The 57671-nt window shown below is 71.6% G+C and carries 47 protein-coding genes, 9 tRNA genes, 1 pseudogene and 1 riboswitch (1 of these 58 running past the window's edge); of the genes and pseudogenes, 33 read left to right on the forward strand and 24 right to left on the reverse strand.

The genetic code is table 11. The annotated features are described in order from the left end of the window. From GPA10_RS39410 to GPA10_RS39430, 5 genes and pseudogenes are all read left to right on the forward strand, one after another. Positions 1-760: pseudogene (locus tag GPA10_RS39410) on the forward strand (DNA polymerase III subunit gamma and tau); the annotation flags it as partial. A gap of 177 nt (positions 761-937) precedes the next feature. After that, positions 938-2203, forward strand: a complete 1266-nt coding sequence (gene purD / locus GPA10_RS39415; RefSeq protein ID WP_343041827.1) for a phosphoribosylamine--glycine ligase — start codon at positions 938-940, stop codon at positions 2201-2203. A 661-nt stretch (positions 2204-2864) separates the two neighbouring features. Next, positions 2865-4805: a hypothetical protein gene (locus GPA10_RS39420; RefSeq protein WP_157169653.1), complete on the forward strand. Its 1941-nt coding sequence runs from the start codon at positions 2865-2867 to the stop codon at positions 4803-4805. A gap of 575 nt (positions 4806-5380) precedes the next feature. Beyond that, the gene (locus GPA10_RS39425; protein WP_157169626.1) at positions 5381-6910 is read left to right on the forward strand and encodes a N,N-dimethylformamidase beta subunit family domain-containing protein; all 1530 of its coding nucleotides are present in this window, start codon (positions 5381-5383) and stop codon (positions 6908-6910) included. 132 nt (positions 6911-7042) lie between these two features. Further along, entirely contained in the window at positions 7043-7960 is a 918-nt protein-coding gene (locus GPA10_RS39430; protein WP_058849904.1) for a phosphoribosylaminoimidazolesuccinocarboxamide synthase, read from the forward strand. A gap of 58 nt (positions 7961-8018) precedes the next feature. Here GPA10_RS39430 and GPA10_RS39435 read toward each other — a convergent pair. The 8 genes from GPA10_RS39435 to GPA10_RS39470 all read right to left on the reverse strand — a co-directional run bounded on the left by GPA10_RS39435 (position 8019) and on the right by GPA10_RS39470 (position 12920). Continuing rightward, a tRNA-Gly gene (locus GPA10_RS39435) sits at positions 8019-8094 on the reverse strand. Positions 8095-8117: 23 nt separating this feature from the next. After that, positions 8118-8729: a response regulator transcription factor gene (locus GPA10_RS39440; protein WP_058849903.1), complete on the reverse strand. Its 612-nt coding sequence runs from the start codon at positions 8727-8729 to the stop codon at positions 8118-8120. Next, a complete protein-coding gene (locus GPA10_RS39445; RefSeq protein ID WP_343041828.1) occupies positions 8726-10144 on the reverse strand; it encodes a sensor histidine kinase in 1419 nt (472 codons plus the stop codon). The genes GPA10_RS39440 and GPA10_RS39445 overlap by 4 nt, the downstream gene beginning before the upstream one ends. Before the next feature lie 77 nt (positions 10145-10221). Further along, positions 10222-11052 (reverse strand): ABC transporter permease, encoded by an 831-nt coding sequence (locus GPA10_RS39450; protein WP_157169657.1) that lies wholly within the window; start codon positions 11050-11052, stop codon positions 10222-10224. Between the two features lie 41 nt (positions 11053-11093). Next, positions 11094-12083 carry an ABC transporter ATP-binding protein gene (locus tag GPA10_RS39455; RefSeq protein ID WP_157169627.1) on the reverse strand — a complete coding sequence of 330 codons (990 nt, stop codon included), beginning with the start codon at positions 12081-12083 and terminating at the stop codon, positions 11094-11096. Between the two features lie 169 nt (positions 12084-12252). Then, positions 12253-12328 (reverse strand) — tRNA-Gly (locus GPA10_RS39460). 79 nt (positions 12329-12407) lie between these two features. Further along, positions 12408-12479: transfer RNA gene (locus tag GPA10_RS39465), tRNA-Gly, on the reverse strand. A 123-nt stretch (positions 12480-12602) separates the two neighbouring features. Beyond that, entirely contained in the window at positions 12603-12920 is a 318-nt protein-coding gene (locus GPA10_RS39470) for a histone-like nucleoid-structuring protein Lsr2 (protein WP_058849901.1), read from the reverse strand. 408 nt (positions 12921-13328) lie between these two features. Between GPA10_RS39470 and purS the strand changes: the two genes are divergently transcribed. The 8 genes from purS (at position 13329) to GPA10_RS39510 (ending at position 20543) form a co-directional block, all read left to right on the forward strand. Continuing rightward, positions 13329-13592, forward strand: coding sequence for a phosphoribosylformylglycinamidine synthase subunit PurS (gene purS / locus GPA10_RS39475; protein WP_030568185.1), 264 nt, complete (start codon positions 13329-13331; stop codon positions 13590-13592). Continuing rightward, positions 13589-14272 (forward strand): phosphoribosylformylglycinamidine synthase subunit PurQ, encoded by a 684-nt coding sequence (purQ, locus tag GPA10_RS39480; RefSeq protein ID WP_058849900.1) that lies wholly within the window; start codon positions 13589-13591, stop codon positions 14270-14272. The genes purS and purQ overlap by 4 nt, the downstream gene beginning before the upstream one ends. Further along, positions 14269-16518, forward strand: a complete 2250-nt coding sequence (purL, locus tag GPA10_RS39485; protein ID WP_157169629.1) for a phosphoribosylformylglycinamidine synthase subunit PurL — start codon at positions 14269-14271, stop codon at positions 16516-16518. The genes purQ and purL overlap by 4 nt, the downstream gene beginning before the upstream one ends. Before the next feature lie 114 nt (positions 16519-16632). Beyond that, positions 16633-17148, forward strand: coding sequence for an ArsR/SmtB family transcription factor (locus GPA10_RS39490; RefSeq protein WP_157169630.1), 516 nt, complete (start codon positions 16633-16635; stop codon positions 17146-17148). A gap of 41 nt (positions 17149-17189) precedes the next feature. After that, complete coding sequence (locus GPA10_RS39495; RefSeq protein WP_343041829.1) at positions 17190-18092, forward strand: peptidoglycan DD-metalloendopeptidase family protein; 903 nt, start codon at positions 17190-17192, stop codon at positions 18090-18092. A 50-nt stretch (positions 18093-18142) separates the two neighbouring features. Continuing rightward, entirely contained in the window at positions 18143-18817 is a 675-nt protein-coding gene (locus GPA10_RS39500; RefSeq protein ID WP_157169631.1) for a TetR/AcrR family transcriptional regulator, read from the forward strand. A 9-nt stretch (positions 18818-18826) separates the two neighbouring features. Beyond that, positions 18827-19636 (forward strand): maleylpyruvate isomerase family mycothiol-dependent enzyme, encoded by an 810-nt coding sequence (locus tag GPA10_RS39505; RefSeq protein ID WP_157169632.1) that lies wholly within the window; start codon positions 18827-18829, stop codon positions 19634-19636. Positions 19637-19730: 94 nt separating this feature from the next. Further along, positions 19731-20543 (forward strand): META domain-containing protein, encoded by an 813-nt coding sequence (locus GPA10_RS39510; protein WP_343041830.1) that lies wholly within the window; start codon positions 19731-19733, stop codon positions 20541-20543. A gap of 128 nt (positions 20544-20671) precedes the next feature. Here GPA10_RS39510 and GPA10_RS39515 read toward each other — a convergent pair whose 3' ends face one another. Continuing rightward, on the reverse strand, positions 20672-22138 hold the full coding sequence (locus GPA10_RS39515; RefSeq protein ID WP_157169634.1) for a sulfatase-like hydrolase/transferase: 1467 nt from the start codon (positions 22136-22138) through the stop codon (positions 20672-20674). A gap of 184 nt (positions 22139-22322) precedes the next feature. Between GPA10_RS39515 and purF the strand changes: the two genes are divergently transcribed. Next, a complete protein-coding gene (gene purF, locus GPA10_RS39520; RefSeq protein ID WP_058849893.1) occupies positions 22323-23849 on the forward strand; it encodes an amidophosphoribosyltransferase in 1527 nt (508 codons plus the stop codon). 37 nt (positions 23850-23886) lie between these two features. After that, complete coding sequence (gene purM / locus GPA10_RS39525; protein ID WP_157169635.1) at positions 23887-24987, forward strand: phosphoribosylformylglycinamidine cyclo-ligase; 1101 nt, start codon at positions 23887-23889, stop codon at positions 24985-24987. Between the two features lie 198 nt (positions 24988-25185). On the opposite strand, the gene GPA10_RS39530 is transcribed toward purM, so the two are convergent. Next, positions 25186-25440, reverse strand: coding sequence for a DUF3073 domain-containing protein (locus tag GPA10_RS39530; protein ID WP_058849891.1), 255 nt, complete (start codon positions 25438-25440; stop codon positions 25186-25188). 302 nt (positions 25441-25742) lie between these two features. Continuing rightward, positions 25743-26825, reverse strand: a complete 1083-nt coding sequence (locus tag GPA10_RS39535) for a Leu/Phe/Val dehydrogenase (protein ID WP_058849890.1) — start codon at positions 26823-26825, stop codon at positions 25743-25745. Positions 26826-27072: 247 nt separating this feature from the next. Here GPA10_RS39535 and GPA10_RS39540 point away from each other — a divergent pair, with 247 nt between their 5' ends. Both GPA10_RS39540 and bldC read left to right on the forward strand, forming a co-directional pair. Next, a complete protein-coding gene (locus GPA10_RS39540) occupies positions 27073-27996 on the forward strand; it encodes a DUF8083 family protein (protein WP_343041831.1) in 924 nt (307 codons plus the stop codon). Between the two features lie 553 nt (positions 27997-28549). Then, positions 28550-28756 carry a developmental transcriptional regulator BldC gene (gene bldC / locus GPA10_RS39550; protein WP_003949541.1) on the forward strand — a complete coding sequence of 69 codons (207 nt, stop codon included), beginning with the start codon at positions 28550-28552 and terminating at the stop codon, positions 28754-28756. Positions 28757-29353: 597 nt separating this feature from the next. Here bldC and GPA10_RS39555 read toward each other — a convergent pair. The 3 genes from GPA10_RS39555 to hrpA form a co-directional block, all read right to left on the reverse strand. Beyond that, complete coding sequence (locus tag GPA10_RS39555) at positions 29354-29566, reverse strand: DUF6274 family protein (protein ID WP_157169638.1); 213 nt, start codon at positions 29564-29566, stop codon at positions 29354-29356. A 568-nt stretch (positions 29567-30134) separates the two neighbouring features. Then, positions 30135-30209, reverse strand: a tRNA-Asp gene (locus GPA10_RS39560). A gap of 107 nt (positions 30210-30316) precedes the next feature. Further along, positions 30317-34270, reverse strand: a complete 3954-nt coding sequence (gene hrpA / locus GPA10_RS39565; RefSeq protein WP_157169639.1) for an ATP-dependent RNA helicase HrpA — start codon at positions 34268-34270, stop codon at positions 30317-30319. Between the two features lie 83 nt (positions 34271-34353). Between hrpA and GPA10_RS39570 the strand changes: the two genes are divergently transcribed. The 3 genes from GPA10_RS39570 to GPA10_RS39580 all read left to right on the forward strand — a co-directional run bounded on the left by GPA10_RS39570 (position 34354) and on the right by GPA10_RS39580 (position 36502). Then, positions 34354-34764, forward strand: coding sequence for a hypothetical protein (locus GPA10_RS39570; protein ID WP_157169640.1), 411 nt, complete (start codon positions 34354-34356; stop codon positions 34762-34764). A 65-nt stretch (positions 34765-34829) separates the two neighbouring features. Then, complete coding sequence (locus tag GPA10_RS39575) at positions 34830-35591, forward strand: DsbA family protein (protein WP_157169641.1); 762 nt, start codon at positions 34830-34832, stop codon at positions 35589-35591. Further along, positions 35588-36502: a cytochrome c biogenesis CcdA family protein gene (locus GPA10_RS39580; protein WP_343041832.1), complete on the forward strand. Its 915-nt coding sequence runs from the start codon at positions 35588-35590 to the stop codon at positions 36500-36502. Before GPA10_RS39575 ends, GPA10_RS39580 begins: the two co-directional genes overlap by 4 nt. Before the next feature lie 71 nt (positions 36503-36573). On the opposite strand, the gene GPA10_RS39585 is transcribed toward GPA10_RS39580, so the two are convergent. From GPA10_RS39585 to GPA10_RS39600, 4 genes are all read right to left on the reverse strand, one after another. Next, positions 36574-36647: transfer RNA gene (locus tag GPA10_RS39585), tRNA-Phe, on the reverse strand. Between the two features lie 22 nt (positions 36648-36669). Beyond that, positions 36670-36744, reverse strand: a tRNA-Asp gene (locus GPA10_RS39590). Between the two features lie 38 nt (positions 36745-36782). Then, positions 36783-36855 (reverse strand) — tRNA-Glu (locus GPA10_RS39595). An 82-nt stretch (positions 36856-36937) separates the two neighbouring features. After that, positions 36938-38497, reverse strand: a complete 1560-nt coding sequence (locus GPA10_RS39600; protein WP_157169642.1) for a metallophosphoesterase family protein — start codon at positions 38495-38497, stop codon at positions 36938-36940. An 80-nt stretch (positions 38498-38577) separates the two neighbouring features. Here GPA10_RS39600 and GPA10_RS39605 point away from each other — a divergent pair, with 80 nt between their 5' ends. The 4 genes from GPA10_RS39605 to GPA10_RS39620 all read left to right on the forward strand — a co-directional run bounded on the left by GPA10_RS39605 (position 38578) and on the right by GPA10_RS39620 (position 42529). After that, positions 38578-38928, forward strand: coding sequence for a metallopeptidase family protein (locus GPA10_RS39605; RefSeq protein ID WP_058849882.1), 351 nt, complete (start codon positions 38578-38580; stop codon positions 38926-38928). A 139-nt stretch (positions 38929-39067) separates the two neighbouring features. Continuing rightward, positions 39068-39646, forward strand: coding sequence for a hypothetical protein (locus tag GPA10_RS39610; protein ID WP_343041833.1), 579 nt, complete (start codon positions 39068-39070; stop codon positions 39644-39646). A gap of 312 nt (positions 39647-39958) precedes the next feature. Beyond that, the gene (locus GPA10_RS39615; protein ID WP_157169643.1) at positions 39959-42295 is read left to right on the forward strand and encodes a DEAD/DEAH box helicase; all 2337 of its coding nucleotides are present in this window, start codon (positions 39959-39961) and stop codon (positions 42293-42295) included. A 161-nt stretch (positions 42296-42456) separates the two neighbouring features. After that, a tRNA-Lys gene (locus tag GPA10_RS39620) sits at positions 42457-42529 on the forward strand. 122 nt (positions 42530-42651) lie between these two features. Here GPA10_RS39620 and GPA10_RS39625 read toward each other — a convergent pair. From GPA10_RS39625 to GPA10_RS39635, 3 genes are read right to left on the reverse strand one after another with little or no spacing between them, the layout of a single operon-like run. Next, on the reverse strand, positions 42652-43101 hold the full coding sequence (locus GPA10_RS39625; RefSeq protein WP_157169644.1) for a hypothetical protein: 450 nt from the start codon (positions 43099-43101) through the stop codon (positions 42652-42654). Beyond that, positions 43098-43292, reverse strand: a complete 195-nt coding sequence (locus GPA10_RS39630) for a hypothetical protein (RefSeq protein ID WP_157169645.1) — start codon at positions 43290-43292, stop codon at positions 43098-43100. Before GPA10_RS39630 ends, GPA10_RS39625 begins: the two co-directional genes overlap by 4 nt. Then, positions 43289-43774 carry a hypothetical protein gene (locus tag GPA10_RS39635; RefSeq protein WP_246260577.1) on the reverse strand — a complete coding sequence of 162 codons (486 nt, stop codon included), beginning with the start codon at positions 43772-43774 and terminating at the stop codon, positions 43289-43291. The genes GPA10_RS39630 and GPA10_RS39635 overlap by 4 nt, the downstream gene beginning before the upstream one ends. 180 nt (positions 43775-43954) lie before the next feature. On the opposite strand from GPA10_RS39635, the gene GPA10_RS39640 reads away from it, so the two are divergent. Continuing rightward, the gene (locus GPA10_RS39640) at positions 43955-45259 is read left to right on the forward strand and encodes a helix-turn-helix domain-containing protein (RefSeq protein WP_157169646.1); all 1305 of its coding nucleotides are present in this window, start codon (positions 43955-43957) and stop codon (positions 45257-45259) included. Here the strand turns inward: GPA10_RS39640 and cutA are convergent. Beyond that, positions 45256-45579: a divalent-cation tolerance protein CutA gene (gene cutA, locus GPA10_RS39645; protein WP_157169647.1), complete on the reverse strand. Its 324-nt coding sequence runs from the start codon at positions 45577-45579 to the stop codon at positions 45256-45258. The genes GPA10_RS39640 and cutA overlap by 4 nt on opposite strands. 1575 nt (positions 45580-47154) lie before the next feature. Here cutA and GPA10_RS43210 point away from each other — a divergent pair. The 8 genes from GPA10_RS43210 to GPA10_RS39690 all read left to right on the forward strand — a co-directional run bounded on the left by GPA10_RS43210 (position 47155) and on the right by GPA10_RS39690 (position 55431). After that, entirely contained in the window at positions 47155-47619 is a 465-nt protein-coding gene (locus GPA10_RS43210; RefSeq protein ID WP_246260579.1) for an ANTAR domain-containing protein, read from the forward strand. Between the two features lie 384 nt (positions 47620-48003). After that, positions 48004-48077 (forward strand) — tRNA-Met (locus GPA10_RS39660). 193 nt (positions 48078-48270) lie between these two features. Continuing rightward, positions 48271-48633, forward strand: a complete 363-nt coding sequence (locus GPA10_RS39665; RefSeq protein ID WP_157169649.1) for a hypothetical protein — start codon at positions 48271-48273, stop codon at positions 48631-48633. Between the two features lie 78 nt (positions 48634-48711). Next, positions 48712-49899, forward strand: coding sequence for a PLP-dependent cysteine synthase family protein (locus GPA10_RS39670; protein WP_246260580.1), 1188 nt, complete (start codon positions 48712-48714; stop codon positions 49897-49899). Beyond that, positions 49896-51209, forward strand: coding sequence for an MFS transporter (locus GPA10_RS39675; protein WP_343041834.1), 1314 nt, complete (start codon positions 49896-49898; stop codon positions 51207-51209). The genes GPA10_RS39670 and GPA10_RS39675 overlap by 4 nt, the downstream gene beginning before the upstream one ends. Before the next feature lie 542 nt (positions 51210-51751). Next, the gene (locus GPA10_RS39680) at positions 51752-52846 is read left to right on the forward strand and encodes a PP2C family protein-serine/threonine phosphatase (protein WP_343041835.1); all 1095 of its coding nucleotides are present in this window, start codon (positions 51752-51754) and stop codon (positions 52844-52846) included. Positions 52847-53076: 230 nt separating this feature from the next. Further along, positions 53077-53215: riboswitch (cyclic di-AMP (ydaO/yuaA leader) on the forward strand. 11 nt (positions 53216-53226) lie between these two features. Beyond that, a complete protein-coding gene (locus GPA10_RS39685; RefSeq protein ID WP_343041836.1) occupies positions 53227-54327 on the forward strand; it encodes a M23 family metallopeptidase in 1101 nt (366 codons plus the stop codon). Between the two features lie 159 nt (positions 54328-54486). Next, entirely contained in the window at positions 54487-55431 is a 945-nt protein-coding gene (locus tag GPA10_RS39690; protein ID WP_058849873.1) for an aldo/keto reductase, read from the forward strand. 39 nt (positions 55432-55470) lie between these two features. On the opposite strand, the gene GPA10_RS39695 is transcribed toward GPA10_RS39690, so the two are convergent. Together GPA10_RS39695 and trmB are read right to left on the reverse strand one after the other, a co-directional pair. Beyond that, positions 55471-56841: a PrsW family intramembrane metalloprotease gene (locus GPA10_RS39695; RefSeq protein WP_343041837.1), complete on the reverse strand. Its 1371-nt coding sequence runs from the start codon at positions 56839-56841 to the stop codon at positions 55471-55473. A 59-nt stretch (positions 56842-56900) separates the two neighbouring features. Continuing rightward, positions 56901-57671: the 3' portion of a tRNA (guanosine(46)-N7)-methyltransferase TrmB gene (gene trmB / locus GPA10_RS39700; RefSeq protein WP_343041838.1), read on the reverse strand. It continues 81 nt past the right edge of the window; the window shows 771 of its 852 coding nt (coding positions 82-852); the start codon falls outside the window, past its right edge — the gene reads right to left on this strand; the stop codon is at positions 56901-56903.

The raw sequence follows: 57671 nt of genomic DNA on the forward strand, positions 1-57671 counted from the left end.
CCCCGCCGCTCCGTACACCGGCGGTGGCCCGGACCCCCGCTCCCTCTGGCCGAACATCCTGGAGGCGGTGAAGAACCGCCGCCGCTTCACCTGGATCCTGCTGAGCCAGAACGCCCAGGTGGCGGGCTTCGACGGGACCACGCTCCAGCTCGGCTTCGTGAACGCCGGTGCCCGGGACAACTTCGCGTCCAGCGGCAGCGAGGACGTGCTGCGGCAGGCCCTGACGGAGCAGTTCGGGGTGCAGTGGAAGGTCGAGGCGATCGTCGACCCCTCCGGCGGCGCCGCGCCGCCGCCCGCCGCGAGCGGGTTCGGCGGCGGCGCTCCGGCGGCCCCCCGCCCCGCGCCCCAGCAGCCCGCGCCTCAGCAGACGCCCGCCCAGCCGCCGTCGTCGTACCAGCCGCAGCGGGACCAGCAGGGCCCGCCGCCCGCCCAGCAGCACGGCTCCTCGTCCCTTTCGGCCTCCTCGGCTCCCGCGGCCTCTTCGGCTCCTTCGGGTTCCTCGGGGTCTGCGGGGTCTGCCGGTTCTGCCGGTTCTGCCGGTTCTTCGTACTCGACTTACTCCTCGTCCGGGGCGGCCGCGTCCCAGTCCTCCTCGTCCTCCCAGGGCGGCCAGTCCTGGTCCGCCCCGGAGCACGTGTCTCCGGAGGACGACATCCCGGCGGACGACGACCCGGACCTCGTCGACTCGGCCCTGTCCGGCCACGACCTGATCGTCCGGGAACTGGGCGCGACGGTCGTCGAGGAGTACACGAACGAGTAAACGAGCAGTCGAGGAGTACGCGAACGAATAGGAGCCACGCGTAAGGGACCCGGGACCCGGGACCTGTAGGAGCCACGGGTTAGGGACCCGGGGCCTGGAGGAAGCCACAACACCCCCGCAACCCCCACCTCGGACACCCGAACAAACCCACCCCGCCCGCCGGGCTAGGCTGACCCCGTGAAGGTCCTCGTCATCGGCAGCGGTGCCCGCGAACACGCCCTGTGCCGCTCCTTGTCCCTCGACCCCGCGGTCACCGCCCTGCACTGCGCCCCCGGCAACGCCGGCATCGCGGACGTGGCGGAGCTGCACCAGGTGGACGCCCTGGACGGCGCCGCCGTGGCCGCGCTCGCCACGGGGCTCGGTGCGGAGCTCGTCGTCGTGGGGCCGGAGGCGCCGCTCGTCGCCGGAGTCGCCGACGCCGTGCGCGCGGCGGGCATCCCCTGCTTCGGCCCCTCCAAGGAAGCGGCGCGGCTGGAGGGCTCCAAGGCCTTCGCCAAGGACGTGATGGCGGGCGCCGGCGTGCCCACCGCCCGCTCCTACGTCTGCACCACGCCCGCGGAGATCGACGAGGCCCTCGACGCCTTCGGCGCTCCGTACGTGGTCAAGGACGACGGCCTGGCCGCGGGCAAGGGCGTCGTCGTGACCGACGACGTCGAGCAGGCCCGCGCCCACGCGCTCGCCTGCGGACGCGTCGTCATCGAGGAGTTCCTCGACGGCCCCGAGGTCTCCCTCTTCGCCGTCACCGACGGAGAGACCGTCGTACCGCTGCGCCCCGCCCAGGACTTCAAGCGCGCCCTCGACGGCGACGAAGGCCCCAACACCGGCGGCATGGGCGCCTACTCGCCGCTCCCGTGGGCGGACCCCAAGCTGGTCGACGAGGTCATGGCCACCGTCCTCCAGCCCACCGTCGACGAACTCCGCCGCCGCGGCACCCCGTTCTCGGGCCTCCTCTACGCGGGCCTGGCGATCACCAGCCGCGGCGTACGGGTCATCGAGTTCAACGCCCGCTTCGGCGACCCCGAGACCCAGGTCGTCCTCGCCCGCCTCGAGACCCCGCTCGGCGGGCTCCTCATGGCGTCGGCGAGCGGCACGCTCGCGGACCTGCCGCCGCTGCGCTGGAGCGACGAGGCGGCCGTCACGGTCGTCGTCGCCTCGCACAACTACCCCGGTACGCCGCGCACCGGCGACCCCGTCGAGGGCCTCGCGGACATCGCGGCCGAGGACGCCCCGCACGCGTACGTCCTGCATGCCGGTACCAGGCGCGAAGGCGACGCCGTGGTCAGCGCGGGCGGACGGGTGCTCTCCGTGACGGCGACCGGCACCGACCTCGCGCAGGCGCGCGAGCGCGCGTACGCGGCCGTGTCCCGCATCCGTCTGGACGGCTCGCAGTACCGTACGGACATCGCGGAGAAGGCGGCGACGGACGAGGGCGCGCAGGCCTGAGCACCGGAGCGGACCGCTCCGCCACACCCCGGGGGGCGCGTCTCGGGCGTCCGTGTATCCGGGACGTTCGTGTCCCCGGGAACGTGAACGCCCCCGGGGTATACCGCGGCTCCGGGGCATCCGTGTCCCCGGGGCATACCGCAGCTCCGGGGCATCCGTGTCCCCGGGGCGTATCGCGGCTCCGGGGCATCCGCGTCCCGCGGCCCCGGCGCGTCCGTGCCCGCCGAACGACCCGGCACCGACGATGTCCCCACCGCGTACCCGTACGAAGGTGTGCGCGCGTGCCGTACGCCCGCCCTACGCCGCCCGTACGACGGCCGTACGACAGCCGCAGCCGCCCCCGATCGGCGCTGATCCGGGGCGGCCGACGTCGACGTCGACCCCGTACCACCCCGCATCTCGGCCCCTCCACCCCTTGGGCCAGCTTTACCCAAAGCCATTCCATCGAGTGACCGCTCCGCCATCCGGCTGACGGTGCCCGGCACCCCAACTAGGGTTCGGCGCAGGCATTCCGGCACCCAGAGCCAAACAGCCCACCGGCATTGCGATGTCGGTGACGGGTGCCACAGTGGGGGAGTGTGCAACGCCATCGACGTGCGCCGTCGGCTCCGGTCGCCGGCCGAGCTGTAGGCAGCAGGGGGTGACTCAGGTCGTGTCAGGGATGGGTGTGGAGGCGGGCGCGCAGGCAGCGCGCTCCCGGGCCCTCGCCGTGCTGCGCATCCGCAGCAGAGCGCTGGCCGTCGCCCTGCTGCCCGCGGCCGGCGCCGTCGTGCTGATCGCCGCCGCAGGCATGGGGCACATAGAGGGCGGTGGCTGGACCGCCGTGCGCTGGACCGTCACGGTGCTCGCGGTCCTCGTCCTGCTCGGCGCGGGAGTCGTCGCGCTGGTCGTCGCGCGGGCCAGACCGGCCATGAGCCCGACGATCCCGATCACGGAGGCGTCCGCCCCCGACCTGTACCGACTGGTACGAGACCTGGCGGACCGCCTGGAAGTGCCCGCGCCCTCGGCCATAGCGCTCACGCCGGACTGCGACAGCTGGCTGGAGGACCGCACGCACCGGGCGCACGGCGCGGCGGCGAACGGCGCGGCGACGGACGGCAGCGAGCCGGCGACGGCTTCGGACCGCACCGGACGGGACAGTTCCGGCCCTTCCGGCCCTTCTGGTTCCCCTTCGACTACCACTTCTTCGACTTCGACTCCGACTTCCGGCGTCCGTTCCGGTTCCGGCCCCGGTTCCAGCGGGGCGACGACGGCTGTACGAGGTGCGGTCGGGCCGCAGCGCCGGACCCCTGCCGCGCCGGTCCTGGTGATCGGCTCGCCGTTCCTGTGGTGGATGCGGGTGGGCGAGCTGCGGGCGGTCCTCGCGCCGGTGGTCGCCGGTACGGGCCCGTCGGCGCACCCGGACATAGCTGCGGCCCGCCGCTTTGTCCGCGGGCTCGACGCGGCGGTGGCCGTCTCGTCGGCGCCGGGGCGCGGTCCGCTGGCGCGTCCCGTCCTGGGAGGCGTCGGCAGGGTGGCACGGCTGCTGCTGCGCAGTTGCCGGGTGCATGCGGCGGAGATGGAGCGCGGGGTCGCCGCGGCGGCGTCCGAACGCGCCCAGACCGTGGACTACGGCGTGCGGATCGTCGCCCAGGAGCAGGTCGGTCTCGCGTACGCGGGCTGGGACCGGCTGCTGACCCGGGTGGCGCTGCCCGCCTGGCGGATGGGGCGCTGGCCGTCGCGGCTCGACGCGGGCGTGGTGTCCGCCCTCACCGAACTCTCCCGCAGGGACCGCCTCGCCGAGGGCTTCGCCTCCCGGCTCGGGGAGCGGCCCGCGTGCGACCTCCTTGAGGAGCCGGGGATGGTGGACGAGGCGGCTTCGCTGCTCGCCGCGCGGCTGTTCCACGGAGGGCCCGCGGAGCCCGGACCCGACTGGGCGCCGGTGGCCTGGCAGGAGTATCCGGACGAGGTCGTCGACCGGAAGTGGCGGGCCGACGCGGCGCGGTTGCACCGGGTGCTCGATTCGCTCGGGGTCGGGCCTGCCGCCGGGACGGCGGGGGCGGATCCCGAGGGGCCGACGCTGGGCCGGGTGCTCGACCATCTGACGGACCCGGACCCGGACCCGGACCCGGACCCGGACCCGGAGGCGGCAGCGGCGTCCGGCGCGGCCGTCGTCGATGCCGCCCCCGAGGACGCCGGGGACCAGGACGAGCCCTCCGGGGCCGAGGGGCGTGGCGGGACGCTGGCCGCCGGGCTGAGTGCCGAGCTGGCCCGGGAGGAGGCCGCTGCGCCGCCGCGGTGCGCGCCGGCCGGGCAGGGGCCCGACGACGCGCTCTGGGACGACGGGGCGCTGCCGTTGTTCCCGCTGCAACCGCCGAGGTCCGGCAGGGAGTTGCTGGCCGACCACGTCACGGCGATGGTGTGCTGCGCTGCCGTCGACACGGCGGGGGCGGCGCCCGGACTCGACTGGCTGGACGGGCCGTCGCTCCTGATACACGGGGAGCGTGCGGCCGATCTCTCGCCGCGCGTTCTCACCCTGGTCGAGGACGGCGACCCCGAGCCCCTCCGCGCCTGGCTCTCCGACCTGGGCGTCCGCCCTGAGAAGCCCGTCCGGCTGGTCTGAGCGCCGTCCGGCTGGTCTGAGCGCCACCTGGCTTGGGGGACACGCCTGGCCTGGGGGGCGACGCCTGGCTGGGGGCGCCGTCTGGCTAAGGGGGCGCCGCCTGGCTTGCGGAGCGCCCTTCCGCCCACCTCACGGTTGCCCGGCAGGTCGGCTGTGCCCACCCGTTCCGCCCCCGGCGGACCAGTTGTCCACAGAGGCGGGGGTGGGGGGAGCCCGCGCGCCCCGCGTCACCCCAGAACTCCCCACCACCCCTGGACGGCCTGAACCGCCCGAACCGCCCGAACCGTCCGAGGCCCCCCACCCCGGACCTGGCCCCCAGCCGCTGACGGGACCTCCCCCACCCCGGAACCGCCACCTTCCACTCACGTCAATTCACGACGAACGGTGACGGCACGCGTGCGTAATGTGATGTGCTGGGACCGGTAGCTGACAGGGCCGCGCCGAAGGTGCCGAGCAGTGCGGCGGTGTCGGAAGCGGCCGCCGCGCCACGCGACGACGCGAGGACGCAGAACAGCACAGAAGCAGCGGCGTCCGGCGTCGACCAGGCTCGGGGGAGCGAGGGAGGGGACACACGCATGGGACCGGAGCCGATCCGCCGCTGGGAGTCGGGCGCCCTCGCCCACGCCGTGACCGATCCGTTCGGCCAGGGCCCGCTGCCCTGGCTCCGCGGCGCCGAGCACTACTTCGACGACACCGGCCAGGTCGTCCCCTGGTACGTCGACCACGCCCCGGCCCCGGGAGCCACCGGACCGACGCCGAGGCCGGTCCCCGCCCCGCGCGCCGCGGGCGGCCCCCGCACGGCCGACGACGTACGCCGTCAGATCAAGGGGTTCACGGGCACGGGAGCGGCCGCGCCGGGCGAGGCGATCGACTTCCACATCACGGTCGACCCGCCCCAGCAGTTCAGCGTCGACATCTACCGCATCGGCCACTACAGCGGCGACGGCGCCCGCAAGATCACCACCAGCCCGCGCCTGTCGGGCATTGTGCAACCGCCCCCGCTGACGGCCGACCGCACGGTCTCGTGCCACCACTGGTGGCTGTCCTGGCGCCTGCAGATCCCGTCGTACTGGAACATCGGCGCGTACGTGGCCGTCCTCACGACCACCGACGGCTACCGCTCCCACGTCCCGTTCACGGTCAGGGACAGCGTGCACCCCGGCACGGGCGCCCTCGGCGCGCCCACGGCGGACCTGCTCGTGGTGCTGCCGGACATCACGTGGCAGGCGTACAACCTCTATCCGGAGGACGGCCGCACGGGCGCGAGCCTGTACCACGCGTGGGACGAGCATGGCGGCCTGCTCGGCGAGAGCGAGGCGGCCACCACGGTCTCCTTCGACCGCCCCTACGCGGGCGCGGGCCTGCCCCTGCACGTGGGCCACGCCTACGACTTCATCCGCTGGGCCGAGCGGTACGGCTACGACCTGGCGTACGCCGACACCCGCGACCTGCACGCGGGCCGCATCGACCCGACGCGGTACCGCGGCCTGGTGTTCCCCGGCCACGACGAGTACTGGTCGGCGGCGATGCGCCGCACCACGGAGGACGCGCGCGAGCACGGCACGTCGCTGGTCTTCCTCTCGGCGAACACCATGTACTGGCAGGTGGATCTCGGCCCGTCGCCCTCCGGCGTCCCGGACCGCCTGCTGACGTGCCGAAAACGCCGGGGCCCCGGCAAGGCGGCCCTGTGGCGTGAAATCGACGTCCCCGAGCAGCAGTTGATCGGCATCCAGTACGCGGGCCGGGTCCCGGAACCGCACCCGCTGATCGTCCGCAACGCCGACCACTGGCTGTGGGAGGCGACCGGCGCCCACGAGGGCGACGAGATCGACGGCCTGGTCGCGGGCGAGGCCGACCGCTACTTCCCGCGCACCGCGCTCCCGGAGCACCGGGACCGCATCCTGCTCGCGCACTCCGCGTACGAGGACGGCGAGGGCACAGCACGCCACCAGGAGACGTCGCTGTACCGCGCCCCTTCCGGAGCCCTGGTCTTCGCCTCCGGCACCTTCGCCTGGTCCCCCGCGCTCGACCGCCCCGGGCATGTGGACGCCCGGGTGCAGCGGGCGACGGCCAACCTCCTGGACCGCATCTGCAAGCGGGACTGAGGAACGAGCGAGTCGGCGGACGAAGAACGCCGTGCCGACCGCTGGGACAACCGGCTGGGACAACCCCTGGCCAAAACTGTCCCCCGAGTACGGGACAATCGAGGCCATTGGACAGAACCACGGGGAGGAACCGTGTCCGGATTCGTCGAAAAGCCCGAGCCGATCCAGGTTCCGGGTCTGGTGCATCTGCACACCGGCAAGGTGCGCGAGCTGTACCAGAACGAGGCGGGCGACCTCGTGATGGTCGCCAGTGACCGCATGTCCGCGTACGACTGGGTGCTGCCGACGGAGATCCCCGACAAGGGGCGGGTCCTGACCCAGCTGTCGCTGTGGTGGTTCGACCAGCTCGCCGACCTGGTCCCCAACCATGTCATCTCGACGGAGCTGCCGCCGGGCGCGCCCGCCGACTGGGAGGGCCGCACGCTCGTCTGCCAGTCCCTCGCGATGGTGCCGGTGGAGTGCGTGGCCCGCGGCTATCTGACGGGTTCGGGCCTCGTCGAGTACGAGCAGACCCGTACGGTCTGCGGACTCGCCCTGCCCGAGGGACTGGTCGACGGCTCCGAACTGCCCGCGCCGATCTTCACCCCGGCCACGAAGGCGGAGGTCGGCGAGCACGACGAGAACGTGACGTACGAGGAGGTCGCCCGGCAGGTCGGCGCGGAGACGGCGGCGCGGCTGCGGCAGACGACGCTCGCCGTCTACTCCCGGGCCCGGGACGTCGCGCGGGAGCGCGGGGTGATCCTGGCGGACACCAAGTTCGAGTTCGGCCACACCCGGCCCGGCGCGGGCGAGGAGCCGGTCCTGGTGCTCGGGGACGAGGTGCTCACGCCGGACTCGTCCCGCTTCTGGCCCGCGGACGTCTGGGAGCCGGGCCGCGCGCAGCCGTCGTTCGACAAGCAGTACGTACGGGACTGGCTGACGTCGCCGGAGTCCGGCTGGGACCGCAAGGGCGAGCTGCCGCCCCCGCCGCTGCCCGCGGAGGTCGTGACGGCGACGCGCGCCAAGTACATCGAGGCGTACGAGCGCCTGACGGGCTTGTCCTGGGCCTAGCGAAGCGACACTCGCACACGACAAAGCCCCCCGGTCCGGGGAACCGGGGGGCTTTTCATGGAGCGGACGACCAGGTTCGAACTGGCGACCTCAACCTTGGCAAGGTTGCGCTCTACCAACTGAGCTACGTCCGCGCTGCGCCGAAGCGCGAGAGCCACTATACCCAACCTCGCTCGCGCGCGAGACGCACTGCCGCATGCCGGTTCTCCGCACCGATCTTGTTGACGGCCGACGAGAGGTAGTTGCGGACGGTTCCCTGGGACAGTGCGGCCCGCTCCGCGATCTCCGACACGGGTGCGCCGTCGGCGGCGAGTTCGAGGACTTCGGCTTCGCGGGCGGTCAGCGGGGAGTCGCCCGCGGAGATGGCGTCGGCGGCCAATTCCTGGTCCACGTAGCGGTTTCCCGCGTGCACCGTACGGATGATCTCGGCGAGCCGCTGGGCGCTGACGGTCTTGGGGACGAATCCCCGCACACCGGCTTCGAGTGCCCGCTTGAGGTGTCCCGGACGGCCGTGACTGGTCACGATCATGGTGCGGCAGTCGGGGAGTTCACCGCGCAGGGATGTGGCGACACTCACACCGTCGGCGCCCGGCATCTCCAGGTCGAGGACGGCGACATCGGGGCGGTGGGCGCGCGCCATGGCGAGGGCCTCGGGCCCGGAGGCGGCCTCGGCGACGACCACGAGGTCGTCCTCCAGGGCGAGGAGCGCGGCGAGGGCGCCGCGGATCAGATGCTCGTCGTCGGCGAGCAGCACACGGACAGCGGTCACGAGGCGCCCCCCGAAACCCGCACACCACCCGTACCGTCGGCTGCACCGGCTGCACCGGCTGCACCGGCTGCACCGGCTGCACCGGCTGCACCGGCTGCATCAGCCGTGTCTGCCGCCCCGGCCCCCGCGCCACCGGCCGCCCCGGCCCCCGCGCCACCGGAGCCCCCGGGCAGCGGCACCCGCGCGGTGAGCCGGAAGCGGCCCTCCGCCGAGGTGTGCTCCAGGGTGCCGCCCACGGTGGTGAGACGTTCGCGCAGGCCGTTGAGCCCGGTGCCGCCGGTTCCTGCGGGGCCTCCGGGGCCTCCGGGGCTGCCCGTGACAGGGCCCGCCTCGGGCACTCCGTCGTTCTCGATGGTCAACTCCGTACGTCCTTCCGTCGCCGATACCGTGATGGTGCAGTGCTGCGCGTTGCCGTGCCGCAGCACATTGGTGGTGCCCTCGCGCACGACCCAGCCGAGCGCGGCCTGTACGGCCGTGGGCAGCCCCGCGGAGGTGCCGGTCACCCGGCAGGCGATGCCCGCGGCCTCCAGGACGCCCTGGGCCCCGGCGAGTTCGGCGCCGAGTTCCGCTTCGCGGTAGCCGCGGACGACGTCCCGTATCTCCCGCTGGGTCTCCCGTGCGATCCGCTGGACCTCGACCATCTGGTCCTCCGCCTCGGGCCGCCCGCGCCGGGCGAGCTGCACGGCGAGTTCGCTCTTGAGGGCGATGACGGCGAGGTTGCGGCCCATGACGTCGTGCAGGTCGCGGCCGAAGCGCAGCCGTTCCTCGGCGACGGCGAGCCGTCCCTCGGTCTCGCGGGCCCGTTCGGCCTCCCACATCACGGCCAGGCTCCAGGCTCCGCACCGGGAGGCCAGGAGTGAGATCACGCTGCCCATGGCGACGAGCAGGACCAGGCCGACCAACTGTCCACCGCGCTGGCCGACGGCGACGGCGCCCGCCACCAGCAGGACGGTCACCAGGCCGAGGCGCCGGCAGAAGCTCGGCACCGGTACGAGGAAGGCGAGGATCTGGGCGTACGGGCTGATCAGGAACAGCGCGGCCAGATTGATCGCGGCGCCCTCCTCGACACCGTCGAGGCGCTGGAGCAGCAGGGCGAGAGCGAGTACGACGAGGGTCAGGCCGAGCAGGGCGGCAAGGCCGCGGCGCGGGTACTCCGCCTGCCCCAGATAGTGGTCGAGCGACCGCCGCAGCATGCGGTTGACCTGCGCACACTGCAGGGCGGCGACCACGATCATCGACCAGCCGACGAGCTGCACGGAGGCCTCATGCCTGAGGCTCAGGCCCACCGGCAGGACGCACCAGCTGACGAGGAAGATCCACGGCATGGTGTGCCACATGATCATGCTCTGGAGCTCGACCTGCTCGATCTTCCGCAGGCCGCGCCAGTCGCTCCGCAGCTTCCCGATCCGGCCCACCACTGTGCGACTCCTCCGTCCCTGCCGGTCCCCGTGCACGTCTCCGGCCGATCGCGCGTCCCCGGCCGACGCGGCGGTCAGCGCCGCGGCTCCCAGCGGAACCACCTCTTCACAGCAAACACGCCCAGGGCGATCCAGGCCACCGCGATCAGGACGGCGCGCAGGCCCTCGCCCGCGCCGAGCTCCCCGGTCCAGCCGCCGCGGATCAGCGCGATCACCGGAGACAGCGGCAGGAGTTCGCAGACGGAGGCCAGCTTGTCGGGCATGACCTCCAGCGGCAGGACCACGCCGGACCCGAGCATCGACGCGAAGAGCAGCGGCATCACCATGACCTGGGCGCTCTCCACGCTGCGGCTGACGATCGAGGTGACGGCCGCGAGCAGCGGGAACATCACAAGCCCGAGGACGAGCCCCAGGACCACGTAGTGCGCGGCGCCGGGCGCGCCCACGTCGAGCAGGGCGGCGCACATGCCCATCAGGACGAGGGACTGGACGAGCCCGATGGCGACGGACGGCAGCGCGGCGCCCGCGAGGATCTCCACGTCCCGCACCTCGCCGGTGCGCAGGCGCTTGAGCACGAGTTCCTCGCGCCGGGCCGCGTACACGCTGACCAGCGCCGAGTACACGGCGAACAGGAGCGAGAAGGCGACCGCGGACGGCAGCAGGACCGAGCCGATGGACAGGCCGGTGCCGTCGAGGTCCATGTTCTTGACGGCCGACTTCATCGTGAAGGGCACCACGAGGGGCACGAAGAGCGCCGCGAACAGAGTGCCCTTCGCGCGGCCGAGGAGGGTCAGCTCCGCCCGTGCCAGGGCGAGGAGGCGGCCTGCGGGGGTGGTCAGGGCGGCGGTGCCGGTGGGCCCGGAGGCGTGTCGGCCTGCCGTGTCGGTGACGGTGGAGCCTGCCATGTTGGTGGCGGTGGAGCCGGTGTTCGTGTCGGTGGTGGGGTTCATCGCACGCTCTCCTTCTCGTTCGTCACCGGGCGGCTGCCGGCGCGGGCCGGCTCGGCGCGCGGGTCGTTCCGCGTCGCCTCCTTGGCGATCTGGAGGAACGCCTCCTCCAGGGAGGCGGCGCGCACGTCGAGGCCGCGCAGCTCGACGCCCGTGTGCTGCGCCCAGGTGAGCAGCGCGGTCGCGGCGCGCTGGAGTTCGGTGGTGCGCAGCCGCACGGTGCGGCCCTGCACGTCGTGCCCGGTGACGCCGATCTTGGCGAGGGGCGGCAGGTCGCCGGGGAAGTATCCGTCGGGCAGTTCGAAGGAGATCCGGGACGGCTGGGAGGCGACGACGCCGGCGACGTCACCGGTGGCGGCGATCCGGCCTTCGTGCAGGATGGCGAGGCGGTCGGCGAGCTGCTCGGCCTCTTCGAGGTAGTGGGTGGTGAGCAGCACCGTGGTGCCCTGGTCGCGCAGGGCGCGCACCAAGTCCCAGGTCTCGCGGCGGCCTTCGGCGTCGAGGCCGGTGGTGGGTTCGTCGAGGAACAGCACCTCGGGGTCGCCGAGGAGGGCCATCGCGAGGTCAAGGCGCCGCTTCTCGCCACCGGAGAGCTGTTTGACGCGGACGCCGCCGCGCCCGCCGAGACCGACGGACCGGAGCACGTCGGCGACGGGCCGGGCGCCGCTGGTGCACCCCGCCCACATGCGCGCGGTCTCGTCGACGGTCAGCTCGGAGGGGAAGCCGCCTTCCTGGAGCATCACGCCGATCCGGGGCCGGACCGCGGCGCGCTCCCGGTACGGGTCGTGCCCGAGGACGCGCACGGTGCCGCCGGTGGGCCGGGCGAGGCCTTCGAGGACTTCGAGGGTGGACGTCTTGCCCGCGCCGTTCGTGCCGAGCAGGGCGAAGAGTTCGCCGCGGCCCACGGTGAAGGAGGTCCCCCGGACCGCCTCGAAGCCGCCGGTGTAGCTGCGTCGCAGGTCGGTCACGTCGATCACTTGATCAGTCATGACTCAAGGCTCACCCGCTGCCAAAGGCCCCGGCAGTGCACGGTGTCATCACCGCACATGACAAATGTCAGTGTGCCTGCGCGGCAGCGGCAGCGAACCCCGCTGTCGGCAACCCCGCTGTCAGCAACAGCAGAGAACCCCGCTGTTGATGACAGCGGGGTTCTCTCTGTGGAGCGAACGACGAGGTTCGAACTCGCGACCTCAACCTTGGCAAGGTTGCGCTCTACCAACTGAGCTACGTTCGCATTGCCTCCGACCAGCTCTCACTGATCGGCGCGGGCACCAGCTTACCGCACCCGGATGGGTGGTCGGTGAGCGGTGCGGAGCGGGTGACAGGAATTGCACACTGCGCCTTCCCCCTGGAAGGGGGATGTTCTACTACTGAACTACACCCGCACGACTCCTCGGGGTCCGGGCCTTTCGGCCTTGCCCCTCGGCGTGCTCCAGACTCTAGCTGACCAGCGGGGGTGCTGCGCAAGTCGGTTGCCCGAGCACCCCCGCCGAGGTTCCTCGGAACGGTCAGTTGGCGGCCTCGAACGCCTCGTACACCTTCTTCGGGATCCGGCCGCGCGGCGGCACGTCGAGCTGGTGCGAGCGGGCCCAGGCGCGCACGGCGGCGGGGTCCGGTGTCACCGCGGTGTGCCGGTAGACCTTGCCGGACTTCGACTGCTTGCGGGCTGCCTCCAGGTAGGGGGCGAGCACCTTGCGGAGTTTCTCGGCATTGGATTGGTTGAGGTCGATCTCGTACGACTTCCCGTCAAGACCGAACGCGACCGTTTCCGCCGCTTCTGAGCCGTCCATGTCGTCATGGAGAGTGACCACGACACGCTGCGCCACGAATATCGGTCCTTTCGTGCGACCCCACCGCATTGACGTGCGACGACGTCCGGTGATGCCGACTGTCCGGCAGTTATGGGACAAAGTATCGGCTATTGCCAATTCCTTTGTACAGTGCCTGGCATTGAATGATGGGGCGATGGAAAACCCACCGCGTGTTCCGGTGGCGTGTCCGGGAGAATACGGCTCTTCCGGTCACTTCTCCAGCAGGGTGGGTGCGGCGGGGCGGCGGGCGCAATGCCGAGCTGTGATCTTTTCCAGGATTTTTCGCGCACGTGTCCTGTCCGACGCCGTGCCGACAGCCGGAAAGTGACTGCGATCACGTATGTTCCCACGAATCTACGCGAGTAGAATTTTTGTGCGGGTAGTCTGAAGGAACCTGCTCAGCACCACACACCGGGAGTGCCAGTGGCACGCGTCGTAGTCGACGTCATGCTCAAGCCGGAGATCCTCGACCCCCAGGGGCAGGCGGTGCAGCGTGCACTGCCGCGCCTCGGATTCCAGGGGATCTCCGACGTACGTCAGGGAAAGCGCTTCGAACTCGAGGTGGACGGGCCGGTGGACGACGCCGCGCTCGCCCGTATCCACGAGTTGGCGGAAACCTTCCTCGCCAACACCGTGATCGAGGACTTCGTAGTAAAGGTCGAAGAGCCCGCGGTGGAGGCGAAGTGACTGCTCGAATCGGAGTCGTCACTTTTCCGGGAACGCTCGACGACAGGGACACGCAGCGCGCCGTCCGTGTCGCGGGTGCCGAGGCCGTGCCGCTGTGGCACCGCGACAAGGACCTGAAGCAGGTCGACGCGGTGGTCCTGCCGGGTGGTTTCTCCTACGGCGACTATCTGCGCGCTGGTGCCATCTCCCGCTTTTCGCCGGTGATGGAGTCGGTCATCGAGCAGGCCAAGGCGGGAATGCCGGTTCTCGGCATCTGCAACGGCTTCCAGGTCCTGACCGAGACGCACCTGCTGCCCGGCGCGATGCTGCGCAACAACCACCTGCACTTCATCTGCCGTGACCAGAAGCTGCGGGTGGAGACCAACTCGACTGCCTGGACGGCCGATTACGAGGCCGGCCAGGAGATCTCGATCCCGCTGAAGAACATCGACGGGCGGTACGTCGCCGACGAGCGCACCCTCGACCTGCTGGAGGCCGAGGGCCGGGTCGCCTTCCGCTACCTGGACGTGAACCCGAACGGCTCGCTGCGCGACATCGCCGGCATCACGAACGAGGCCGGGAACGTGGTGGGCCTGATGCCGCACCCCGAGCACGCCGTGGAGCCCCTGGTCGGCACGGGCCGCACGGACGGCCTCGGCTTCTTCACCTCGATCCTGAAGAACCTGGTGGGCGCACGATGACCCTGGACACCGTCAAGCACGCCGAGCAGACCCCCGAGGCCGGCCAGCCCTGGGCGGACCTCGGCCTGAAGCCGGACGAGTACGAGCGCATCCGCGAGATCCTCGGCCGCCGCCCGACCGGTGCCGAACTCGCCATGTACTCGGTCATGTGGTCCGAGCACTGCTCGTACAAGAGCAGCAAGGTGCACCTGAAGCAGTTCGGCGAGAAGGTCCCCGAGAACGACGCGATGCTCGTCGGCATCGGCGAGAACGCGGGCGTCGTCGACGTCGGCCAGGGCTACGCGGTCACCTTCAAGGTCGAGTCGCACAACCACCCCAGCTACATCGAGCCCTACCAGGGCGCGGCGACCGGTGTCGGCGGCATCGTGCGCGACATCCTCGCGATGGGCGCGCGCCCGGTCGCGGTCGTGGACCCGCTGCGCTTCGGCGCCGCCGACCACCCCGACACCAAGCGGGTCCTTCCGGGCGTGGTCGCGGGCATCGGCGGCTACGGCAACTGCCTGGGCCTGCCGAACATCGGCGGCGAGGTCGTCTTCGATCCCTGCTACCAGGGCAACCCGCTGGTCAACGCGGGCTGCATCGGCGTCATGAAGCACGAGGACATCCACCTCGCCAAGGCGTCCGGCACCGGCAACAAGGTCATCCTGTACGGGGCCCGCACGGGCGGCGACGGCATCGGCGGCGTCTCGGTGCTCGCCTCCGAGACCTTCGAGTCGACCGGACCGGCCAAGCGCCCGGCGGTCCAGGTCGGCGACCCGTTCCAGGAGAAGCTCCTCATCGAGTGCACCCTGGAGATCTTCCGCGAGAAGCTGGTCGCGGGCATCCAGGACCTCGGCGGCGCGGGCCTGTCCTGCGCCACGAGCGAGCTGGCCTCGGCCGGTTCCGGCGGTATGCGCGTGGACCTGGACACCGTCCCCCTGCGCGACTCCTCGCTCTCGCCCGAGGAGATCCTCATGAGCGAGTCGCAGGAGCGCATGTGCGCGGTCGTCGAGCCGGACAAGGTCGACCGCTTCATGGAGATCTGCGAGAAGTGGGACGTCATCGCGACCGTCATCGGTGAGGTGACGGAGGGCGAGCGCCTGGAGATCTTCTGGCACGGCGAGCAGATCGTGGACGTGCCGCCGCGCACGGTGGCGCACGAGGGCCCGGTCTACCACCGCCCCTACGAGCGCCCGTCCTGGCAGGACGCGCTCCAGGCCGACGACGCGAACAAGCTGGCACGCCCGGCGGACGCGACGGAGCTGAAGGAGCAGATCCTCAAGCTGGTCGCCTCCCCGAACCAGGCCTCCAAGGCGTGGATCACCGACCAGTACGACCGCTTCGTGCAGGGCAACACGATCCTCGCGCAGCCCGAGGACGCGGGCATGGTCCGGGTGGACGAGGAGTCCAACCTGGGTGTGGCGATGGCGACGGACGGCAACGGCCGGTACGCGAAGCTGGACCCGTACGCGGGCGCGCAGCTCGCCCTCGCGGAGTCGTACCGCAACGTCGCGGCGTCCGGCGCCAAGCCGCTCGCGATCTCCAACTGCCTGAACTTCGGTTCGCCGGAGGACCCGGACGTGATGTGGCAGTTCGCGGAGGCCACGCGTGGCCTCGCGGACGGCTGCCTCCAACTCGGCACCCCGGTGACCGGCGGAAACGTGTCGCTCTACAACCAGACCGGCGAGACGGCGATCCACCCGACGCCGGTCGTGGCCGTGCTCGGCGTCATCGACGACGTCACGCGCCGCACGCCGATCGCGTTCAAGGAAGAGGGCCAGCTCCTCTACCTGCTCGGCGAGACGCGCGCGGAGTTCGGCGGCTCGGCCTGGTCCCAGGTCGTGCACGACCACCTCGGCGGCCTGCCGCCCAAGGTGGACCTGGAGCGTGAGCGCCTCCTCGCGGAGATCCTCATCTCCGCGTCCCGGGACGGCATGATCGACGCCGCCCACGACCTGTCGGACGGCGGCCTCGTCCAGGCGGTGGTCGAGTCCTGCCTGCGCGGGAACACCGGCGCCCGCCTGGTGGTCCCGGACGGCCTGGACGCCTTCACCTTCCTCCTCTCCGAGTCGGCGGGCCGCGCGGTGGTCTCCGTGCCCCGCAGCGAGGAGCTGCGCTTCACCGACATGTGCGGTGCGCGGGGCCTGCCGGTCACGCGGATCGGTGTGGTGGACGGCACGGCGGTCGAGGTGCAGGGTCAGTTCACGCTGTCGCTCGACGAGCTGCGCGCTGCGCACGCGGAGACGATCCCGGGGCTTTTCGCCTAGGACGCGATCCCAAGAGACGTAGCCCCCGCCCGGACCTGGTCCGGACGGGGGCTACGTCGTTCCCCGACCGACCACTCCCTTGTCTGTAGTTACGTAATTACGTAATCTGGGATCATGGAGCTGGAAGAGCGGGTGGCCGAGCTGGAGCGGCGCATGGCGGCGCTGGAGGGTGCCGACCGTGTCCGTGACGAGGCCGCGCCCGACCCGGGCGCGAGCGACTTCTGGGCCCTGGAGGGCTTGAAGAAGCAGCTCGCGCAGCACGAGGCGGCCGACGGCGGCGTGCTGTACACGGGTGCGGTGCGGCTGCCGACGGGGGAGCGGTACGAGTGGCAGACCGGCCAGTTCACCGAGGCGCTCCTGGGCGGCGACTGGTCCGAGGCCGCCGACTCCTTCGCCGCGCTCGGCCATCCCGTACGGCTGCGGCTGCTGCGCGAGATCCTCGGTGGCCGCAGGACCGCGGCGGAGCTTGCCGCGCTCGACGAGGTCGGCACGACCGGACAGATCTACCACCACCTGCGCCATCTGACCGGTACGGGCTGGCTGCACACGACGGCGCGCGGCCGGTACGAGGTACCGCCGGGCCGGGTGGTGCCGCTCTTCGTGGTCCTGGCCGCGGCGCGCCCGGCCTGAGGCCGCCCGCACCACCCACACCACCACCAGGGGGAACAACCGTGTCCATACGCAAACTGGCCGCCGTACTCAGCCGTGTCCTGTGGCTGGTCTTCCTCGTGCAGGCGATCGCCGGGATCTTCGTGGATATGCCGTACGACTACTGGCTGGGCTGGCTCCCCTTCGTGGCGGCCGTGGCCCTCGGCCTGCTGCCCGGGAAGGCGGCGCGACAGCAGATCGCGACCGCCCCGCGCGCTGCGGTCGAGGTGGAGGCGCCGGTGACGGGGCGGTGGTCGGCGCTCAACAGCCCGGCGGACAAGGTGCCGAGCCACGGCACCCACGGCCTGGCGCAGACGTACGCCATCGACGTCACGGCCGAGGGAGCGGAGCCCGGGGAGGGGGCGGAGCCCGGGGAGGGGGCGGAGCCCGGGAAGGGGGCGCGGCCGGGCTTCGCCTGGCTGTGGCCGATCGCTCGTCGGCCTCGGGCGTTCCCTTCCTTCGGGGCGCCGCTTCTCGCCGTCGGCGAGGCGACCGTGGTGCACGCGGAGGACGGCCAGCGGGACCACTTCAGCCGCAACTCGCTGCTCGGGCTGCTCTACTTCTTCCTCGTCGAGGGCACGGTGCGAGGCCTGGCTCCGGCTCGCCGGGTGGTGGGCAACAGCGTCGTCCTCGACATCGGGGACGAGACATACGCCATGTACGCGCACGTCAAACGTGGTTCGCTCGCCGTACGGGTCGGGGACCGTGTGCACCCCGGCCAGGTGATCGCCCACTGCGGGAACTCCGGGAACTCCACCGAACCGCACGTCCACTTCCAGTTGATGGACGGCCCCGACCTGGACACGGCCAAGGGGGTGCCCTTCCGCTGGCGCGGCATCGGGGTGCCCGCCAACAGGGAGACCTTCACGGCGCCGCCCCTGGAGGCGACAGGCCCGGTGGAGGCAGCGCAGGAACAACGGCGATAAGGCACCAAAAGGTGTTCTAGGTCAATATTTCATCCTGGTATAGTCCGGACATGCCAGCACGGAGACCCGCATCGGCGGACGAGTCGTCAGTCCGCGCGCCCGGCCTCCGGGAGCGCAAGAAGCAGCAGACCGCCTCCCGGATCTGGCACGCCGCAGTGGACCTCTTCGTCGAACGCGGCTACGACAAGGTGTCCGTGGCCGAGATCGCGGCAGCCGCGGACGTCTCCAAGATGACCGTCTTCAACTACTTCGGCACGAAGGACGACGTGCTCCTCGCCCCGATGGAGGAGCACGTCTCCGACGCCGCCGACGCCATCCGCGCCCGCGCCTCCGGCGAATCCGCCGCCGACGCCCTCCGCCGCCGGCTCCTCGACCTGATCGAGGCCAGGGACCCCTCCGTGGGCCTCGGCGACAGCCCCCGCACCCTCCAGGTCCTGCGTCTGATCACCGAGACCCCGGTGCTCCTGCACCGCGCCCACGCCTTCCACCACCGCAGCCAGCAGCTCCTCGCCACCGCCCTCGCCGAGGAGACCGGCGACGCCGTGCTCGCCGAGGTCGCCGCCGCCCAGCTGATCGGCGTCCGCAACGCCGTCTTCGCCGAGGTGCACCGCCGCCGCATGGCGGGCACCCCGCTCGACGAGGTCGCCGCCACCGCCGAGGCCCTCGCCCGGGACGCCTTCGACCTGGTGGAAAAGGGCCTGAGCGGCTACGCGGTCAAGGCATAGGCTCCCCCCATGCCCCCGGCCAAGAAGCGCACCCGCAGCTACGACCAGACGAAGATCCGCACAGCCGTGCTCACCCAGTCCGCCATGGTGCGCGAAGCGGTCGCGGGCCTCACCCCGGAGCAACTGGCCGCGCCCACCCGCCTGGGCGACTGGACCGTACGCGAACTGGTCGCCCACCTCACGATGGTGCTCGGCTCCGTGGTCCGCTACCTGGATTCCCCCGAGCCGGAGCAGCTCGAAGTCCCGCTCCAGGACTGGCCGTTCCGCACCTCGTCCGCGTCGGCCCAGGTGGACGAGGACGTCCACGCCCTCACCGCCACCGGGACAGCTCCCCCGGGCGCCCTGGACGCCCTGTTCGCGGACGCCCTCGACCGCCTCGCGGACACCCTCCCCGAGGCCCCGGGCACCCGCCTCGTCCCCTCCCGCTTCGGCGGCATGACGCTCGCCGACTTCATGGTCACGCGCACCGTGGAACTGATCGTCCACACCGACGACTTGAACGCCGCGCTGCCGGACCTCGATATCCCGTACGACCGTCAGGCGCTCGCCGCCTGCACCCGTCTGCTCGCGGACGCCCTGGCCACGAAGGCCCCGGGCGGCGCCGTGGAGGTCCGCGTGCCGCCGTACGCGGTCGTCCAGTGCGTGCAGGGCCCCCGGCACACCCGCGGCACCCCGCCGAACGTGGTCGAGACGGACCCGTTGACCTGGATCAGGCTGGCGACGGGCCGCACGACGTGGGCGGCGGAGCGCGAGGCGGCGCGGGTCAGCGCGAGCGGCGAGAGGGCGGATCTCACGGCACTGCTCCCGATCATGTCGTGAGCGAAGACACGGCACTGCTCCCGATCATGTCGTGAGCGAGGACAGGGAACCGCTTCCGGGCGGCCCCCGTCACAATGACATGTACAAGCAGCGCGTGACCCAGACCCTCACCGCCATCGCCGCAGCCGGGCTGCTCGCTGCCTGCGGCTCGGAGTCCGGCTCCGGCGACGGCGGTTCCGACAAGGCGGGCGCAGGCAAGGACGGCTCCGGCAAGGGGACCACCGGCTCGGCCCTGACCGGCGTCCGCTGGAACGTCGAGAGCCTCACGGTCGACGGCAAGAAACAGCAGGCCCCCAGCGGCGCGTACGTGAAGTTCGGCGGCAAGGGCGGCACCGGCGGCAACTTCGGCTGCAACGGATACGGCGCCAAGGCCTCCGTGGAGGGCGACACCGTCCACTTCGAGCCCGGCCCGCACACCGAGATGGCGTGCGACGCCCTGGACTTCGAGAAGAGCCTGGCCCGCGCCATGGACGGCAGGCTCAAGGCGGAGGTGGACGACAAGAGCCTGACGCTCACCACCACCGGCGGCGACCGCATCGCGCTGAGCGCCGAGTCCGGCGCCCCGCTGAAGGGCACCGAGTGGACCGTCACCTCGGTCGGGGACAAGGGCACGGCGACCTCCCTGCCGAAGGCCCTGGACGACAAGGTCAAGCTGACCTTCGGCAAGGACGGCACGGTCCGCGGCAACCTGGGCTGCAACGCGGTCACCGCGGACGCGGACGCCAGGGACGGCAAGATCGCCCTCGGCATGCCGAAGGTGACCCGGAAGATGTGCCCCGGCGACGTGATGCCGACGGAGCGCACGCTCCTGAAGCTGTTCGAGGGCAAGGCCTCGTACACGGTGGACCACCGCACGCTGACCCTGACGGACGGCAAGACGGTGGTGAAGGCGCAGGCTCCCGCCTGACCGGCCGACGGACGGCCGGGTGCGGGCTCAGCCGACCGGATCCGGATATCCGGACAGGGCAGAGGCTCAGCCGACCGGATCCGGATAGGGCAGAAGCTCAGCCGACCGGATCCGGATAGGGCAGAAGCTCAGCCGACCGGATCCGGATAGGGCAGAAGCTCAGCCGCGGTCCGCTCCCACGCCCCCCGCAGCTCCGCGAGCAGCGCACCCTCGCGCCCGGCGAGATCCGCCTGCTCCCGCTGATCCCGCCCGAGGTGGAACAACTGATCGCGCCCGCTCTTGCCGCGGTAGTACTTCCAGTCGCCGCGCCGCAGCGCGCGCTCCCCGCGCACCCGCCAGAACAGATCCCGCTCACCGACGGGCCGCCCGCGCAGCAGATGTCCGGCGAGGCTGGTGCCGTCGAGCGGGTGGGCGGGGTCGGGCCGGGCCCCGGCGAGCTCCAGGAGGGTGGCGGTCCAGTCCGGGGTGTACACGGGCTCGTCGCTGACCTGCCCGCCGTCCAGGCGGGCGGGCCAGCGCACGATGGTCGGCACCCGGATGCCGCCTTCGAGGAGCGACCCCTTGTTGCCCGAGAGCGGCCAGTTGTACGAGAAGCGCTCACCGCCGTTGTCGGAGGCGAAGAACACCAGCGTGTCCCGCTCCTGCCCGGACTCCCGCAGCGCCCTGAGCACCTGCCCGATCGACCGGTCCAGGTCCTGCACCATCTCGGTGTACTTGGCGAGGGACCCGCCGTCCTGGTGCCACAGGGCGCTCTTGTCCCCGGCCTTGATCCGCCGCACGATCTCGGCGGACGTCTCCGTGTCGCCGTCGGCGATCCAGGGCCAGTGCGGGGTGGTGAAGTTGAGGTTGAGCAGCCACGGCCGGTCGTGGTCGCGGCCGACGTACTCGCTCGCGCGCTCGGTCAGGACGCGGGTGTAGTACCGCAGGTCCTTGTACGTGGCGTCGCCCTCGCGGACATTGCCCCGGTAGAGGTCGTACTCACCTCCGCCGCCGAGCTTGGAGTAGTACTCCAGGGCGCCGCCGAAGTTCCCGAAGAACTCGTCCCAGCCGGACTTGGTGGGCGAGTAGTCCGGCAGGAAGCCGCAGTGCCACTTGCCGATGAGCGCGGTCGCGTACCCGGCGCCGCGCAGGAGCGAGGCGAGGGTGGGGTGCGTCGGCTCCAGGCCGGCCGACTTGTCGGCTATCGGCTCGGCGAGCCCGCCCTTGGTCCGGCCCGGGAAGCGCCCGGTGTAGAGGCTGAAACGGGTGGGTGAGCAGGTCGCGGACCCGGAGTAGGCCTGGGTGAAGCGGACGCCCTGCCGGGCCAGGCGGTCCAGGTGCGGGGTCTTGATGTGCGGGGAACCGTACGAGGACAGATCGGCCCAGCCGAGGTCGTCACCCAGGATGAACAGGATGTTGGGCCGCCTCGAGTGCCGCCCGCGCGCGGCGGCGAAGGGCCGCTCGGCGTTTTCGGCGGCTCCGGCGACGTCCGCCGCTTCGGCGGCTTCCGCGCCGGTGGTGGCGCCGACCCCGGCGGCAGCGGCGACACCCGCCACCCCGCCGGCGAAGGACCGCCGGGACAACCGGAAGGACCGTGACTGTTCATGAGGCTGCATGACCCAGGAGCCTCACGGCGTGCCGAAAGACACGTCAACGCGTCGGCGCCCCTGTTCACAAAGCTGTCGTCGCAGTTCACAGGGGTGTCGCACAGCCGAAGCACTACGGCGTCGCGCTCACTGCGCGTGCCGAGGCCGTATCCCCAATTCGGACCAGTGGTCGATCTCGCCTACACTCGGAGTCGTGCCACGTGGTGACGGTCGACTCAATCACGATCTGCTCCCCGGCGAGAAAGGCCCCCAGGACGCTTGCGGCGTCTTCGGTGTCTGGGCTCCGGGCGAAGAGGTCGCAAAGCTCACGTACTTCGGGCTCTACGCCCTCCAGCATCGGGGCCAGGAATCCGCGGGAATCGCGGTCAGCAACGGCTCCCAGATCCTCGTCTTCAAGGACATGGGCCTGGTGTCCCAGGTCTTCGACGAGACCTCGCTCGGTTCTCTCCAGGGACATATCGCGGTCGGTCACGCCCGCTACTCCACCACTGGAGCCTCCGTCTGGGAGAACGCCCAGCCCACCTTCCGCGCGACGGCCCACGGCTCCATCGCCCTCGGCCACAACGGCAACCTCGTCAACACGGCCCAGCTGGCCGAGATGGTCGCCGAGCTGCCCAAGCAGGAGGGCCGCACCACGAGGGTGGCGGCCACCAACGACACCGATCTGCTGACGGCCCTGCTCGCCGCGCAGACCGACGCCGACGGCAAGCCGCTGACCGTCGAGGAAGCCGCCGGAGTGGTGCTTCCCCAGGTCCAGGGCGCCTTCAGCCTCGTCTTCATGGACGAGCACACGCTGTACGCGGGCCGCGACCCGCAGGGCATCCGTCCGCTGGTGCTCGGCCGCCTGGAGCGCGGCTGGGTGGTCGCGTCCGAGAGCGCCGCCCTCGACATCTGCGGCGCCAGCTATGTGCGCGAGATCGAGCCGGGCGAGTTCGTCGCCATCGACGAGAACGGCCTCCGCACCTCCCGATTCGCGGAAGCGAAGCCCAAGGGCTGTGTCTTCGAGTATGTGTACCTGGCGCGCCCCGACACCGACATCGCGGGCCGCAACGTCTACCTCTCGCGGGTCGAGATGGGCCGCAAGCTCGCGGCGGAGGCCCCGGTCGACGCCGACCTCGTCATAGCGACCCCGGAGTCCGGCACCCCCGCCGCGATCGGGTACGCGGAGGCGTCCGGCATCCCCTTCGGCGCCGGCCTCGTCAAGAACGCCTACGTCGGCCGGACCTTCATCCAGCCCTCGCAGACCATCCGCCAGCTCGGCATCCGGCTGAAGCTGAACCCCCTCAAGGAAGTCATCAGGGGCAAGCGCCTGGTGGTCGTCGACGACTCGATCGTCCGCGGCAACACCCAGCGCGCCCTGGTCAAGATGCTCCGCGAGGCGGGCGCCGCCGAGGTCCACATCCGGATCTCCTCGCCGCCCGTGAAGTGGCCGTGCTTCTTCGGCATCGACTTCGCCACCCGTGCGGAGCTGATCGCCAACGGCATGAGCATCGAGGAGATCGGCACGTCCCTCGGCGCCGACTCGCTCTCCTACATCTCCATCGACGGCATGATCGACGCCACCACCATCGACAAGCCGGACCTGTGCCGTGCCTGCTTCGACGGCGAGTACCCGATGGAACTGCCGGACCCGGAGCTGCTCGGCAAGCAGCTCCTGGAGACCGAGCTGGCAGCCGGCCCGGCGGCCACGGCAGCGGCCGACGCGATCCGTCGCCCGTAAGCCCCTCTCGTAGTAACGACACGAAAGCTCTCACCTCATGTCCACTGAGTCCTCCGAGCGCGCTCCGCAGGCGGGCACCGGTGCCAGCTACGCCGCCGCGGGCGTCGACATCGAAGCCGGCGACCGCGCCGTGGAGCTGATGAAGGAGTGGGTGAAGAAGACGCAGCGCCCCGAGGTCGCGGGCCTCGGCGGCCTCGGCGGCTTCGCCGGCCTCTTCGACGCCTCCGCCCTCAAGCGCTTCGACCGCCCGCTGCTCGCCTCCGCGACGGACGGCGTCGGCACGAAGGTCGACCTCGCCCGGCAGCTCGGTGTGTACGACACGATCGGCCACGACCTGGTCGCCATGGTCATGGACGACATCGTGGTGTGCGGCGCGGAACCGCTGTTCATGACGGACTACATCTGCGTCGGCAAGGTCCACCCGGAGCGCGTCGCCGCCATCGTCAAGGGCATCGCGGAGGGCTGTGTCCTCGCGGGCTGCGCCCTCGTCGGCGGCGAGACCGCCGAGCACCCCGGGCTCCTCGGCCCGGACGACTTCGACGTCGCGGGCGCGGGCACGGGCGTCGTGGAGGCGGACCAGGTGCTCGGCCCGGATCGCATCCGTAAGGGTGACGCGGTGATCGCCATGGCGTCCTCCGGTCTTCACTCCAACGGGTACTCGCTGGTCCGGCACGTGGTCTTCGACCGCGCGGGCTGGACCCTGGACCGCGAGGTCCCCGAGTTCGGCCGTACCCTCGGCGAGGAGCTCCTGGAGCCCACGAAGATCTACTCCCTGGACTGTCTGGCGCTGACGCGCACGACGCCGGTGCACGCGTTCAGCCACATCACCGGCGGCGGCCTCGCGGCGAACCTCGCCCGCGTGATCCCGGACGCCCTGCACGCCACCGTCGACCGCTCCACGTGGGCCCCCGGCGCGGTGTTCGACGTCGTCGGCACGGCAGGGCAGGTCGAGCGCCTGGAGCTGGAGAAGACCCTGAACATGGGCGTCGGCATGATCGCCGTCGTCCCCCAGGACTCGGCCGACGTGGCCCTCGCGACCCTGGCCGACCGCGGTGTGGACGCCTGGATCGCCGGCGAGATCACCGACCGCGGCGACCGTGCGACGGGCGCCGAGCTCACGGGCGACTACGCGAAGTAGCCACCGCGGACGCGCGGGGCCCGGCGCGCACCGCGCCTGGCCCGCGCCCGTGCACGGGAATGTGCACGGGTATGCACACGGGTATGCGGACAGCACAAAACCCGGTCCGGCGGTGTCGCCACCCCGGACCGGGTGAAGTGCAGTCGCTACGAGAACCGTGCGAGCTGCGAATGTCTGTGATGTACGAGAACCGCGAGGTCAAGCACCGCGGCGCTGCGGCGAGGGACCGGACTGGTCGTCCTCGTCATCCTCGTCGTCGTTGTACAGATCCGCGTACTGCGCGTACGGGTCGTCTTCCTCGTCCTCGTCCTCGAACGGCTCACCATTCGGCGGCTGTTGCGAAGTCGAAGCGCCCAGCTCATTGGCCAGACGCGACAGGTCAGTCCCGCCGCTGTTGTACTTCAGCTGGCGGGCGACCTTTGTCTGCTTGGCCTTGGCCCGGCCGCGCCCCATGGCTCGACCCCCTCGGTATCGGGGCTTCATGGCCCCAGAGTCTTGACACGCGTTCATGATCTAGAACGGACTCTCCATGGAGAGACCGGTCCGTAGGGCTTCCACGGTACCTGCTCCTGCGGCCGTACGGTACGTCGCCCGCAGGACGCGCCTGGGCGCACAACCGGCAAGGTGCCCTTTCCTCGCTGGTCAGCTGCGATTTTAACCTCTTCTTGGCAGGCGACCCGCCGACGGGGGTGAGTCTTGTCTCCCGAGGGGCGTCGGCGGGCCTGGAACCGGTCGGCGGGGGCGCCGGTCGCGTGTCAGCGGCCGCGGGCCTCCGCGATGCGCTGCTCGGCGATCCTGTCGGCCGCCGCGGCGGGCGGAATCCCATCCTGCTTCGCACGTGCGAATATGGCGACCGTGGTGTCGAAGATCTTCGACGCCTTCTCCTTGCACCGGTCGAAGTCGAAGCCGTGCAGCTCGTCGGCGACCTGGATGACACCGCCCGCGTTCACCACGTAGTCGGGTGCGTAGAGGATCCCGCGGTCCGCGAGGTCCTTCTCGACACCCGGGTGGGCGAGCTGGTTGTTGGCCGCGCCGCACACCACTCTCGCGGTGAGCACCGGCACGGTGTCGTCGTCGAGCGCGCCGCCGAGCGCACAGGGGGCGTACACGTCCAGGCCCTCGGTGCGGATCAGCGTGTCGGTGTCGGCGACCGCGGTGACCTCGGGGTGCTTGCTGGTGATACGGAGCAGCGAGTCCTCGCGGACATCGGTGATCACGACCTCGGCGCCGTCCTCAAGGAGGTGCTCCACGAGGATGTGGCCGACCTTGCCGACGCCCGCGACACCGACCTTGCGGCCGCGCAGCGACGCCTCGCCCCACAGGTGCTGGGCCGAGGCCCGCATGCCCTGGAAGACACCGAAGGCGGTGAGCACCGAGGAGTCGCCCGCGCCGCCGTGCTCCGGGGAGCGCCCGGTGGTCCAGCGGTTCTCGCGCGCGACCACGTCCATGTCCGCGACATACGTACCGACGTCGCAGGCCGTCACGTACCGGCCGCCGAGCGAGGCCACGAACCGGCCATAGGCGAGCAGCAGCTCGTCGCTCTTGATCTTGTCGGGGTCACCGATGATGACCGCTTTGCCACCGCCGTGGTCGAGCCCGGCCATGGCGTTCTTGTACGACATCCCGCGCGCGAGGTTGAGCGCGTCGGCGACGGCTGCTTCCTCGGAGGCGTAGGGGTAGAAGCGCGTGCCGCCGAGGGCGGGGCCCAGGGCGGTGGAGTGGATGGCGATGACGGCCTTGAGTCCGCTGGCGCGGTCCTGGCACAGCACGACCTGCTCATGACCCCCCTGATCCGAGTGGAACAGGGTGTGCAGGACGCCGTCGGTTACATCGGTCACGGTGGTGACTCCCGGTTACATAGCGGCGGTTGGACGGGTGGCCCGTGCGGGTGGCGGGCGCCGTGTGCCAAGAGAGTAGAGCCTGAGGGGACCCGTCCGCCGCACGGCGGTCGGCATCACTCTGTCCGGCTGTCACGGTGCTCACGCGCGCGGGCTGCGGGACGGGTTGCGGGACGGAGTGCGGCGCTGTTCGGCCATGGCACGATTTGCAGTGTTTTCCAGCCGGTACGCGGGGGAGGTGAGGGCCGTGCCCAAGGTGTCCTCGGTGATCGTCCCGTACGCGTCGTACTTGCGGGTGTATGAGCCACTCGCTGCCTTCCCCGAGCCCGAACGCAGCCACTGGGCGCGCTACGCCCGGCGCTCGGACCGCCCCTCGTACCAGGACGAACTCCGCCGCTCGCTGGCCGACTTGGTGCCCACGCCGCCCGTGCCCGTGCCGGTGCACGAGAGCAGCGACGCGTTCGTGGTGGAGCGCGACGGGGTGGTGTGCGTCTGTCCCTGGCGCACCCGGCTGCGGGGCTGGCAGGCCCTGGGCGACCTCGGCGGGCAGCTGCCGACGCCGGTCCTCGACGCGGTGCTGCCGCCGGTGGTGCGCCGGCAGGCCGCCGCTGACTACGAGCAGTGGCTGTCGCGGAACCCCGACGCGCGCCCCTGGATCCGCTCGGCGACCTGGCACGTGCCGATGCCGTGGTTCGTGCTCGTCACGGACGAGGAGCGCTGTTACGAGCGCTACACCGAGGGCACGGAGGCCGCGGCGGCCACCGGGGACGGCGCGGACGCCACGGACACCACGGACGCCGCACCCGCCACGGAGGCCCCCAGCGGGGCGCCGGTGCTGCGGTACCGCACGCCGATGGTGCAGGCGCGGCGCCGGGTGGCCCGCGGTCTGAAGGCGCTGCGCGACGCCATGGACGAGGGGGCGCTCATCGACGGCCTCGTGGACGTGGGGCGCTGGCTGGAGGAGTTCCACCCGCGCTCGCTCGTCGAGCTCGACTACGGCGGCCTGGTGCACGCCCTCCCCGGCGACATGCTCGACGAGGACCACTCGGCTCGGGACGTGGCCGCCGGGATCGAGGCGCTGCGGGCCGGGGACGGGGTGGGGGCCGGCGAGGCGTATGCAAGGCTCGTGGAGCGCTGGCGGGCGGTCCGGGAGCGACAGTTCTCGAACTGACGAGCCCTTCTCGTCTCTTCTCGCCGCCGCTCGCCTATACATTTCTCCTTCGTGCGGGGCGCCGACGGGCCCGTCGGGCCGGGCCCGGGGAGGTCCGTGTCCCGCCAACGGGACGTAGGTCCCGATCCGGGCCTTTGCCTCAAGCGTGATGGACCGCACTTAACTCGCTCTTGCGCTGATCGCCCCTCCTCATGCCAAAATAGGACAAGGAGTCCGGACAGGGTTCCATCCGTCCAACTAAGGGCGGAATACTTGGCATTGCGCGCTATGGGGGGTCTGTTGACTCCTGATCGCTCTGTGACTGATCGTCACTGTGACGTGACTGTCCGCTATGGCATGGTCCATCGGCTTCCGTCGCGGATGGACACCTGGGAGGGCAATTCCATCGGTTTGGCCGACGCGGCTGGACGGATGGTGTAGTTGTAGTGCCGAGGACAAGCCGTTCGTCCTATAACCGACTCGACTCGCGTCCGCCATTTCGGGCAACGCGGGTCAAGGTGCAGAATTTAGAGGAATGAACCGAGAAGGTTCGGTTCTCCCGAGGAGGCCGCTCATGACCGCTCGCACCCCTGATGCCGAGCCGCTGCTGACCCCGGCTGAGGTTGCCACGATGTTCCGCGTCGACCCGAAGACGGTCACGCGCTGGGCCAAGGCTGGCAAGCTCACGTCGATTCGTACGCTCGGCGGTCACCGCCGTTACCGCGAGGCTGAGGTCCGCGCTCTGCTTGCGGGCATCCCGCAGCAGCGCAGTGAGGCCTGAGCAGGGCGTTTGTGCAGTAAGCAGCAGTAAGCAGTACACATCGGACGACACGTTCCACCGCTGCCGGGTCCCCCAACCTGGCCGTAACGTCCGACATATGGCTCTACGCGACACGGGACCCGCCCCAACGGGCCCCACGCCCGAACCACTTGGGTGAGTCGTCGATCGCGCTGGACTCCGCCGGGTCCAGCGCGATCTTTTTATGCCCGCGACCACTGGGTAGGCGCCCTGTGGACGCCGGCGCGGATGCCTCGGGCGCCGCCGCGACGCCCTTGCAACGCCCCCGCGGGGCCCGCGTGAACTCCGGTTGCGCGCTGTTGGGGGCCTCTGTGAGGCGTCCTGTTGATCCCTGGGGGACCCTGTCAGCGGCAAGTGCAATGGCACATATTTGATTGACCCGTTGTAGGGCGGGGGTAAGTTCCAGGGTTTTTGAAACTCGTTCGGTGACTACCGTCACACGGGATCCGGCTTGTTGGTCCTGTTGCCGGTGCGCTAAAGGGGGCTGCCGGGGTTCCGCGCAGGTCTTCGGCGCCGGGGTGGGGCGCCCGCCCTTGGCTCAGCTTCCCACCCGGCAGGCGGCCCGTGGGGCGCCTTTGGTCATGCCTTGGGGGGCCTTTCGTCCTCGCGTGCCGCATCCGCCTCAGAGGCTTCTGTGGCATCGCTGGAGGGCTCCGTGGCGGAGGGCTCCATGGCGAGCCGCAGGAGTCGATGGCAGATGGGGCAGTGCCGGGTCAGATGGCGGTAGCGGGTGGCCGCCGCGAGATGGGCACGCAGCAGGGCACGGGTCTCGTGCCGGGCGGTTGCGGACATGCGCCACCTCCTCGGGAGCGCGCGGCTCGCTCCCTTTTCTGGGGTACCGGCGGAATGTGACGCCGTCAAGCCTGCGCTTTGCTCGCGGGGGCGCGGGGGTTGCGGCGTGCGCTGATCGGCGAAGTGGGCCGCGCTCTGGGGGTGGGGCCGCATCCTGGGGGTGGAGCCTGCTTGGTTGCTGTGGTCCTGACGGGATTTGCTGTGTCGATTGGGGCTGCGCCGCGGGCGCGGCCTCCACCTTGGCAGGGTGGCGAGCGGGGCGAACGCAGAAGTGGGCCGCATCCTGGGGGTGGGGCCTGCTTGGTTGCTGTGGTCCTGACGGGGTGTGCTGTGTCGTTTGGGGCTGCGCCGCGGGCGCGGTCTCCACCTTGGCAGGGTGGCGAGCGGGGCGAACGCAGAAGTGGGCCGCATCCTGGGGGTGGAGCCTGCTTGGTTGCTGCGGTCCTGACGGGATTTGCTGTGTCGATTGCGGCTGCGCCGCGGGCGCGGCCTCCACCTTGGCAGGGTGGCGAGCGGGGCGAACGCCGAAGTGGGCCGCACCCCGAGGGTGCGGCCCACTTCTTTACTGCGGTCCTGACGGGATTTGAACCCGCGGCCTCCACCTTGACAGGGTGGCGAGCACTCCAAACTGCTCCACAGGACCAGGTTTCGCAGCTCCGATTACCTCCCTGGGCTGCGAAAAAGACTGTACAGCAGCGCGGCTCCCTGGTCGAACTCGCTCTGTGTGAGCGGGCGCTCACGGCCGGGGGGCTAGGGAGCGGCGGCGTCGATCGCCTTCACGATGCGCTTGTCGGAGACGGGGTACGCCGTGCCGAGCGCGTGCGCGAAGTAGCTGACCCGCAGCTCCTCGATCATCCAGCGGATGTCCAGGACCTCCCGCGGCACCGGCCGCCCCTGCGGGAGCTGTTCGAGCAGCCAGGCGTACTCGTCCTGCATCTCGCGGACCTTCTCCATGCGCGTGGTGTCGCGCTGGACGTTCGTCGGCATCTGCTGGAGCCTGCGGTCGGCTGCGACCATGTAGCGCATCAGGTCGGGCAGGCGGCGCACGCCCGTGTCCGTGACGAAGCCGGGCTTGACGAGGGCGTCGAGCTGCCCGCGCACGTCCGCGAGGTTCGGCAGCAGCGCCGGGCTCCTCGTGGACTTCAGGCGCCGCTCACAGGCCTGCCAGGCGGCGAGGACCTGCTGCACCTGGGCGACCGCGTGCACGGTCGCGTCGACGATCTCGGCGCGCACCTTCTCGTACAGCTTGCGGTACGACTCCTCGTCCCACGCGGGCCCCCCGAAGTCGCCGATGAGCTTGTCGGCGGCGGCCCGCGCGCAGTCGTCGAAGAGGGCCTGCATGGAGCCGTGCGGGTTCGCCGACAGGGCGAGCTTCTGCTGGTTGGTGAGCTTGTCCTGGGCGAACTTGCCCGGGTTCACCGGAATGTTGCGCAGGATGAGGCGGCGGGTGCCGCGCCACATCGCCCGCGCCTGTTCCGCCTCGGTGTCGAAGAGGCGTACGGAGACGGTGTCACCGTCGTCGACGAGGGCCGGGTAGGCCTTCACGGGCTGTCCGGCCCTGCGGGTCTCGAAGACGCGCGAGAGCGTCCCGATCGTCCAGTCCGTGAGGCTGGCGCGCTCCACGGACTCCCCGCCCGAGCGCTCCGCCGTGGCCGCGGCGGCCTGCGACAGGGCCTTGCGGGCCTTCGGCTTGAGGCGGAGCTTCAGGGCCTCCAGGTCCTTGTCCTCGGCCAGCTTGCGACGCCGCTCGTCGGTGATCCGGAAGGTGATCTTCAGGTGGTCCGGTACGCGGGTCAGGTCGAAGTCGTCGCCGTGCACCGGCACCCCGACCATCTTCTGCAACTCGCGCGCCAGCGTCACGTGCAGCGGCTCCTGGAGGGGCGTGGCCCGCCGCAGGAACTCCTTGGCGTGGTTGGGCGCCGGGACGTAGTGGCGGCGGATCGGCTTCGGCAGGGAGCGGATCAGCTCCGTCACCACGTCCTCGCGCAGCCCCGGGATCTGCCAGTCGAAGCCGTCGGACGAGACCTGGTTGAGCACCTGGAGGGGTAGGTGGACGGTCACGCCGTCCGCGTCCGCGCCCGGCTCGAACTGGTAGGTGACCCGGAACTTCAGCGGCCCCTGCCGCCAGGTGTCCGGATAGTCGTTCTTCGAGACGTCACCGGCGCGCTCGTTGATGAGCATCGACCGCTCGAAGTCGAGCAGCTCGGGATCCTCGTGGATCTTCTTCTTCCACCAGGAGTCGAAGTGTGCCCCCGACACCACGTGCGCGGGCACCCGCTGGTCGTAGAAGTCGAACAGCGTCTCGTCGTCGACGAGGATGTCGCGGCGCCGGGCGCGGTGCTCCAGCTCCTCGACCTCGGTGAGCAGCCTGCGGTTGGCGGCGAAGAACTTGTGGTGGGTGCGCCAGTCGCCCTCGACGAGCGCGTTGCGGATGAACAGGTCGCGGGAGACCTCCGGGTCGATCCGCCCGTAGTTCACCTTGCGGTCGGTGACGAGCGGGACGCCGTACAGCGTCACCTTCTCGTACGCCATCACGGCCGCCTGGTCCTTCTCCCAGTGCGGTTCGCTGTACGTGCGCTTCAGCAGGTGCTGGGCGAGCGGCTCGACCCACTCCGGCTCGACGCGCGCGTTCACCCGGGCCCACAGGCGTGACGTTTCGACGAGCTCCGCGGACATCACGAAGCGCGGCGGCTTCTTGAACAGCGCCGAGCCCGGGAAGATCGCGAACTTGGCGTTCCGCGCCCCCAGGTACTCGTTCTTCGCGCCGTCCTTCACGTCCTTCATGCCGATGTGCGACAGCAACCCCGCGAGCAGCGAGAGGTGCACCTGCTTCTCACCGGCGTCGCTGTCGTTCAGCTGGATGCCCATCTGCTTCGCGACCGTACGCAGCTGGGAGTAGATGTCCTGCCACTCGCGGATGCGCAGGAAGTTCAGGAACTCCCGTTTGCACATGCGGCGGAACGCGGACGAGCCGAGCTCCTTCTGCTGCTCCCGCACATACCGCCACAGGTTCAGATACGCCAGGAAGTCGGACGTCTCGTCCTTGAAGCGGGCGTGCTGCTGGTCGGCCTGCGTCTGCTTCTCGGCGGGGCGCTCGCGCGGATCCTGGATGGACAGGGCGGCCGCGACCACCATGACCTCGCGCACGCAGCCGTTCCTGTCGGCCTCCAGGACCATCCGGGCGAGCCGCGGGTCCACCGGGAGCTGGGCCAGCTTGCGGCCCTGCTGCGTCAGGCGCTTCTTCGGGTCCTTCTGGGCGGGGTCGAGGGCACCGAGCTCCTGGAGGAGCTGTACGCCGTCCCGGATGTTGCGGTGGTCCGGCGGATCGATGAACGGGAACTTCTCGATGTCGCCGAGTCCCGCCGCCGTCATCTGGAGGATGACGGACGCCAGATTCGTCCGGAGGATCTCCGCGTCCGTGAACTCCGGGCGGGCCTCGAAGTCGTCCTCCGAGTACAGCCGGATGCAGATGCCGTCCGACGTACGGCCGCAGCGGCCCTTGCGCTGGTTGGCGCTCGCCTGGCTGACCGGCTCGATGGGCAGGCGCTGCACCTTCGTGCGGTGGCTGTAGCGCGAGATGCGGGCCGTGCCCGGGTCGATCACGTACTTGATGCCCGGCACCGTCAGGGACGTCTCGGCGACGTTCGTCGCCAGGACGATTCTTCGGGCTGTTCCCGCGCCGGGCCGCTGGAAGACGCGGTGCTGCTCGGCGTGGGACAGGCGGGCGTACAGGGGGAGGACTTCCGTGAACCGGTAGTTCTTCTTGTTCAGCGCGTCCGCCGTGTCCCTGATCTCGCGCTCACCGGACAGGAAGACCAGGATGTCGCCCTTGCCCTCCGCCTGGAGCTCCTCCACCGCGTCCGTGATCGCCGTGATCTGGTCGCGGTCCGGGTCGTCGCCCTCCTCCTCCAGGAGCGGGCGGTAGCGGACCTCCACCGGATACGTCCGGCCGCTCACCTCCACGATCGGGGCGTCCCCGAAGTGGCGCGAGAAACGCTCCGGGTCGATGGTCGCGGAGGTGATCACGACCTTCAGGTCCGGGCGCTTCGGCAGCAGCTGGGCCAGATAGCCGAGCAGGAAGTCGATGTTGAGGCTGCGCTCGTGCGCCTCGTCGATGATGATCGTGTCGTACGCGCGCAGCTCGCGGTCCGTCTGGATCTCGGCCAGCAGGATGCCGTCCGTCATCAGCTTCACGTACGTGCTGTCCTGGTTCACCTGGTCGGTGAAGCGGACCTTCCAGCCGACCGCCTCGCCCAGCGGGGTGTTCAGCTCCTCCGCCACCCGCTCCGCGACCGTGCGGGCCGCGATGCGGCGCGGCTGCGTGTGGCCGATCAGGCCGCGTATGCCGCGGCCGAGCTCCAGGCAGATCTTGGGGATCTGGGTCGTCTTGCCCGAGCCCGTCTCGCCCGCCACGATCACGACCTGGTGGTCGCGGATCGCCTGAAGGATGTCGTCCTTCTTCTGGCTGACCGGGAGCTGCTCGGGATACGTGATCGCGGGCACGCCCGTGGCGCGGCCCGCCATCCTGGCCGCCGCCTTCTCCACGTCCTGCGCCACCTCCGCGAGGACGGCGGCGCGTGCCTCGGGCTTGCGGATGCGGCGCGCGCCTTCGAGCCGCCGGCCGATGCGGTGCTCGTCGCGCAGCGAGAGCTCCGTCAGGCGGGGGGCGAGGGCGTCGAGGGTGAGGGCGGGCTGCGTAGACATACGCGGTCCAGGATCTCACCCGCGGCTCGGGAACGGCCAACTGATTTCCCGTGGGGCACGGGGGAGCACGTACGATTCCGGGCATGTGGTCCCGAGCGCGGCTTGTGTGGTGCTCCCTGGCGGGGGTGCTGGTCGTCGTGCTCGGAGTGGGCGTGCTGTGCGGGACCGCAGCCGGAGGCTTCGCCGGGGTGACCTCCGTGCGGGCCGAGGCCGGGGCCGGGGCCGGTGCATCCGTCAGGGCTGCCTCCGTGCCGCAGGCCAGGGACCTGCCCGGTGTGCCCGGGTGCGGGCGCGGGCAGGGCGACGACGCGCAGCGGCCCGCCGCTCCGCCGCGGTTCCCCTCCTCCTACGAGCTGCTTCCCGCCCTCTACGACAACCGGGCCGATGCCTCTTCCTGGGGCGTCGACCAGACCGCGCTGTGCCTCGCACCCGGGCGGGCCCCGCCCGCTCTCGTGTCGCCCTCGCCCATAGATCTCTCCGTACTGCGTGTGTAGACGGGCCCTGTCCCCCTCAGGAGTCCCTTTTGTCTCGTATGCAGTAACAGGAGAAGTGCATCCTCATGGCGTCTTCCGCCCGTGACCGCCGTAACCGCCAGAAGAACCTCGCCATCGTCGCCGGCGTCGCCGTCGCCGCCGGTCTGCTCGGGTTCGCCTCGTACACCGCCACCAAGCCGGAGGAGCCGTCCGCCGCCGCGAGGAAGGGGGACTCGGCCGCGTCGTCCGGGGCCTCCGCCGCTCCCCGCGAGGGCGCCCACTCCGAACTCGAAGCCCTCGCCCGGCGCGACGCCGGCGATCCGCTCGCCCAGGGCAAGGCCGACGCCCCCGTCGTCATGATCGAGTACGCCGACTTCAAGTGCGGCTTCTGCGGGAAGTTCGCCCGCGACACCGAACCCGACCTGGTGAAGAAGTACGTGCCGGACGGGACCCTGCGCATCGAGTGGCGGAACTTCCCCATCTTCGGCGAGGACTCCGAGCGGGCCGCCCGCGGCGCCTGGGCCGCGGGGCGGCAGGGGCGGTTCTGGCAGTTCCACGAGGCCGCGTACGCCGACGGCGCCAAGGAGAAGGGCTTCGGGGACGGCCGCCTGAAGGAGCTGGCCCGACAGGCCGGGGTCAAGGACGTGGACCGGTTCGCCAAGGACGCGGACAGCGAGGGGGCTCGGGCCGCCGTGAAGAAGGACCAGGAAGAGGGGTACAGGCTCGGCGCCACCTCCACGCCGTCCTTCCTCATCAACGGGCAGCCCATCGCCGGGGCGCAGCCCGACGCGGTGTTCGAGCGGGCCATCGAGACCGCCGCCGCGCAGGCCGGTGGGGGTGCGAAGTGAGCCCCGACGTCGGGTACTTCGCCGCCTTCCTGGCGGGGCTGCTCGCGTTGGTCAGTCCGTGCAGCGCCTTGCTGCTGCCCGCGTTCTTCGCCTACTCGATCGACTCCACCTCCCGGTTGCTCGCCCGTACCGGGATCTTCTACGCCGGCCTCGCCACGACGCTCGTGCCCCTGGGGGCCGCGGGGTCCGTGGCAGGGCGGTTCTTCTTCGGGCACCGGGAGCAGCTGGTCCTCTGGGCCGGATGGCTGATCATCGCGCTCGGGGTGGCGCAGGTGGTGGGGCTCGGGTTCGCCTCCCGGCGCATGGCCGAGCTGTCCGGGCGGATCCGCCCGACCACGGCGGTGTCCGTGTACGCGCTCGGGGCGGTGTACGGGCTTGCCGGGTTCTGCGCGGGCCCCATCCTCGGGAGCGTGCTGACCGTGGCGGCCGTGAGCGGATCCCCCGTGTACGGGGGCGCTCTGCTCGGTGTGTACGCCCTCGGGATGGCGGTGCCGCTGTTCGTCCTCGCCGTGCTGTGGGAGCGGTTCGAGCTGGGGCGGCGGAGGTGGCTCCGGGGGCGGGTGTTCCGGCTGTGGCGCTTCGAGCTGCATACGACGTCCGTGTTGTCCGGGTTGTTCTTCGTGCTGCTCGGGGGGTTGTTCCTGGCGTACGACGGGGCTGCCGCGCTGCCGGGGCTGCTGGATGTGGACGACTCGTTCGCCGTGCAGGAGTGGGCTTCCCGGGTCGGGGAAGCGGTGCCGGACTGGGTGCTGCTGGTGGGGGTCGTGGCGGGGGTGGGGTGCTTGGTGCTGCTGCGGCGACGGGCCTCCGCTTCTGCCTCTGCCCCTGCCCCTGCCCCTGACTCCGCTTCCGCCTCTGCCTCCGCCCCCGCCTCTGCCTCCGCCCCCGCCTCTGCTGATTCGGACGCCTAGTCGCCTCCGGCTTTCCGGTCGCGGGCAACGCCGAAGGCCCCGTCCAAGTGGACGGGGCCTTCGGGAAGAGGTGGCTGGGGCCGGGATCGAACCGGCGACCTATCGCTTTTCAGGCGATCGCTCGTACCAACTGAGCTACCCAGCCACGCAGCCGCTGGGGCTGCAAGCGGTCCTGACGGGATTTGAACCCGCGGCCTCCACCTTGACAGGGTGGCGAGCACTCCAAACTGCTCCACAGGACCAAGCTTTGTGCGAGCACCAGTCTCGCACAGGTGTTGCGTGCCCCCAACGGGATTCGAACCCGTGCTACCGCCTTGAAAGGGCGGCGTCCTGGGCCACTAGACGATGAGGGCTAAGAGGCCCGCCGTGGGCGCTTTGCAGCGCGTCGGGGACGTGAGAAGCATATGGGATGGGAGGAGGGATCGCCAAAACGGTTTACGAGGGCGGCGCCGGTGGGGGCGTCGAGGGGTCGGCGCCGGGCTGGTTCTCCTTGGGGAGGTGGCGGCTGACCTCGGCCTTCGTGAGGCCGAGGCCGCCCAGCTTGATCTCGTCCCAGGCCTGGAGACGCTTGGTGGCGCGGTCCAGGTAGAGCACGGAGGTCTCGACCGGGTCGGGGTGCTCGTCCTCGACGGCCCGCAGCCCGCTGCCGCCCGTCGAGCCCTCGATCCGCAGCCGCGTGCCGCGCTCCATGACTTCCATCTCCTGGTGGTGCACATGACCCGCGAGCACCAGCGGCACCGCCCCGTCCGTCCGCCTCGCCGCCGTCGGGTTGTGCGTCACCGCCACGTCCACCGGCCTGCCCCTGGCGGCCTGGTCGTACAGGGACGTGGCGAGGTTGATGCCCGCCATCTCCTCCACCGCGTCGCCCTCCTGCTTCTCCGAGCGGTCCGGCGTGAACTGGGGGTCCCCGATGCCCGCGAACCGCAGACCCGCGACGTCCACGGCCTTCCCGCCGTCGAGGACGTGCGCGTTCTTGAGCTTCTTGAGGTACTTCTGCGTCGCGAAGGAGTCGTGGTTGCCCCGGACCCACACGTACGGCGCCCCGAGGTCCTCGATCGGGTCCAGGAACGCGTTCTCCGCCGCCGTCCCGTGGTCCATCGTGTCCCCGGAGTCCACGATCACGTCGATCTCGTACTGCTTCACGAGGGAGGCGATGATCTTCCAGCTCGCCGGGTTGAGGTGGATGTCCGACACGTGCAGCACGCGGATCGTCGACGGGTCCGGTTCGTACGCGGGGAGCGTCGACGTGACGTCGTACAGCTTGGTCACATTCGTCACCAGGCGGGCCAACTCGCGCTGGTAGACGTCGAATTCGCTCACGATGCTGCGGGCGTTGCCGACGACGGAGGGCGCGCTGCTGAGCAGGCCGGAGAACTTCGGCTCCAGAACCGACTTCGGGTTCCACGTCGCGTACGCCACTCCGCCCGACGCCGCGAGGAGCGCCAGCGCAAGGCCGCCCGCCGCCAGGGCCCTGCGCGGCCTGCGGTACACCGCGAGGCCCAGTGCCGTCGCCCCCGCGACCACGGCGGCGCAGGACCGTACCGCCAGGTCGAGGGTGCCGTGCGCGACGTCCCCCGCCACCTCCTCCTGCATCCCCGAGATCCGCTCCGGGTGGTCGACGAGGGCCTCCGACCGCACCGGGTCCAGGCGGTCCACCTCCACGTCCAGGCGGATCGGTGCCACGTGCGAGTTCAGCTCCAGGGCGCCGAGCGGGGACACGTCGATCTTCGTCCCGCCGGTCAGGGACGGGCGGAGCTGCATCCGCGTGTCCATCGGCCCCACCGAGGTGCGGACACTGCCCACCACCAGGAGGCCGAGCCAGGCGCCGAGGACCACCACCGTGACCAGGCCGAGAGCGCGGCCGAACGGGTGCGGGGCGCGGGTGAGGTCCGCCGTCGGTGGTGAGTGACCTGCGCGGTAGCGGCGTACGAGAGCTGTCGGCGTCCTGCGCAGACCGCGCAGGCTTCGCATGACGACCGGAACGAGGCGCCCCATTGGGCCCGTATGCCCGTGCCCGGCGGTCGCCATGCCCGTCCGGGAGGTGGGGGCCGCCCGGCGTGGTCGACAATGGGCGGGTGCTGGAGATGACGCGCGAGGAGTTCGAGGAACTGGTGGCCGAGGCGCTCGACCGGATTCCTCCGGAGCTGACGCGGCTCATGGACAACGTGGCGGTGTTCGTCGAGGACGAGCCGCCCAGCGACGATCCCGAGCTGCTGGGTCTCTACGAGGGCACCCCGCTCACCGACCGCGGCGAGTGGTACGCGGGCGTCCTGCCCGACCGCATCACCATCTACCGGGGGCCCACCCTGCGGATGTGCGAGTCCCGCGAGGACGTCGTCGCCGAGACGGAGATCACCGTCGTCCACGAGGTCGCCCACCACTTCGGCATCGACGACGACCGCCTGCACGCCCTGGGCTACGGCTGAGGCCGCCCCGCTCGCCGTGCGGTGGGGGTGCCGGTTCACGGCCGCACGGCGGCGCGGCCGCCCGCGTCCGTGTCCTCCTGCGGGGCCCGGGAGTTGGGCAGGGCGTCCCTTCCCCCAGCGCCCTCGGAGGTGCTCGGCCGTGCGCCAGTTGTACGAAACCGTCCGGTGGGCCGCGGCCGTGGTGGCCGTCGCGGCCACCACGGGCTGTATGAGCATCGGCGACGACGGGAGCGGCGCCCCCGTCCCCGCCCGCTCCGCCGGTGAACGGAGCGGGGACACCGTGCCGGACGGCGGATCCGTGCCCCCGGGCGGGGTCGGCGGGCCCGACGCCGAGGGCGGCCGCAAGGGCGAGGGCGGCAAGGACGGCAAGGACGGCAAGGGGGGCGGGAAGAAGCGCGCGAAGGGGACGGACGGCGGCGCAGGCACGAAGGCCGCCGCCGGACGCGGCAAGGACGCCGCCGTGGACGACGAGCCCCCGCGGGGCGACAGCGGCGACGGTTCGAGCGTGACCCCCAGCAGCGACGGCGGCCGCCCGACGCCCACCCGCACCCGACCGGGCCCGCGCCCGACCCGCAGCACGCCCCCGCCGGAGCCCTCGTCCCCCACGCCCACCCCCACCCAGGAGCCCACCTCCCCCGAGCCCTCCTCGTCCGCGCACGGCGGCATCGGGGAGCCCGCGGGGCGGGGGGAGCCCTCGCCGCAGGCCGGTCCTGCTTAGGTCGGTCCTGCTTGGGCCGGTCCCGCTTGGGTCGGTCCTGCTTGGGTCGGTCCCGCGTAAGCCGGTCCCGCTTGGGCCGGTCCCGCCCAGGCCGGCAGGGGGTGCACAGCCCCGATATGGTGGGCGTTTGCCATATGGGGTGGGGGGTGCGTATGGTGGTAGATCGTTTGATCCCATTTGCCCGGCGCCGCCAAAGAGAGCGCCGCGTGGCGCGTACTCTCCCTTGCCGTGGCTGACCGCATAGAGGCGGTCCATCGCGAAATCACGGAGTTGTGGGCGCGTGCCGAGACTCCGGAAGGTTTCGCATTTCGCATGTCCATTTCCAGTTTTGACGTTCAGGCTGCCCAGGTCCAGGACGAGACCCAGATCATCACCGAGTCCGTCGCGGTCGAGACCGAGGCCCAGGGCGTCGACGCCCCCGCCGCCGACGTGGCGGTGGCCTCCGCCGAGGTGACCGAAGGACCCGTCGACGTGACCGCGGTGTCCGCCGACGCGCCCGAGGAGTCCGCCGACGCGCCCGAGGGGTCCGCCGGAACCGAGGACGACGGCATCACCTTCGGCGACCTCGGTCTGCCCGACGGCGTCGTCCGCAAGCTCGCGCGCAACGGCGTGCACACCCCCTTCCCGATCCAGGCCGCGACCATCCCGGACGCCCTGGCCGGCAAGGACATCCTCGGCCGCGGCCGCACCGGCTCCGGCAAGACGCTCTCCTTCGGTCTGCCGACCCTGGCGCGCCTCGCCGACGGCCACACCGAGAAGAAGAAGCCCCGCGCGGTCATCCTGACCCCGACCCGCGAGCTGGCGATGCAGGTCGCCGACGCCCTCCAGCCCTACGGCGACGTCCTCGGCCTGAAGATGAAGGTCGTCTGCGGCGGTACGTCCATGGGCAACCAGATCTACGCCCTGGAGCGCGGCGTCGACATCCTCGTCGCCACCCCGGGCCGCCTGCGCGACATCATCAACCGCGGCGCCTGCTCCCTGGAGAACGTCGAGGTCGCCGTCCTCGACGAGGCCGACCAGATGTCCGACCTGGGCTTCCTGCCCGAGGTCACCGAGCTGCTCGACCAAGTACCGGCCGGCGGCCAGCGCATGCTGTTCTCGGCCACCATGGAGAACGAGATCTCCACGCTGGTCAAGCGCTACCTGCACAACCCGGTGACGCACGAGGTCGACAGCGCCCAGGGCAACGTCACGACCATGACGCACCACATCCTGATCGTGAAGCCGCGCGACAAGGCGCCCGTCACGGCCGCCATCGCCGCCCGCAAGGGCCGCACGATCATCTTCGTCCGCACCCAGCTGGGCGCCGACCGCATCGCCGAGCAGCTCCGCGACGCCGGTGTGAAGGCCGACGCCCTGCACGGCGGCATGACGCAGGGCGCGCGCACCCGCACCCTCGCCGACTTCAAGGACGGTTACGTCAACGCGCTCGTCGCGACCGACGTCGCCGCCCGCGGCATCCACGTCGACGGCATCGACCTGGTCCTGAACGTGGACCCGGCCGGCGACCACAAGGACTACCTGCACCGCTCCGGCCGTACGGCCCGCGCGGGCCGCAGCGGCACGGTCGTGTCCCTGTCGCTCCCGCACCAGCGCCGCCAGATCTTCCGCCTCATGGAGGACGCCGGCGTCGACGCCTCGCGCCACATCATCAACGGCGGCGGCTCCTTCGACCCGGAGGTCGCCGAGATCACCGGCGCCCGCTCCATGACCGAGGTGCAGGCCGACTCCGCGGGCAACGCCGCGACCCAGGCCGAGCGTGAGGTCCGTGACCTCACCAAGGAACTGGAGCGCGCGCAGCGCCGCGCCGCCGAGCTGCGCGAGGAGGCCGACCGGCTGACCGCCCGCGCCGCCCGTGAGCGCGGCGAGGACCCGGTGGCCGCGGTCACCGAGGCCGCCGCCGCGACCGAGGCCTCCGCCGAGGCCGTGGCCGAGCCCGCTGCGGCGTCGGTTCCCGAGCAGTCCGCGCCCGAGCGTCCGTCGGCCCGCGAGGACCGTCCGTCGTACGAGCAGCGCCGTCCGGCCCGTGACGAGCGCGGCAACTACGAGCGCGAGCGTCGCCCGTTCAACCGCGACGACCGGGGTGACCGCGGTGGCGACCGTGGCGGTGACCGTGGTGGCTTCCGCCGTGACGACCGCCGTGACGACCGGGGTGGCCGTTCCTTCGAGCGCCGTGACGACCGTGGCGGCTTCAACCGCGACCGTCGTGACGACCGCGGTGGCTTCAACCGTGACGACCGTCGTCCGTTCAACCGCGACGACCGCGGTGGCGACCGTGGCGGGTTCCGCCGTGACGACCGCCGTGACGACCGGGGTGGCCGTTCCTTCGAGCGCCGTGACGACCGCGGCGGCTTCAACCGCGACCGTGGCGGTGACCGTGGCGGCTTCCGCCGTGACGACCGCCGTGACGACCGCGGTGGCTTCAACCGCGACCGCGGTGGCGACCGTGGCGGCTTCCGCCGTGACGACCGCCCGTCCGGCCACCGGGGCAGCGACCGCCCGTTCAACCGCGACCGCCGCGACGACCGCCCCTCGGGCGGCCACCGCTCCGGCGGCCACGACCGCCCGTCCTACAACCGCGGCTCCGGCTCCGGCACCGGCTCCTTCGGCCGCCGCGACGAGAAGCCGCGCTGGAAGCGCAACGGCTGATCCGCCGATCCGCACCAGCGAGTGAAGGCCCGTACGACGCCCGCGTCGTACGGGCCTTCCCGTACCCCGGCCCGGCCCGCGACCCCCCAGTAGCCGATACCCGATCGGAAGCCGAGGCCCGTCCGGCTATGCTCATGGGTGCGCCGACGTCCTGTCGGCGAGGACCGTTAGCTCAATTGGCAGAGCAGTGGACTTTTAATCCATTGGTTGTGGGTTCGAGTCCCACACGGTCTACGGCTCAGGCCCAGGTCAGCGAGTACGCGACCTGGGCCTGCCAGTCCAGCCCGCTCCTGGACACGCTCGTCCGTATCGCCGACGCCCTCGGCGTCCCCTTCGCCGACCTCGTTAGCTGACCTTCATATGTTGGGGCTGGCCTCGCGCCGGGCGGCCAGGTAGGCGTTGCGCAGCGCGGTGGGGTTGGAGAGGGCGAGGGGCAGGCGGGGCGGGATGATCCACGTGCGGGACGACGGCGTGAGCGGTACCTGCTGTGCGGGGTCCGGTACGGCCAGCTTGTCGCCCCGGCTGAGTGCCACCGTGGCGGGTGCCTTCCAGATCGCGGCGCCGCCGGGTGGCACGAGGACGTAGAAGTAGGACGACCCCTGTAGTGAGGCGCCCACGCTGTGCCGGGCCCTGTGCAAGCAGTTCAGGGTGGGCCAGCCCAAGTGCTTGGGTAGCTGGATGGCGTCCCAGAGGCGGCCCACGGGGATCGGGGCGAGGGTGCCGTTGTACCACGCGGCGGTGACGACGTCGAGGTCGGCGCCGGCCGGGAGCAGCCAGTCCAGGTCCGCGCGGGCGATGCGGATCACCGCGTGTCTCCCGTGCGCTCCCGGAGGGCTCGGGTGGCGGCGCCCTGGGCGTCCCTCCAGGCCCGGCGCAGGCGGGCCCCGGTCGGGCAGTAGTCCGTGCGCTGGCAGGGCGGGCAGTAGTTCAGGTGTCCTGTGTACGTCGCGTAGACCCGCGTCGCTGTCGCGTTCAGCTCCGCGGTGGTGGCGCTCACGACTCGACTGCCAGGGCCAGGAGGGCGGCGAGGTCTGCGGGGTCGCACAGGTCGTCGCGGTGCTGTGGGGGTACGGTCCAGGTGACGGGTGAGGCCTGGTGGTGGCTGCGGGGTACGGCGACGAATGTGCCGCTGGTGAGGCGGGCGCCGGGGCCGTCCCAGGTGGCGCCGGGTGCTACGAGGACGTAGTAGCAGTCGGTGCGGGTGTCGCGGACGACGGGCCCGTGCATGTGCGCACGCAGGGCGACGTCGACGGTCGCTGTGTCGCTGCTTCCGACGGCTGTGTGGACGCGTGGGGCAGGGATGCGGAGTGCGTCGAAGCGGATTCCGAGGGGGAGGATCGTGACGCCGTGACGCGCCCACTCGGGGCGCCGCAGGGCGGGGTGGGCTTGGGTGAGCCAGTCCCGGATCGCGGCGTGGTCCGCGTCCTGCTCCCGTGCGCTGCTTTCCTCGCCGGTCCGGGGGCTCGTAGTGTCGGCCATGTCGACTCCATCTCAGTCGGCCATGCCCCGGGGCTGTTCGCGCGGCCGCCGGGGCGCTTTGTTGCCGACTGTCCTGGGAGCACCCGTCAGCCTTCGTCCCCCGCGCGGGTATCCCCATGATGGGTAGAGCTTTCCTGGATACGCCGCCGCTGGCTGCGACCGCACGGAAGAGTGCAGCGCATGACCGGATACACGCCGCCGACAGCCCTCCCGGCATGGCTCGTGGGTGACAGCGAGCTGCGCGCCGCAGCCGCCCGCCACGACTTCGGGACCGTGTTCCGTCTGGCCCGGAAGCGTGCAGGGATCAGCTACTCGCAGATCGCGGCCGAGTGCGATATCAAGCCCGACCGCGTCGGGACCCTGGCGCGAGGCCGGGGCGAGGTGGCAACCTTCGAAAAGATCGCTCAGATTTGCGATGCGCTGCGCATCCCTGGGCGCCTGGTGGGTCTGGCCGAACGGCCGTGGGAGACGGGGCCGCACGCCTCGGTAGGGGCGGAGGTGGGCGAGGAGTTGCTTCGCCGTCACTTTCTCGGGGTCGCCGGGCTCGCCGCCACCATGCCGGCCTTCCTGGCCCGCCCGTCCGGCAGGATCGGTCCCGCCAAGGTCACCTGCCTGCGCGAGCGCACCGCGCGACTGCGTCGCCTCGACGAAGTCCTCGGCGGCGGCGACACGTACAGGGTGTATACGGCCGAGTACCAGGCCACGAAGAAGCTGCTTCGTGATGCGACCTACGACGAGGCCACCGGCCGCGCGCTGCTGTCCGTCCTCGCGGAACAGGCGCAGCAGGCCGGATGGGCGGCGTTCGACGGCGGACGTGAGGCGGACGCGACGAGCCTGTACGAGGCGAGCCGGGTGGCCGCGCTCGACGCGGGCGCCCCGGCACTGGTGGGCAACGCGCTCGCGTTCCTCGCGTACCAGCGGCTCGGCGGAGACCGGCGGGCAGGCGCCGAGATCGCGAGCCGGTCCACGGACACCATTGACGGCCGCACGCCCGCCAGCGTGCGCGCGCTGTTGCACGAGCGGCGGGCATGGGCGTGTGCTGTCGCCGACCTGGCGACCGAAGCAGAGCGGTCCCTGGTCGCAGCCCACGAAGCGCTGGCCGAGGCCGACGGGCAGCCGCAGCCGCAGCCGGACTGGGCGACGTGGGTGGACAGCACCGAACTGGACATCATGACGGGCCGGTGCTGGGCAGAGCTGCGCCGTCCGCTGCGGGCGGTGCCCGTGCTGGAGCAGGCCCTGGCCCGGTACGACGACAGCCACGCACGGGACAAGGCCTTGTACTCCTCGTGGCTCGCGCAGGCCTACCTCACAGCGGGCGAGGCAGAGCAGGCAGCAGTCGTGACCAGCCGTGCGCTGGCTCTGTCGGACGGAGTGGCGTCGGTGCGGCCAAGGCGTCGGCTGGAGCCGGTCCTGGCAGAGCTGTCAGCGGCCCGGTACCGGGCGTTGCCCGCGGTCGTCGAAGTGCTGGAGCAGGCCCGCTTCTAGTCGGCGGCGGTGCACGAACGGATCCACTCCAGGCAGGCGTCCGGGGCGGCCACGATCGGCAGCGCGCAGACCTCCGGGTTCTGCCACGGGTGGTTGTCCACCAGGTGCTTCTCGAGCTGCGGGTACCGGTCGGTGGTGGTCTTGAGGAGCAGCTGCCATTCCTCGCCGGTGCCGAACTCTCCGTTGTGCCAGAACACGGAGGTGACGGGGCCGATGATCTGGGCACCTGCGGCGAGCCGGTCGCGCACGGCGGTGCGCGCCAACTCGACGGCCTGGTCACGGTTCTCGGTGGCGGTGGATACCTGCACGCAGTCAGCCATGCGGCGAGGGTATCGGCGTTCGGACATGGCGAAAGCGGCCCCGCTCTCCCGGAGGAGGGCGGGGCCGCGGTGGTCAGACGCCGGTCCGGGCGGCGTGGGCGACGAACCAGCCGCCGCTGCCCAGGACGGATCCGCCGGCTGCGATGAGTGCCGCCCATTCCCCGATGTTCATGCGGACCTGCCTCTCCGGGGCAGTCTCGGCGCGCGGGGGACCGAGTGCTCGGGGACGCCGGCCGCCCACACGAGTACCCCGACGTGCGAGGTGGAGTACCAGATGGCGACGAAGCCGCCACGGGAGTAGCCGCCGGTGATCACGGCGACCGCTGCATGGCGACGGTGTTGATCGTGCCGTCGGTGGTGAAGGTCGCCCGGGTCCACTTCGGTGGGCTCGGGCGCTGCCGCGTTCTCCGGCTCGTGCGTGAGCGACGCGTGAGCGGACGGGGCCTGCCAGGCGCTATGGCCGCTCACTTTCCGGAACGGCTTCATCTCCGCGAGTCGCGAGTCGGGAGGGGTCTGCGGCGGCGTTCGAGGCCGTCCACGGCGCCATGTTTCTTGCCGATGGCAGCAAGGTACCCGCGCACCGGGTGGTCATCAGATCCAAGCCGTCCACCTCTAGGCTTTGAGGTGCAGCAATGGGAAATTCTCCGGAAGCCACCGAGCAGCCCCGCGGGAGCGACACCCAGAAACTGCTGCGGAACGCCCGCGAGGCCATCGAACGCAGCCGCCGTCTAATGAGCCAGAGCCGACGACGCATCGGTACCAGCCAGCACCACGTGCGCGTAAGCCGCCGACGGCTGCATACCCACTCGCCCCGCACCGGGTAGCCGGGCGACGTCGCGATGCTCGGCGGGACGGGAGGCTTGAGCCGGGGACCTGCCCGCCCGCACTCCTTCACCGTCGGCCTCGCCCGAGACCTCGATGCCGTCGATCGCGAAGTCGTCGGTCCGGTGGAACCACAGGTCCGGGAGGAGCGCGTCAGCCACGGCCGTTTCAAGCGTCGCCGACAGCCATGAGTGACTCCCACGGAAGATGACCGAGATTGCTCATGTCAGGGGACACGCAGCATGCCCCGACGTGGCTACGCTGGGCCGCGTCCCGTGAGTCGTCCCCGCCCTTGGAGTCGGCCACAGCGACGGCTCGGACGGGCAAACGCGAATCGAGGCCCCCGGAGCTATCCGTCATCGGGCACACCATGGCTCCCTGCAGCCAGCCCCACTTCGGCGCGCCTCTCAGCGCGTTTGTTCACGGGCCCTGATCCCGCTCGTCCACATCTGCCCGGGAGGCGTCGGAACGGACTTTCCGTGTCTGTCACGCCTCGTGACGTCCTTGCCGCCCAGAGCGTGCTCGATCTGGCCTCGCGCACGGACGGTTTCGACATCCTGGAACTGCTGCACGATCTGACGACGCACACGGTCAGCCTGCTGGGCGTGCGCTCGGCAGGGGTCACCATCCTCGACGAGGCCGGAGAGGTGGACTACCTCACCGCCTCCGACGAAACCTGCAGCCGCCCGGAAGAAGACCAGATCGAACTCGGCGAGGGCCCCTGCCTGGACAGCACCCGCACCTGGCAACGCAATGGCCCCCGTTCTGTTGAACGCCGCCCACCCCAGCCGCAGGCTCTGGCCCCTTCTCACCCGCCGCGCGCTGAGCGCGGGCATCACCAGCGTCGCCGCCGTGCCCCTGCGTACCCCGCGGCATCTGCTCGGCGCCCTCAACCTGATGAGTGCTGGAGGACGCGTTCCGACGCGCGAGAGCTTGCGCTTGGCCCAGGCGCTGGCCGATGCTGCCGGGGTCTGCCTGCACCACCGTCGGGCGCTGCTGACCAAGGACGAGATCATCGGCCAACTGGAGTCAGCCCTGGGATCCCGCATCGTGATCGAACAGGCCAAGGGCGCACTCGCCTCCCGACTCGGAGTCGACGTGGACGAGGCATTCGCCCGGCTGCGCAACCACGCCCGCTCCCGGCAGCAGAAACTCACCGAACCGGCCGCGGAGGTGGCACGAGGGGTCACCCCGGCCGACCTCATCACGGCACGCTGACATGCGCCGCGACGCAGGGGACGACGCTTCGGGCGGCGCCCACCACCTCACGACGGCCCGGATGCCTTCCCGTCCCGCCTCCACCACGCCGTGCGCAAAGGGCACACTCCGGACGCCGCTCTGGCTCCCGGCGCCGCCCGCCTGCTCGGCCTGGACGCCCTCACCCTGAACGTGCGTGTCAGTGACGCGCACCTCGAACTGCTGTGGTGCGACCCGGCGAAGGGGCCCATGGTGGACATGAGCGAGCGGCGGCAGCAGTTCGGTGTGTACCTGGCCGGCCTGCGCCGGGCCCGGGGGGAAGCGGGCAGCTGCTGCGCGACTGAGCCCGGCCGGGGAACCGATTCGCTATTCGCGTCCGGCATGCCGTACTGTTGGGTTCACCGACGCGGGGTGGAGCAGCTCGGTAGCTCGCTGGGCTCATAACCCAGAGGTCGCAGGTTCAAATCCTGTCCCCGCTACTGAAAACGAAGGCCCGGAATCGTTCATTCGATTCCGGGCCTTCGGCATGTGCGATCCTGTCGCTTCTCCCGTCACCCCGCCTGTCGCTCCAGCGGCTTTCAGCTGATCGTGCCGACGTTTCGCGCCGTTGTCGGCGGCGGGCTTTGCCCTCGGTCGTGTGCCATGCGTAGCGTTGTGGTCACTATGAGTCGGGTGCGGTACGTGCTGTCAGTGGTGCTGCTGACCATCTGTGCACTGTTCGCCGGTGTGTGCCACGGGCCGCACGGGCTCGCCGCCACGAGCCCCGTCGCCGCCGCCGCACCCGCGCACCACGTCTGCCCGGGGCCCGCGCACGGCGAGCACGCCGGTTCCGCGCACGCCGCCGCGCTCGCCGCGCAGCCCGCGGACCGGGAGCGCCCCGAAGGCGCGGGCGCCACCTCCCCGGCGGCGCGCGGCTCCGACGACCTCGCGGCTGCCGCCTCCGGCCCGGGAGCCGGCGCCGCGTCCCGGGACGGGCCCCCGTGCCCCGCTTCGGGCCAACAGCTCCTCGTCGCCATCGGAGTGGATCGGAACTGAGGGGGCCTCGGAGCCCCCAGGGGGCTCCCCTCGCCACCCCCCCATCCACGTACCGAAGCACCGAAGGACACAACCCCCATGATCGGAAAGCTTCAGCCTGCGGCGGCGGCCGTGGGCAACACACCCGTGCTCTGGATCGACGAGCCCACCCCCGACGGCGGCCGCGGCTACTGGGCCAAGCTCGAAGGCTTCAACTTCGGCGGCATCAAGGACCGCGTCGCCCTCCACCTCGTAGAGCGTGCCCGCGCCCGGGGCGAGCTGCGGCCCGGCGCACCCGTCGTCGAGTCGACGTCCGGCACCCTCGGGCTCGGCCTCGCCCTCGCCGGGGTGCACTACGGCCACCCCGTGCACATCGTCACCGACCCCGGGCTCGAACCCCTCGTGGAGCGGATGCTGACCGCCCACGGAGCCCGCGTCCACCGCGTACGCGAACCCGGCGCCGTCGGCGGCTGGCAGCAGGCCCGGGTCGACCGGGTGGCCGCTCTGCTGAAGAGGCCCGAGTTCGCCGGCGCCTGGTGCCCGAACCAGTACCACAATCCCGACAATCCGGATGCGTACGGTGCGCTTGCCGGGGAGCTCGTACGGCAGATCGGGCAGTTCGACGTACTCGTGTGCGCCGTCGGCACCGGCGGGCACTCCGCCGGGATCGCGCGGACGCTGCGCGCCGGCGCCCTGCCCGGACTCGAACTGGTCGGCGTCGACAGCGTCGCCTCGACCATCTTCGGGCTGCCCGCGGGGCCCCGGCTGATGCGCGGGCTCGGCTCGTCGATCCATCCGCGCAACGTCGACCACGCCGCCTTCGACGAGGTCCACTGGGTGGGCCCGGCCGAGGCGGTGCGCAGCGCCCGGCGGCTCGCGGCGCGGCAGTTCGCCACGGGCGGGTGGAGCGTCGGCGCCGTCGCGCTCGTCGCGGGCTGGCTGGCCCGCACCCGGCCGCGCGGCACGCGGATCGCCGCGGTCTTCCCCGACGGTCCGCAGCGGTACTTCGACACCGTCTTCAATGATGAGTACTGCCACGAGCGAGGGTTGCTCGGCGGCTCCGGTTCCGGTTCTGGGTCTGGTGCCGGTTTTGGTTCTGGTTCCGTTGTCGTGCCGGACGAGCCGCAGGAGGTCTCCGGGCCCGGTGACGGGATCGTCGAGTGGAGCCGGTGGCGGGCCGAGCGGCGCGGGCGGTCCGCCGCGGCGGCCGGGCAGGCGGCTGCGGTGGCCGGGCAGGCGGCTGCCGCTGGGCAGGGCGGAGTTCCCGCCGGGGCAGGTGCCCAGTGAGGCCCGCCGGGTCCGTGGGCGGCGGCCGGGGCGGCATACGGGAGCGGGTGCGGGCCTTCGAGCCCGCCGTGCAACTGCTCTTCGTCAACCAGTTCAGCATCAACCTCGGCTTCTACATGCTGATGCCGTACCTCGCGGCCCATCTCTCCGGGGAGCTCGGGCTCGCCGCCTGGGCCGTGGGCCTGGTGCTCGGCGTGCGGAACCTCTCCCAGCAGGGGATGTTCCTGGTCGGCGGGGCGCTCGCCGACCGGCTCGGGTACAAGCCGATGATCGTGGCCGGCTGCGCCCTGCGCACCGCGGGCTTCGGCGCGCTCGCCTTCGCGCAGACGCTGCCGGTGCTCATCGCGGCGTCGGCGGCGACCGGGCTCGCGGGGGCGCTGTTCAACCCGGCGGTACGGGCGTACGTCGCCGCGGAGGCGGGCACGCCGGAACGGCGGGTGGAGGCGTTCGCGCTGTTCAACGTCTTCTACCAGACCGGCATCCTGCTCGGACCGCTCGTCGGACTCGCCCTGACCGGCGTGGACTTCGCGCTGACCTGCGCGGTGGCGGCGGTGCTCTTCGCCGTGCTCTCGGTGGTGCAGGTGCTGCGGCTTCCGGTGCGACGGGGGGAGACGGGCTCCGATGACGGCTCCGGCTCCGGCTCCGGCTCCGGCGCCGGGCGCGGGCAGTGGCGGGCCGTGCTCGGCAACCGGCCGTTCTGGCTGTTCGCGCTCGCCATGACCGGGTCGTACGTCCTGTCCTTCCAGGTGTATCTCGCGCTGCCGCTGGAGGTGGAGCGGCTGCTCGGCGAGGGGACTGCGACGACCGTCGCGACCGGTGCGCTCTTCGTCGTCTCCGGGCTCGTCGCGCTCCTCGGCCAGCTGCGGATCACCGACTGGTGCAGGCGTACGTGGACGCGGGAGCAGTGCCTGGTGGCCGGGCTCGGCCTGATGGGCGCGGCGTTCCTGCCGCCCGCGCTCGGCGGGCCCGGGTACGCGGGGGTGACCGCGCTGCTGCTGTGCGCGGCGGCGCTCGCCGCCGCGAACGCCGTGCTCTACCCGTTCGAGATGGACACCGTCGTCTCGCTCGCCCGCGAGCGGTGGGTGGCCACGCACTACGGCCTGTACAACACGGTGTGCGGCATCGGGATCACCGCGGGGAACCTCGGCATGGGCGCCCTGCTCGACCTGGGCGAGAGCCGGGGGGTGCCCGCGGTGCCGTGGCTGGTGCTCGCCGTCCTCGGCGCGGGCTGCGCCCTCGCGCTGCGCTCGCTGGGGCGGTCCGGACGGCTCACCGCGCCCGTACCGGCGCTCGGAGGTGAGACCGCCTGACGTGTACGCGCCCGGGGCGCGCGCAGGACCCGTCCGCGCGGTCCGCGCCCCCGGGCGCCAATCACCGCTAACCCACTCGGCCCACATCAGGTCGCCTCCCGGCGCCGCTGCGGGAAGCCTGGGTGGGCCGAGGCGGCACGGGTTGCGGTGAGAGCGGAGCGGTGGTGGTTGCTGTGCGTGGTGGGGGGCCGAGTGGTGCGCGCGGCGATGGGGGCGGGTGTGACGACCGTGGTCGGTCCGGTGGCCGGGATGTGTCTGGTGGGCGGGATGTGTCTGGTGGCCGGGATGTGTCTGGTGGGCGGGATCGGTCCGGTGACCGGGATGTGTCTGGTGGGCGGGATCGCTCTGCCGGGCAGGATCAGTCCGGCGGGCGGGACCGATCCGGCGGGCGGGACTCGTCCGACGAGCGGGACTCGTCCGCCGCGCGGGGCCCGGACGGTGGCCGCCAGGGCCCATGCGGTGGCCGGGGCCCGGACGGCGGCCGGGGAGTGCGTGCGCGGGGGAGTTCGGGGGCCGGGCGTGGGCCCGGTGGGGTGCGGAACGTGCCGCGGGAGCGGGCCCTCGTCCGGGTCCTTCCGCCGCTGCTCCTCCTCGTCGGCATCGTCTTCGACGCCCTCACCCCGCCCGAGTTCACCGCGTCCCCGCTGTTCGCCGCCGCCCCGCTGATCACCGCCCCGTTCTTCCGGCTGCGCACCACCGTCGCGGTCGCGGCGGTCTCCTGCGCGGCCGTGCTCGGCCTGCGGCTCCGCGGCGGCAGCACCGGCGCCGACGTCGAGGTGGTCACCGAGTTCCTGACCATGCTGACCGTCGGCATCCTGGCCGTCGTCATCAACCGCGTCGTGCGCCGCGGCGACGCCCGCCTCGCCTCCGCCCGCTCCATCGCCGAGACCGCCCAGCGCGCGGTGCTCCCGCAGCCCGACCCGCGCATCGGCGGCCTCGACATCGCCGCGCGCTACGAAGCCGCCCAGGCCGACGCCTTCATCGGCGGGGACCTGTACGCGGTGCAGGACACCCCGCACGGCGTCCGGGTCATCGTCGGCGACGTACGCGGCAAGGGCATGGGCGCCGTCGCCGCCGTCGCCGTGGTGATCGGCGCCTTCCGGGAGGCCGCCGAGCAGGAGTCGACGCTGGAGGCGGTGGCGCAGCGACTGGAGCGGGCGCTCGCCAGGGAGGGGATGCGGCGGGACGGGCTCGACGCCTTCGAGGGGTTCACCACGGCCGTCCTCGCGGAGATCCCCCGGGGCGGCGAGGGCATCGTACGGATCATCAACCGGGGCCACCCGGAGCCCCTGGTCCTGCGTGCCGACGGGCGGCTGTGCGTGCTCACCCCGGCCGAGCCCGCGCTCCCGCTCGGCATGGGCGAGCTCGGCACCTGGCCGGACCGCGCGGACCGGATCGAGTTCCCGCCCGGGGCCACCCTGCTGCTCTACACGGACGGGCTCTCGGAGGCCAGGAACGCGGACGGGGAGTTCTTCGACCCCGCCGTCCGGCTCGGGGGCCGGATCTTCCACGGCCCGAGCGGCCCCGACGCGCTCCTCACCGCTCTCGTGGACGACGTCCGCCGGCATACCGGGGACGGCGCCACGGACGACATGGCCCTGCTCGCCGTACGCCGCCCCGTCACAGCCGGTGACTGAACGGCGGCCCTCCGCATAACAACTGACACAACATCAGCAATGAGGGGGCGTGCGGAGCGCTGCTGTGTGTCATGAAAGCCGCTCAACTCGCCCCAGTCGCACCGCAGATGTCCCTTGTGTTCGTGGCGTAAGCGTTAACGATCAGTCGGAACGGCTTGGAATACCGACCCGCTGTCTATTAACGTTCGATAACGCAGCGCGGTCGTCCCAGTCGACACTCCAGTCGGCTCCGTGCGCACACGCCTAATCCCGCAAGGGAGCCGGGGAACCACCATCATGGGGTGAATCGGACACGATCCGTCGTGCCCGTAGGAGACCTTCCTGCTCCGAACCCGTCAGCTAACCCGGTAGGCGAGAAGGAAGGAAAGGAGTGCGCCCCAGTGGCGTCCAACCGGCCTGCCCCCGAAGCGCTCTACGTACCGAACGACGAACCCGGTGAAGGCCCCGAAGGCCCGATGGGATTCGGCGGGTACGCCCCTCAGGAGCCGTGGGAGGAGTGGAACCCCACCGCCGAGTCCGTCCGCCCCGTGCGCGGCCGGCACCGGGTCCACAAGAAGGGCGGCGGCGGCCTCGCGCGCAGCTCGACCGTCCTCGGTGTCGGCGTCATCGCGGCCGTGGGCGCGGGCGGCATCGCCACCGCGCAGGGCGGCAAGCCGCCGGTCTCCATAGCCATGCCGGACATGTCGGCGGTCACCGACTCGCTGCCCGACGCGAAATCCCTGCCGGGCGTGGGCGCCTTCATGTCGGACGACGCCCCCGAGGAGCCCACCGCCGTCGCGGCCGCAGCGCCGCTCAGCTCCGCGGGCGTCAGCGCCGCCGACGCCGAGCAGGGCACCACCGGCGCCGGTGAGGCACTGCGGGCCCGCATCATGCAGCAGGCCGAGAACCAGCAGCAGCAGGCGGACGACGCCGTGCGCAGAGCGGCCGAGGACGCGGCGGTGCGGAAGGCCGCCGAAGAGGCGCAGGCCCAGCAGGCCGAGGCGAAGGCGGAGGCCAAGGCCAAGGCGGCCGAGGAGAAGCGCAGGAAGGAAGCGGCCGAGCGGAAGAAGGCCGAGGCCGAGCGCCTGGCCAAGCTCGCCAGGAGCTACACGCTGCCCACCTCCTCGTACACCCTCACCTCGCACTTCGGCGACGCCGGCTCCATGTGGTCCTCCGGCCAGCACACCGGTCTGGACTTCGCTGCTCCCACGGGTACCCCGCTCAAGGCCGTGCACACCGGCACCGTCAAGGAGGCCGGCTGGGCGGGCGCGTACGGCTACCGCACCATCCTCGAACTCGACGACGGCACCGAGATCTGGTACTGCCACCAGTCCTCGCTGAGCGTCAGCGCCGGCCAGAAGGTCTCCACCGGCGACGTCATCGGCCGCGTCGGCGCCACCGGCAACGTCACGGGCCCGCACCTCCACATGGAGGTCCACACGAGCGGCGGCGCCAACATCGACCCGCTCGGCTGGCTCCAGGGCAAGGGCCTCAACCCGTAACACCCAAGGCTCCGGCGGTCCTGGCGACAACCCCCCGACGCCAGGGCCGCCGGTCTCCCCTGCCCGCCACGACGCGCACGGGAGCCCCAGCCGTCACACAGCCGAAAGACATCTTCCAGCTGCCGGAATTCCCTCCTCCGTGCGGATGTTGAGTTCCCCATGACCACTCTGCGCCCACTGGGCTCCTCCGACCTCGAAGTCTTCCCGCTCGCCCTCGGCGGCAACGTCTTCGGCTGGACCGCCGACGAGCAGCAGTCCTTCGCGGTCCTCGACGCCTACACCGCGGCGGGCGGCAACTTCGTGGACACTGCCGACGTGTACTCGGCGTGGGCGCCGGGCAACGACGGCGGCGTGTCCGAGGCCGTCATCGGCCGGTGGCTCGCCGCGCGCGGCAACCGCTCCGACGTGCTGATCGCCACCAAGGTCGGCGCCCACCCCGACTACAAGGGTCTCGCGGCGAGCACCATCAAGTCCGCCGCCGAGGAGTCGCTGCGCCGCCTCGGCACCGACTACATCGACCTGTACTACACGCACTACGACGATCCGTCCGTACCCGTCGAGGAGTTCCTCACCGCCCTCGACGAACTGGTGCGGTCCGGCAAGGTACGCGCGATCGCCGCGTCCAACATCACCGCCGAACGCCTCCAGGAGTCCCTCGACTTCTCCGACCGCGAGGGCCTCGTGCGGTACGTGGCGCTCCAGCCGCACTACAACCTCGTCTCCCGCGACACCTACGAGGGCCCGCTCCAGGAGGTCGCGTCCCGCTCCGGGCTCGCCGCCGTGCCCTACTACTCGCTCGCCAAGGGCTTCCTGACGGGCAAGTACCGCCCGGGGGCCAAGGTCGACAGCGTCCGCGCCCAGGGAGCGGGCGAGTATCTGGAGACCGACCGCGGGCAGCGCGTCCTCGCCGTCCTGGACGAGATCGCCGCCGACCGCGGCGCTGCCCACGCGACGGTGGCCCTCGCCTGGCTCGCCGCCCAGCCGACGGTGGCCGCGCCGCTCGCCTCCGCCCGCTCCGTCGAGCAGCTTCCCGCGCTGCTCGCGGTGGGCGACCTGGAGCTGACGCAGGACGAGGTGGCCCGGCTGACCGCCGCCTCGGCCTGATCACGACCTGCTTCCCGGCCCGATCGCGGCTGCCGGGCCTCAGGTCCGGTAGGGGTTGTACGAGGGGTAGGCGGGGCCGGTCGGGGGGCCGTACGCGGTACCGGGCATCCTGTACGCCGTGTACGCCGTGTGGAACGGCCCGTACGCGGCGTACGGCAGCGGAAGCACCACCGGCGCCGTCACCCGGGCCGCGTACGCGAGGGCGGGACGCGCCACCTCGCGCCGCTCCCACAGGGCGTCGAGCAGCTCCCGCTCGCGCACGGCGAAGTCGGCACGGGCCCGGCCGCGGTGGGCCCGGTGCCGCAGCAGGGCGAGGGAGGTCGCGTACGTCTCGTAGGCGACGACGGCACGGCCCGCGGGCCTGCCCAGGTGGTACGCGGCGTAGTCACGGGCGAGGGTCCGCGCGCGCATCGAGCCGAGCGCGAACGGCTCGGCCGCGGTGAGCCAGCCCGCCACCACATAGGCGGGCAGCTCGGCCCGCACGACGGCGAGCTCGCGCCGCCGCAGCCAGACGGCGAGCCAGGTGAGCAGCCCGAACACCGGCAGCATGAAGGTCGCGTAGACGACGAAGAAGCCGTACTCGCCGAAGCTCGCCGAGCCGTTCCAGAAGGCGTGCGTGCCCATCGCGAGCAGCAGTCCCACGAGCGGCACGAGCACCCGGCGCGCCGTGTGCCGCTCGCCGCTGAGGGCCGCGATGCCGAAGCCGATGCCGGTGAGCACGGTGAACAGGGGGTGCGCGAACGGCGACATGACGACGCGGACGAAGAAGGTCGCCGCCGTCACCGAGGCGAGGCCGCTCTCGCCGCTGAGCTGGTCGGTGCCGAAGGCGTTGCCGAGATAGAGGATGTTCTCGGTGAAGGCGAAGCCGGTGGCGGTGACGCCCGCTATGACGAAGCCGTCGACGACACCGGTGAAGTCGGATCTGCGGAAGAGGAAGACGAGCAGCACGGCCGCCGCCTTCGCGGTCTCCTCGACGATCGGGGCTATGACGGTCGCGCCGAGCGTGTCGGCGCTGGTCGGGTCGGCGGTGGCGGTGGCTATCCACTGGGTCGCGAAACTGTTCGCGACGATCGCTATCAGGGCGGCCGCGCACGCCCCCCAGGCGAAGGCGAACACCAGGTTCCGCCAGGGGCCCGGCGCCACCCGGTCCAGCCACCGGAACGCGGCGACGAGCAGCGGCACCGGCAGCGTGGCGAGGCCGAGTCCGACCAGGAACCCCTCGGTGCCGGTCTGCCTGCGCACCAGGGCGAGGATCACCAGACCGGAGAGCGCGAGCAGGGTGACGAGGGCGCCCACCCGGATCGCTCTGAGCTGCCACCAGTGCGGATGCCGGTTCACCGACGTGCCCGATGACCCGGCGGGCCCGGCGGGCTGCGTCGGGTATGTCGGGTTCGCGGGACTGGTGGCCACGACTTTGACAGTAACGAGGGTTGCGGCGGACCGCGACGGTGCCTCGGGGACCCTGGGCCTCAGTCGCCTGCCGGGTCCAGGGGGTCCTGGGAGGCTGCGGGGGTCCCGGTGCCCGCTTCCGCGTGCTCCGTGAGGGTGACCGCACGGCGGAACAGCAGGTCGTGGACGACGTGGCCCTTCCTGAGGCCCTGGCCCTCGAAGCGGGTCAGCGGCCGGAAGTCGGGCCGGGGGGCGAACTCGCCGTCCGGCCGGGTGTTCTCGAAGTCCGGGTGCGCGCTCAGGACCTCCATCATGTGCTCGGCGTACGGCTCCCAGTCCGTGGCGCAGTGCAGCAGGCCGCCCGGCTTCAGGCGGGGGGCGAGCAGGGAGAGGAACTCCGGCTGGATCAGGCGGCGCTTGTTGTGCCGGGCCTTGGGCCAGGGGTCCGGGAAGTAGACGCGGACGCCGTCGAGGGACTCCGGGGCGAGCATGTCGCGCAGCAGGACGACGGCGTCGCCGTTGGCGACCCGGACGTTGGTCAGTCCGTTCCGCTCGGCGAGGTTGAGGAGGTTCCCCTGGCCCGGGGTGTGCACGTCCACGGCCAGGATGTCCGTGTCCGGGTCGGCGGCGGCCATCTGCGCGGTGGCTTCGCCCATGCCGAAGCCGATCTCCAGGACGACGGGGCGCGGTGCCCCCGGCCGCGGGGTCCCCGGCTGCTGGAAGAGGGCGGGCAGGTCCAGGACTTCCTTGCCGTCGATGTCCAGGCCCCACACCTGCCACAGACGGCGCAGGGCGTCGCCCTGGGCGGTCGTGACGCGGCTGCGGCGCGGCGTGAAGCTGCGGATCCGCCG

The organism is Streptomyces typhae, assembly GCF_009755605.1.
Lineage (GTDB): Bacteria > Actinomycetota > Actinomycetes > Streptomycetales > Streptomycetaceae > Streptomyces > Streptomyces typhae.

What these genes read in the sequence shown, in the direction of transcription:
- GPA10_RS39420 (WP_157169653.1), top strand. Translation starts at nt 2,865, where the DNA reads ATGGGTGTGGAGGCGGGCGCGCAGGCAGCGCGCTCCCGGGCCCTCGCC.
- GPA10_RS39425 (WP_157169626.1), top strand. Translation starts at nt 5,381, where the DNA reads ATGGGACCGGAGCCGATCCGCCGCTGGGAGTCGGGCGCCCTCGCCCAC.
- GPA10_RS39450 (WP_157169657.1), bottom strand. Translation starts at nt 11,052, where the DNA reads ATGGCAGGCTCCACCGTCACCGACACGGCAGGCCGACACGCCTCCGGG.
- GPA10_RS39455 (WP_157169627.1), bottom strand. Translation starts at nt 12,083, where the DNA reads ATGACTGATCAAGTGATCGACGTGACCGACCTGCGACGCAGCTACACC.
- purL (WP_157169629.1), top strand. Translation starts at nt 14,269, where the DNA reads ATGACCCTGGACACCGTCAAGCACGCCGAGCAGACCCCCGAGGCCGGC.
- GPA10_RS39490 (WP_157169630.1), top strand. Translation starts at nt 16,633, where the DNA reads ATGGAGCTGGAAGAGCGGGTGGCCGAGCTGGAGCGGCGCATGGCGGCG.
- GPA10_RS39500 (WP_157169631.1), top strand. Translation starts at nt 18,143, where the DNA reads ATGCCAGCACGGAGACCCGCATCGGCGGACGAGTCGTCAGTCCGCGCG.
- GPA10_RS39505 (WP_157169632.1), top strand. Translation starts at nt 18,827, where the DNA reads ATGCCCCCGGCCAAGAAGCGCACCCGCAGCTACGACCAGACGAAGATC.
- GPA10_RS39515 (WP_157169634.1), bottom strand. Translation starts at nt 22,138, where the DNA reads ATGCAGCCTCATGAACAGTCACGGTCCTTCCGGTTGTCCCGGCGGTCC.
- purM (WP_157169635.1), top strand. Translation starts at nt 23,887, where the DNA reads ATGTCCACTGAGTCCTCCGAGCGCGCTCCGCAGGCGGGCACCGGTGCC.
- GPA10_RS39530 (WP_058849891.1), bottom strand. Translation starts at nt 25,440, where the DNA reads ATGGGGCGCGGCCGGGCCAAGGCCAAGCAGACAAAGGTCGCCCGCCAG.
- bldC (WP_003949541.1), top strand. Translation starts at nt 28,550, where the DNA reads ATGACCGCTCGCACCCCTGATGCCGAGCCGCTGCTGACCCCGGCTGAG.
- GPA10_RS39555 (WP_157169638.1), bottom strand. Translation starts at nt 29,566, where the DNA reads ATGTCCGCAACCGCCCGGCACGAGACCCGTGCCCTGCTGCGTGCCCAT.
- hrpA (WP_157169639.1), bottom strand. Translation starts at nt 34,270, where the DNA reads ATGTCTACGCAGCCCGCCCTCACCCTCGACGCCCTCGCCCCCCGCCTG.
- GPA10_RS39570 (WP_157169640.1), top strand. Translation starts at nt 34,354, where the DNA reads ATGTGGTCCCGAGCGCGGCTTGTGTGGTGCTCCCTGGCGGGGGTGCTG.
- GPA10_RS39575 (WP_157169641.1), top strand. Translation starts at nt 34,830, where the DNA reads ATGGCGTCTTCCGCCCGTGACCGCCGTAACCGCCAGAAGAACCTCGCC.
- GPA10_RS39600 (WP_157169642.1), bottom strand. Translation starts at nt 38,497, where the DNA reads ATGGGGCGCCTCGTTCCGGTCGTCATGCGAAGCCTGCGCGGTCTGCGC.
- GPA10_RS39615 (WP_157169643.1), top strand. Translation starts at nt 39,959, where the DNA reads ATGTCCATTTCCAGTTTTGACGTTCAGGCTGCCCAGGTCCAGGACGAG.
- GPA10_RS39635 (WP_246260577.1), bottom strand. Translation starts at nt 43,774, where the DNA reads ATGGCCGACACTACGAGCCCCCGGACCGGCGAGGAAAGCAGCGCACGG.
- GPA10_RS39640 (WP_157169646.1), top strand. Translation starts at nt 43,955, where the DNA reads ATGACCGGATACACGCCGCCGACAGCCCTCCCGGCATGGCTCGTGGGT.
- cutA (WP_157169647.1), bottom strand. Translation starts at nt 45,579, where the DNA reads ATGGCTGACTGCGTGCAGGTATCCACCGCCACCGAGAACCGTGACCAG.
- GPA10_RS43210 (WP_246260579.1), top strand. Translation starts at nt 47,155, where the DNA reads ATGGCCCCCGTTCTGTTGAACGCCGCCCACCCCAGCCGCAGGCTCTGG.
- GPA10_RS39670 (WP_246260580.1), top strand. Translation starts at nt 48,712, where the DNA reads ATGATCGGAAAGCTTCAGCCTGCGGCGGCGGCCGTGGGCAACACACCC.
- GPA10_RS39690 (WP_058849873.1), top strand. Translation starts at nt 54,487, where the DNA reads ATGACCACTCTGCGCCCACTGGGCTCCTCCGACCTCGAAGTCTTCCCG.